Source organism: Kitasatospora sp. NPDC015121, from assembly GCF_055562955.1.
In genome coordinates this window covers 1-56,786 of the sequence record NZ_JBVHEH010000031.1, presented here as the reverse complement: position 1 = coordinate 56,786, position 56,786 = coordinate 1, and the positions used below count along the sequence as shown (strand labels likewise).

Below are 56,786 nucleotides of genomic sequence, written 5' to 3'. Positions count from 1 at the left end.
CCGGAGCGCCGTGGAAGTTGCCGTTCGACTCGACCCGGCCGTCGGGCAGGACCACCGGGTTGTCGACCGAGGCGGCCAGCTCGCGCTCGGCGACCAGCGCGGCGTGCGCCAGGGTGTCCCGGCCCGCGCCGGCCACCTGCGGGGCGCAGCGGATCGAGTACGCGTCCTGGACCCGGGGGGCGTCGTCCTGGTGGTGGCCGGTCAGGGCCGAACCGCGCAGCACCGCGAGCATGTTGGCGGCGGCGGCGGCCTGCCCGGGGTGCGGGCGGACCGGGGCGTGCAGCTCGGGGGCGAGCACCTTGTCGGTGCCGAGCAGCGCCTCCAGGCTCATCGCGGCGGTGACGTCGGCGGTGGTGTAGAGGCGGCGCAGGTCGGCCAGCGCCATCACCAGCATGCCGAGCATGCCGTCGGTGCCGTTGATGAGGGCCAGGCCCTCCTTCTCCAGCAGTTCGACCGGCGCGATCCCGGCGGCGGCGAGCAGCTCGCCGGCGTCCTTCTCGACGCCGTCCGGGCCGAACGCGGTGCCCTCGCCCATCAGCGCCAGCGCGCAGTGCGAGAGCGGCGCGAGGTCGCCGGAGCAGCCGAGCGAGCCGAACTCCCGGACGGCCGGGGTGATCCGGGCGTTCAGCAGCGCGGCCATCGTCTCGGCGACCAGCGGGCGCACGCCCGTCCGGCCGGAGGCCAGCGTCTTCATCCGCAGGAACATCAGCGCCCGGACCACCTCGGTCTCGACCACCGGGCCCATGCCCGCCGCGTGCGAGCGCACCAGCGAGCGCTGCAGCTGGGCCCGCAGCTCGGGGCTGATGTGCCGCACCGCCAGTGCGCCGAACCCGGTCGACACGCCGTACACCGGACGCGGTTCGGCGGCCAGCGCGTCGATCCGCGCCCGGGAGGCGGCCATCTCGGCGAGCGCGTCCGGCCCGATCTCCACCCGGGCCCCGCCGCGTGCGACGGCGAGGACGTCCTCGGCGCTGACGTCGGCCTTGCCGACCTGGACGACGACACTGTGCATATCCATATGCACAATCTCATCAGGTGAATGGCAATGTGACAAGCAGGGTCGCGAAGCCGCTGCGGGCCGCGGACGCCCGACCAGTGGTTGACTGGCCCGCGGAGGTGCGAGACGCAATGGCGCGGGCGACGGAACGACGACGAGTGGTGCGGCTGGACGGGGACGGGAGGGCCGCGCGGCCCGACAGCCTCGCCGCCGAGGAGCCGCTGGAGATCCGGATCGGCGGCGAGGCGCTGACCGTCACCATGCGCACCCCCGGCCACGACTTCGACCTGGTCGCCGGGTTCCTGGTCGGCGAGGGCCTGGTCGGCGCCACCGAGGAGCTCGCCGCGCTGCGCTACTGCGCCGGGACGGACGCGGACGGCGCCAACACGTACAACGTCGTCGACGCCACCGTCCGCGGCGCCCGTCCGGCCCTCTCCGCCCACCGCAACCTGCTGACCACCAGCGCGTGCGGCCTGTGCGGCCGCGACACCGTCGACGCCGTCCGCACCCGCTCGCGCTGGGACGTCTCCACCGACCCGCTCGGCGTCCCCGCCGCCGTCCTCTACGACCTCCCCGGGAAGCTGCGCGCCGCCCAGCGCGCCTTCGCCAGCACCGGCGGCCTGCACGCCGCCGGGCTCTTCACCGCGGACGGGACCCCGCTGTGCGTCCGCGAGGACGTCGGCCGCCACAACGCCGTCGACAAGGTGGTCGGCTGGGCCCTGCGCGAGGGCCGCCTCCCGCTGACCGGCCACCTCCTGCTGGTCTCCGGCCGCGCCTCCTTCGAACTCACCCAGAAGGCCGCCCTGGCCGGCCTCCCCCTGCTCGCCGCCGTCTCCGCCCCGTCCTCCCTCGCCGTCGACCTCGCCGAGGAACTCGGCCTCACCCTGGTCGGCTTCCTCCGCGACCGCTCCGCGAACGTCTACACCCGCGCGGACCGGATCGGGTGAGGAGGGCCCGCCCCGGGGCGCCCGCCCCCGGGGCCCGGGCGGCTACGCCTCCGGGGGCGAGCTGGGCCCCGAGAGGGCGACCGCGACCAGGGCGCGGAGCGCGGGGGCGGTCTGGGTGAAGGGGAGGGTGGACTCGTCGGCGAAGAGTTCGAGGAGCCAGCCGCCGGCCGGGTTGGCGCCGCCGGCGGCGGCCATCGCGCGGTAGCCGGAGACGACCATGACGGCCTCCTCGGCGGCGTCGTTGCCGGGGGCGCCGGCCCGGAGGGTGAAGGAGCCGCCGGCGACGGCGCGGGAGGTGAGGGGGTAGTGGCGGAGGTCGAAGACGGCGTCGGGGGCTTCGATCTGGGCGCGCTGGGTCTGGGCGCGGGCGCTCGCGGGACCGCCGGTCATCCGGTAGACGGCGTGCCGGGCGGTGCGCATCAGGCAGGAGCCGGGCGGGACGTAGGAGATCCACCAGCCGACGGCGTTGAGCATCCGGGAGGCGGTCTCGGCGACCAGGGCGAGCCGGCCGAGGGTGTCGGCGGGGTGGGTGCCGCCGCCCTGGTCGAGCGTGCCGAGGACGGCGGTGAGGAGTTGGCCGGGGTCGGCGCTGTGCGCGGTGCCGCGGAAGCGCCGCCGGTCGCCGTTCGGCCGCCCGCCGAGGCCCTTGGCGTCGGCGAGCTGCACGGTCGGGTCGGGGGCGTAGGCCGGTCCGTGGCCGCGTCCGGCGACGACGGGGTGGGCGGCGCGGGCGGCCTTGGCGCGGTACTGGGCGGCGTCGGCGAGCCGGAGCAACCGGTCGGGGGTGGTGACCGGGCCGATCGAGTCGCCGGTGGAGGCGATGCCGCAGGCGACGCCCTCTCCGTCGGTCAACTCCAGCGCGCGGACGCAGAGTTCCTCGGCGACGGCGACCACCTCGTCGGCGGACTGGCCCTCGGCGAGCAGGCAGAACTCGTCGCCGCCGAGCCGGGCGGCCAGGCTGCCGGGGAGCTTCGCGGCGGACACCGAGAGCTGCTGGGCGAAGCGTTCGAGCAGCCGGTCGCCCATCTCGTGGCCGTGCTGGTCGTTGACCCGCTTGAGCCCGTTGACGTCGCAGACCACCAGCGAGACGACGGCGCCGTCCCGGTTGTGGGCCTTGAGCGCGTCGTCGAGGCGGGCGTCGACGGCGCGGCGGTTGGCGAGGCCGGTGAGGGCGTCGGTGAAGGCGAGGCGGCGCAGGTCGGCGACGCGTTCGGTCTGGGCGAGGCCGGCCGAGATCTGGGCGGCGAGCAGGGTGGCGTACTCGGCGTCGACGCCGGTGAAGACGGGCATGCCGACGCCGCGGGCGAGGTAGAGCTCGCCCCAGGCCCGGCCGTGCAGGACGATCGGGGCGACCAGGCAGCAGCCGCGGCCCCGGCGGCGCAGGCCGGCGGCGCGCTGGCGGCAGAACGCGCCGGAGCCGTGCGGCGGGTGGCCGGTGTGGTGCGGGCCGACGTCCTCGGCGGTCTGGATCCAGGCGCGGGGCAGCCGTCCGGTGGTCCAGTGCTCTTCGAGGTAGGTGACGATCTCGGGGAAGTCCGCGACGGGGTACGACTCGTCCTCGGGCAGCTCCTCCTCGCCGGGGGCGAGCTCGCCGTGGTTGACCAGCACCCGCAGCCGGCCGGACTCGCGGTCCCAGACCGAGACGGCGGCCATGGTGGCGCCGAGCGCGGGGACGGCCCGGGCGGCGGCGGCCCGGACCGCCTCCAGCGGGGTCATCGCGCCCGCCATGTCCTGGGCCAGCTCGACCACGGCCTGCAGCCGCAGGTCGGGTGCCGCCGCCTCGAACGAGGCCTGCTCGTCCATGGTCGCCTCACTCACCGCTACTCACCGTCAGCCGTCCTCCCGCCCCTGTGACCCCATTGCCCCAGCCTAGGGGGGTCTGCGCGGTTTTGGACCGAAGGCGGCCGCGGGGGCGGGTCAGTCGGTGCCGGGCACCCGGGTGAGCAGCCAGGGCTCGACCAGGCCGAGGCCGCGGACCGGGCGGCGCCACATCGGCTGGAGGTTGAAGCGGTGGCCGGGGGCGGGGGCGGTCTCGGGGAGGGCGGCGGTGCCGTCCCGGTCGAGCGCGGCGGCGAGTTCGCCGTCGACCAGGACGGCGTCCTTGGGGGCGATCGAGGTGAGCCGGGAGGCGAGGTTGACGGTGGTGCCGAAGACGTCGCCCATCCGGGAGGTGACGGTGCCGAAGGCCATGCCGACCCGCAGGGCGGGCATGTTGTCCTCCTTGGCGAGGGTCTCGACCAGGGAGAGGGCGATCTCGGCGACGGTGGCCGGGTCCTCGGAGACGAACAGGATCTCGTCGCCGAGCGTCTTGACCACCCGGCCGCCCTGGCCGGCGATCAGGTCGGAGCAGGTGTTCTCGAAGCCCTCGACGAGTTCGCCGAGCTCCTCCTCCTCCAGCCGGCGGGAGAGCCGGGTGAAGCCGACCAGGTCGGCGAAGGCGACGGCGAGCCGGCCGGAGGTGACCTCGTGGTCCTCGGCGGCGGCGACCACCCGGCCGGTGACGGCGGCGAGCTGGCGGCGCCAGACGTACACCAGGAACTGCTCCAGCTCGGGCAGCAGCAGTTCGACCAGCGGGTAGGCGACGTCCGAGCGGGTCATGCCGGGTTCGACGGGCTGGGTGAGGTTGTCGAGGAAGGTGTCCATCTGCCAGCCGGCCAGCCGGGCGGTGGTCTGGCCGGTGGAGCGGGCGACCTGGATCGCCATCGGCTCGCTGAGCAGCCCGGACTCGATCAGGCCGGCCAGCCGGCGCAGCGCGATCACGTCGTTGTCGGTGAGGGCGCGGGACTGGCCGATGTCGGGGAAGCCCATGGCGCGCCAGAACCGGGTGGCGAGGTCCATCGGGACCTCGGCGGCGCGGGCCGCCTGGTACGGGGTGTACTTGCGCGGCGCGTCGAGGATCAGCCGCTCCAGGTCGGTGGCGACGGTGGTCTCGTCCGTCGCGCCGTTGCCGGAGCCCGTCGTGGCGCCGCCGTTGTCAGTCACCGGTCCGTCCCCGTGCGGTGGGCCGCACTTGTGTCTTGCCGTCCTTGAGGTGCGGGCGCGCGACCACCTCGGGGGTAGTGGCGAGCCTCACACCGCTGCCAGGTGGAATGTTCGCACGGAATCGCGTAATCCGGGGCATCCGCCCGGCAGCCGGTCGGACGGTCCCGCAGGCTGAGACCGCGACCCCGGCCGCGACCCCGGCCGCGACCCCGCCCGCGGGCCCGTTCAGCCCCGCGGGCGCACGTGCACCACGTCGCCGGCCGCGACCGGGTGCCGGACGCCGTCGGGGGTGCGCACCACCAGGCGGCCGTCGCCGTCCACCGCGACGGCCTCGCCGAGCAGTTCGCGCTCGCCGGGTAGCTGGACCCGCACCGGCCGGTTCAGCGTGGTGCAGCGGGCGGTGTACGCGGGCAGCAGGCCGCTGGCGTGCGGGTCGCCGGCGGCGGCGGTCCACTCGCCGTACAGGTCGGCGAACTCGCGCAGCACGGCGCGCAGCAGGGTCGGCCGGTCGGTGGTCCCGGCGCCGGCCAGCGCCAGCGAGGTCGCGGTCGGGACGGGCAGCTCGTCCGCGCGCAGCGAGACGTTCAGGCCGAGGCCGGCCACCACGGCGCCGCCGGACAGCTCGGTGAGGATGCCGCCGAGCTTGCGCTCCTGCCCGTCGACGACGGCCTGCAGGTCGTTGGGCCACTTCAGGCCGGTGGGCAGGTCGGCCACCCGGTCGAGGGTGGCGGAGACCGCGGTGCCGATCAGGATCGGCAGCCAGCCGTAGCGCTCCACCGGCACCCCCCGCGGGCGCAGCAGCAGCGACAGGAACAGCCCGGAGCGCGGCGGGGCGTTCCAGCGGCGGTCGAGCCGGCCGCGTCCGGCGTGCTGCGACTCGGCGACCAGCACGGCGCCCTCGGGCGCGCCGTCCTTGGCGCGGGCGGCGAGGTCGGCGTTGGTGGAGCCGGTCTCGCTCACCACGTCGAGTGAGGTCCACAGCGCCCCGGGGCGCAGCAGGTCGAGCCGCAGGGCCCGTTCGTCCAGCGGCGGACGCTCCAGGTCGGTCCACGGGGAGGGGCCGTCGTGGCCGAAGCCGCGCAGGCCGGAGCGGCGGGGGCGGGGGCTGTCGGGAGTGGTCACCGGGTCAGCCTAGGTCCCTTTCCGGACGCCGCACGCCGCTTCATCGTCCCGCAGAACGCGGGGTGGGACGATGTGGCGATGGCCATAACCACGCGCGCGCCGGCGCTGGTTACGCTACTCAACGGTAGACCGCAGCGCCGCCCTGCCCGCACCCCTCGCGCGCCGGGCCGGCGGCCGAGGACGCAGGGAGAGCCACCGGAATGACCCAGGCACCGCAGGACCCGCACACCACCGCCGGGAAGCTCGCCGACCTGCGCCGGCGGATCGACGAGGCGGTGCACTCCGGCTCGGCCGCGGCGGTCGAGAAGCAGCACGCCAAGGGCAAGCTGACGGCCCGCGAGCGGATCGCCGCCCTGCTGGACGAGGACTCCTTCGTCGAGTTCGACGAGTTCGCCCGGCACCGCTCGACCAACTTCGGGCAGGAGCGGAACCGCCCGTACGGCGACGGCGTGGTGACCGGCTACGGCACCGTGGACGGGCGCCAGGTCGCGGTGTTCGCGCAGGACTTCACGGTGTTCGGCGGCTCGCTGGGCGAGGTGTTCGGCGAGAAGATCGTCAAGGTGATGGACTTCGCGCTGAAGACCGGCTGCCCGATGATCGGCATCAACGACTCCGGCGGCGCCCGGATCCAGGAGGGCGTGGTCTCGCTCGGCCTGTACGGCGAGATCTTCCGGCGCAACGTGCACGCCTCCGGCGTGATCCCGCAGATCTCGCTGATCATGGGCCCGTGCGCGGGCGGCGCGGTGTACTCCCCCGCGGTGACCGACTTCGTGGTGATGGCCGACCGGACCTCGCACATGTTCATCACCGGCCCGGACGTGATCAGGACCGTCACCGGCGAGACCGTCGACATGGAGGAGCTGGGCGGCGCCCGCACCCACAACACCAAGTCCGGCAACGCGCACTACCTGGCCGCCGACGAGAAGGAGGCCATCGAGTACGTCAAGAGCCTGCTCTCGTACCTGCCCTCCAACAACCTGAGCGACCCGCCGGTCTACCCCGAGCAGGCCGACCTGTCGATCACCCCCGAGGACCTCGAACTCGACGCGATCGTCCCGGACTCGGCGAACCAGCCGTACGACATCCGCCGGGTGATCGAGCACGTGCTGGACGACGGCGACTTCCTGGAGGTCCAGCCGCTGTACGCGGGCAACATCGTGGTCGGCTTCGGCCGGGTCGAGGGCCACCCGGTCGGCGTGGTCGGCAACCAGCCGATGGACCTGGCCGGCTGCCTGGACATCGCCGCCAGCGAGAAGGCCGCCCGCTTCGTGCGCACCTGCGACGCGTTCAACATCCCGGTGCTGACCTTCGTCGACGTGCCCGGCTTCCTGCCCGGCACCGGCCAGGAGTGGGACGGCATCATCCGGCGCGGCGCCAAGCTGATCTTCGCGTACGCGGAGGCCACCGTGCCGCTGATCACCGTCATCACCCGCAAGGCCTTCGGCGGCGCGTACGACGTGATGGGCTCCAAGCACCTCGGCGCCGACCTCAACCTGGCCTGGCCGACCGCCCAGATCGCCGTGATGGGCGCCCAGGGCGCGGTCAACATCCTGCACCGCCGCGAGATCGCCGCCGCCGAGGCCGAGGGCCTCGGCGAGGAGCGCCGCGCCGAACTGCTCGCCTCGTACGAGGACACCCTGCTCAACCCGTACCTGGCGGCCGAGCGCGGCTACGTCGACGCGGTCATCGCGCCCAGCGAGACCCGGCGGCACATCGTCCGGGGGCTGCGGGCGCTACGCGGCAAGCGGGAGGCGCTGCCCCCGAAGAAGCACGGCAACATCCCGCTCTGATCCTCCCGAAGGGACCCCGCACATGACGCCCATTCAGGTGCTGCACGGGCAGCCGACCCCCGAGGAGCTGGCCACCGTCCTGGCGGTGGTCCAATCCCGGGCCGCGAACCGGGCCGCCGCCGGCCCGGCCGCCGGCCCGGCCTCCTCCTGGACCACCCGCACCCCGCGCCCGCTCCCCGCGCCGGGCCCGCACGCCTGGCGCACCAGCCTCTGGCCGCGCTGACGGGGGCCCGGGGCCCGGCCGGGGCCCCGGGCCCGTCCGGCTAGGACCGGCGGCGGAAGACCCCGTCGAGGGCGAAGCTGCCCGGGCCGATGATCGCGATCAGGAGGAAGGCCCAGCAGAAGAGGACGGCCGACTCGCCGCCGTTCTGCAGCGGGAGGAGCGCGCTCTCCTGGTGGACGCTGAAGTAGGCGTAGGCCATCGAGCCGGAGGCGATCAGCGCGGCGGTGCGGGTGCCGACGCCGAGCAGGACCAGCGCCCCGCAGACGAGCTGGATGACGGCGGCGTACCAGCCGGGCCAGCTGCCGGTGGGGACGGTCCCGCCGCCGTGGGCGCCGCCCAGGACGCCGAAGAGCGACGCGGCGCCGTGGCAGGTGAAGAGCAGGCCGATCACGACGCGGTACAGGGCGATCAGGTGCGGGCGGGCCGCGTCGGCGGTGCTTCTCGCGGTGGTGGTGAGGTGGGACATGGGGTACTCGACTCCTCAGGCGAAACCAGTGGGGTGGTTCTCCGTGACTGTGCACGCGCCCTGACCGTGGAGGTGACTGTCGGGGCGGGGGAGGGATCGACGGACCGCACGCCGTGGATCATGGACCCGACAAGTCAGTTGCTCTATTGCAGGGAAAGCGGCCGCCCGCGTCAAGCCGGGACCCGAACCATTTCCGCTACGCCGGACTGAGTACGCGTACTCAGGCGCCGCCCGCCCGGCCGTTGCAGGCTGGTGGGGTGCTCTGGTCAGACCCGCGCGACGAACCGTCGCAAGAGGCCCGCGAGGTGCAGCGCAGGCTGCGCCGGACGGCGCTGCTGATCGCGCTGCTGGCGCTCGCCGGCGCGGCCCTGGTGCTGGTCTAGAACGCTAGGCTGGGGCCCATGACCGCTCGTCGCCCGCTGGTTCTCGCGTCCGCCTCCCCCGCCCGGCTGGGCCTGCTGCGGCAGGCGGGCCTGGATCCGCTGGTGCGGGTGAGCGGGGTGGACGAGGACGCGCTGAGCGCCGCCACGCCGGGCGAGTTGGCGCTGGTGCTGGCGGTGGCGAAGGCGGAGAAGGTCGCGGGCGAGCTGGCCGCCGAGCCGGGTGAGCCCCCGCTGGTGGTGGGGTGCGACTCGGTGCTGGAGCTGGACGGCGCCGCGCTCGGCAAGCCGGCCGACGCGGCGGAGGCGCTGGCCCGCTGGCGTGCGATGCGCGGCCGGGCCGGCGTGCTGCGCACCGGCCACTGCGTGATCGACACCGCGACCGGCCGGCGGGCGAGCGCGACCGCCTCGACCACCGTCCGGTTCGGGACGCCGGACGACGCCGAGGTCGCCGCGTACGTCGCCTCCGGCGAACCGCTGCACGTGGCCGGGGCGTTCACCCTGGACGGCCGCTCGGCGCCGTTCGTGGAGGGGATCGACGGCGACCCCGGCAACGTGATCGGCCTGTCGCTGCCGCTGCTGCGCACGCTGCTCGCCGAGCTGGGCGTGCGCATCACCGACCTCTGGGCCTAGGGCGGGCCCGGTCAGCCGGTCGCGGGGGCGTGCTTGGCCAGGTAGGCGAGCACGTCGGGCAGCGCGCCGTCCTGGAGCAGCGGGCCGCCGTGGTTGCTGCCCGGGTAGATCTTGAGCTGCTTGTCCTCGGCGACGGAGGCGTCGTAGAGGGCCTGGGCGTTGGCGGCGAACGGGGTGTCGAGCTGCTCGGCGGCGAAGTAGGTCGGGGTCCTCACCACGGTGACCGCCATCTCGGCGTTGAACAGCGGGTACGAGGTGGGCGAGCTGAGCGCGACCACGGCCTTCACCGGCAGCGGGTTGGTGAGCCTGGCGGCGACCAGCGAGGCGGCGGCGCCCTTGGAGGCGCCGACCAGCACGACCGCGCCGACGCCCTTGCCCTGGTAGTGGCGTTCGGCGGCCTTGATGGCCTCGGTGACGTCGCCCGAGCAGGTGACCGCGAGAACCGCGTAGCCGGCCTCGGTGAACCGGTCGAAGGCGGGCGCCCACTCGCAGAGCGAGCTGTCGGCCTGGTGCGAAAAGACCACCCCGACCTTGGCCCCCCCGGCGTCGGAGTCCCGGTAGTAGGCGTCCAGGTAGTTCCCGGCGGCGGTGCCCGCGTCGAGCGTGAAGGAGCCCTTGGCGGCCTGCTGCCGGGTGACGCAGCCGTAGGTGTCGGCGCTCGGGCTCGCGGCGGCGCGCGCGCCGCCGTCCTCTCCCCCGCCGCCGCTTCCGCCGGAGCAGGCGGTGAGCAGCAGCGCGGCGGCGGCCAGCGCGACGGACGGTGTGGAACGCTTCACGTTTTCCCCCGTGAATCGTGCGAATGGTGCGTGGTGGCTGCGACGCTAGGGAGCGCCCCGAATCCGGTCAATGGTCTGAACCATTCCGTTATGACCGGCGGCCGGGCGGAACGGTCGGCTCCGTTACCGGGATGCGGAAACGGACAGAACCCGGCCCGTACATCTGTTGCAGATTTCCACTCCTGCACCCACCGGGCCGCCGTTAGGCTGACGAACCGGACCGGAAAGGGGCGACGAGGAGCCGCAGATGACCGATGGAGTGCTCAACGTCGTCCTGGGAATCGTCGCTTCGGCGATCAGCGCCGGGCTCGGCTGGCTGGCCCAGTCGCTGCGCCGGCGGCGCAGGTTGGAGCGGGTGCGCGGGTTCTTCGGGCTGCCCGCCGGCGGCGAGGCGCTGCTGGTGGTCAACCGCCAGGCGTCGGCGACGGACGCGAAGAGCGTGGCCCGCGACGACGTGTACGCGTTGATGGAGCTGGCCGCGCTGGTGCGCGAGTGCGGGGCGCGGGCCACGCTGACCGGGCACGACGAGGTCCGGCAGGGGCTGGGCGACAAGAGCGAGTTCTGCGTGGGCGGCCCGGCCGGCAACAAGCGGACGGCGGCGCACCTGGAGTCCTGGCTGCCCGGCGTCGCGTTCGTCTCCCCGCCGGAGGAGGTCGGGCACCCGGTGCACACCCTGGTGGTCGGCCCGCGGGAGTTCCGGTTCCTGACCGCCCGGGAGGAGCCCGGCCAGCGGGCGCACGCGCTGCTGGCCCGGGTGCACCTGCGCGAGGGCGGCCGGCCGGTGTTCCTGATAGCCGGGCAGACCGCGGTCTCCAACCACGCCGCGGCCCGCTACCTGCTCGCGCACCACCGGGAGCTGGCCCGCCGGCACGGCCGGGACGGGGCGTTCGCGGTGGTGCTGCGGGTGGTGAACGCCCGGGCCTACGGGCCGGACGTGGTCGAGTTCGAGGCCGACGTGACGGCCGAGGCAACCGCCCGTCCGCAGCCGGTGGCGGCCGGCTGATCCGCCCGATGTGGCCAAGGCCACCTGACCCGGGACGGACCCGCCGCCGCCCCGACCGTGACCGCCTCGGGCCCGCTGCCTGCGGCGCGCCGTCAACGGCCGCCGCTCGCACCGGAGTCCGGCAAACGAGCGTGTGAGCACGCTCACCACCAGGGACTACTCGCCGGTAGCGCCCTTCAATCCATAGACTCGACGAGGTTCGAGAAGGGAGCCACAGTGCGCAAGGTGCTCATCGCCAACCGCGGAGAAATCGCCGTCCGCGTCGCCCGGGCCTGCCGGGATGCGGGTATCGCCAGTGTCGCGGTGTACGCGGAGCCTGACCGGGACGCGCTGCACGTCCGGGCGGCCGACGAGGCGTACGCGCTGGGCGGCGACACCCCCGCCACCAGCTACCTGGACATCGCCAAGGTGCTCAAGGCCGCCGCCGACTCCGGCGCGGACGCGGTCCACCCCGGTTACGGCTTCCTCTCCGAGAACGCCGAGTTCGCCCAGGCCGTGCTCGACGCCGGGCTGACCTGGATCGGCCCGCCGCCGCAGGCCATCCGCGACCTCGGCGACAAGGTCACCGCCCGGCACGTCGCCCAGCGGGCCGGTGCCCCGCTGGTGGCCGGCACGCCCGAGCCGGTCTCCGGCGCCGACGAGGTCGTCGCGTTCGCCGCCGAGCACGGCCTGCCGGTCGCCATCAAGGCGGCGTTCGGCGGCGGCGGCCGCGGCCTGAAGGTCGCCCGCACGCTGGAGGAGATCCCCGAGCTGTACGAGTCGGCGGTCCGCGAGGCGGTCGCCGCGTTCGGCCGCGGCGAGTGCTTCGTCGAGCAGTACCTCGACAAGCCCCGGCACGTGGAGACCCAGTGCCTGGCCGACCAGCACGGCAACGTGGTGGTCGTCTCCACCCGCGACTGCTCGCTGCAGCGCCGGCACCAGAAGCTGGTCGAGGAGGCGCCCGCGCCGTTCCTCACCCCCGAGCAGAACGCCGAGCTGTACCGCGCCTCCAAGGCGATCCTGCGCGAGGCGGGCTACGTCGGCGCCGGCACCTGCGAGTTCCTGGTCTCCCAGGACGGCCTGATCTCCTTCCTGGAGGTCAACACCCGCCTCCAGGTCGAGCACCCGGTCTCCGAGGAGGTCACCGGCCTGGACCTGGTCCGCGAGATGTTCCGGATCGCCGACGGCGAGGAGCTCGGCTACGACGACCCCGAGGTCCGCGGCCACTCCTTCGAGTTCCGGATCAACGGCGAGGACCCGGGCCGCAACTTCCTCCCGGCCCCCGGCACCGTCACGCTGTTCGCCCCGCCGTCCGGCCCGGGCGTCCGGCTGGACGCGGGCGTCGAGTCCGGCTCGGTCATCGGCCCGGCCTGGGACTCGCTGCTGGCCAAGCTGATCGTCACCGGCACCGACCGCAAGCAGGCCCTGCAGCGCGCCAAGCGCGCCCTGGAGGAGTTCAAGGTCGAGGGCATGGCCACCGCCATCCCGTTCCACCAGGCCGTGGTCACCGACCCCGCCTTCGCCCCCGAACTGACCGGCTCCGCCGAGCCGTTCAAGGTCTTCACCCGCTGGATCGAGACCGAGTTCGACAACACCATCCCGGCGTTCGTCGGCGCCGGCGCCGAGGGCGAGGAGCCCGAGGGCCGCGAGACCGTGGTCGTCGAGGTCGGCGGCAAGCGGATCGAGGTCTCGCTGCCGTCCTCGCTGGGCGTCGCCTCGGCCCCGGCGGCCGGCGCGGGCGCGGGCGCGAAGGCCAAGCGCCGGGTGGGCGCGAAGAAGGCCGCCTCCGCGGTCTCCGGCGACACCCTGGCCTCGCCGATGCAGGGCACCATCGTCAAGGTCGCCGTCGAGGAGGGCCAGGTCGTCGCCGAGGGCGAGCTGATCGTCGTCCTGGAGGCGATGAAGATGGAGCAGCCGCTGAACGCCCACAAGGCCGGCACCGTGGTCGGTCTGAAGGCCGAGGTCGGCGCCTCGGTCTCCAGCGGCGCCGCGCTCTGCGAGATCAAGGACGTCTGAGCGCCACCGGCACCGTGAGGGCGGCGGGGGTCCACGGACCCCCGCCGCCCTCCGGGCTATTCGGCGGCGCCCAGCACCAGTTCCTCGACGCCGTTCAGGAACCCGGCCATCCGCTCCCGGGTGAGCAGCGCGCCGTCCGCCACCATCCGCAGCTCGACCGCGCCGGGCACCACCACCACGTCCAGCGCGACGGACACCCCGGGGCGGGCCGGGAACTCGTCCGGGAAGCTCAACTCCCGTTCCACCGAAGCCCCCTGGTCCGATCCGTCGGCCATCAGCGCGGCCAGCGGGTCCCGGGTGTCGTTCCAGAACACCGAGTGGTCGGCCAACTCGACGCCCGACGCCCGCAGTTCGGCCAGGTCGGCGTCCAACCGCGGCTTGTCGTAAGCGGAGTGGCGGTAGGCGCTGAGCGCCGGGCCGTGGGCGCGGCGGACGGTCTCGGCGAAGTCGTCGGAGACCTCCGGGAGGTGGAACAGGCCCTCCTGGGCGAGCGTGGTGACGGCCTCGGCGGCCCGCTCGGTGAACCGGTTGCCGACCACCACCTGGCACAGGAAGCCGCGCTGCCCGCCGAGCCGGGCCAGCCCGGTGGCGGCGGCGGCCAGCAGCACGGTGGAGTCGCTGCTGCGCAGCCGGGCGGCGACCGCCGGGAGCGCGGCGGCCAGCGCCGGGGAGCGCAGCACCGCGTACGGGAAGGTCCGCTCCGGGTCGGGTTCGCCGTCCGGGCGGGGCAGCAGGACGCGCGGGCCGACGGTCAGCTTGTCCCGCCAGTGCCGGCGGGCGGCGGCGTCCCGGCGGCGGCCGCGCGGCCCGGCCTGCTCGGCGGCCTCGTCCAGCGGCTGGGCGAACTCCCGTTCGGCGCGCAGGTCCCGGGCGGTGCGGCCGGCCGCCAGCAGCATCAGGTCGCGGACCATCCGGCGCATCCCCCAGCCGTCGGCGGCGGTGTGCGAGAGCACGATGACCGCCTGCCGGACCAGGCCGTCGACCAGCACCAGGGCCAGCCGGATCGGCCACTCGCGGGCCAGTTCGAAGGGTGCGGCGGCGTAGGCGGCGACCAGCTCCCCGGCGGCCTCGGCGGCCTGCTCGGGGGTGTCGCGGTGCAGCAGCGCCACCGGCAGGACGCCCTCGGGGTCGGCGACCTGCACCAGGTCGCCGTCCTGTTCGAGCAGCCGGGTGCGCAGCGCGTCGTGCAGGTGCAGCAGTTCGGTGTAGGCGCGGAGCACCGCCTCCGGCGCCATGCCGGGGTCGACGGGGGCGGCCAGCCGCAGGTTGTAGCGGGGCGCCTCGGTGCCGAGCCGGACCAGGGCGGTGTGGATGGCGCGCTGTCCCCAGGTCGCGGGGCCGCGGCCGCCGCGCGCCTCACGTACCGTCAATTCGGTTGTGCGGTCGAGTGTTTCGCTCGCTGCGTCCATGGGGCCAGACGCTACAAGCGGGGTGGGCGGGGCGGCCAGGGGTCGGCGGCGGGCGGGCCGGAACCGGTCAGCGGGCGCCTCCCGGCGCGCGCGGCGGCCGCACCCGACGGCCGTACTCGGCGGCCGCGCCCGGCGGCCGTACCCGACGGCCGCGCCCGGCGGTCGCGCTCAGCGGATGCGTTCGGCGAGCCGGGCCGGGGGCGGCAGGGCGCCGTGCGGGGCGGGGCGGCGCTGGCCGGGCAGCGGGCCGCCGGGGGTCGGGCCGGACGGCGGCGGGACGGGCCGGCGGGCGGCCTGCTGGTGCCCGGCGTCGGGGGCCAGGCCGAGCGAGGCCACCGAGATCTGCACCCCGCAGTCGGCGAGCGCGTGCTGCTCCCGGGAGGTCAGGTCGTCCAGCAGGGTGCGCTCGTCGGTGACCAGCCGGGTGATCGCCTCGGTGGCGACGGTCTGGAACATGCTGTCCGCGCCGAGCTTGGTGTGGTCGGCCAGCACGATCACCTCGTTGGCGGCCTGCACCAGCGCACGGTCGACCGAGGCGGAGAGCATGTTGGCGGTGGACAGGCCGCGTTCGGCGGTCAGGCCGCTGCCGGAGATGAACGCCTTGGTGACCCGCAGCCCGGCCAGCGACTGCTCGGCGCCGCTGCCCACCAGGGCGTAGTTGGAGCCGCGCAGGGTGCCGCCGGTCATCACCACCTCGACCCGGTTGGCGTGCGCCAGCGCCTGGGCGACCAGCAGCGAGTTGGTGACCACCGTCAGCCCCGGCACCCGGGCCAGCCGGCGGGCCAGCTCCTGGGTGGTGGTGCCGGCGCCGACCACGATGGCGTCGCCCTCCTCGACCAGGTCCGCGGCGAGGTCGGCGATGGCGCTCTTCTCGGCGGTGGCGAGGTGGGTCTTCTGCGGGTAGCCCGGATCCCGGCTGAACCCGCCGGGCAGCACCGCGCCGCCGTGGCGGCGGTCGAGCAGCCCTTCGGACTCCAGCGCCCGGACGTCCCGGCGGACGGTGACTTCGGAGGTCTGGACGACGCGGGCCAGCTCACGGAGCGACACGGCTCCGTTGGCGCGCACCATCTCTAGGATCAACTGGCGACGTTCTGCTGCAAACACAGGACCGACGGTAACCCGAGTGACCGTCTGCTTTCAGGCGTTTGCACCTGGTAACGGGATTTGCTCACCTCGGAGCGGCGCGCGACCGTACAATGCGCGCCCCCTCGGCCGGGCGGGCCGGGCGGTGCGCGCCCGGCTCGTTCCCGTACGTCCCGCGCGCCCCGGGGCGCGCGCCGCCCGGCGGGGCGGATTACGACCCGGCGCCCTCGCGCTTGCGGATGTGCAGCTGGCGGGCGGCCTCGGCGGTCGAGCCGGACAGCGACGGGTAGACCGTGAAGGCACTGGCGACCTGCTCCACCGTCAGGTTGTTGTCGACGGCCAGCGAGATGGAGTGGATCAGCTCGGAGGCGCGCGGGGCGACCACCACGCCGCCGACCACGATGCCGGTGCCGGGGCGGGCGAACAGCTTCACGAAGCCGTCCCGGATGCCCTGCATCTTGGCCCGCGGGTTGCCGCGCAGCGGGAGCTTGACCTCGACGGCGTCCATCTTCCCGCAGGTCACGTCGGCGTGGGTGTAGCCGACGGTGGCGATCTCCGGGTCGGTGAACACGTTGGACGCCACGGTCTTCAGGTTCAGCGGCTGCACCGCGTCGCCGAGCGCGTGGTACATCGCGATCCGGCCCTGCATGGCGGCCACCGAGGCCAGCATGAAGACGCCGGTGCAGTCGCCGGCCGCGTACACGCCGGGGGCGGAGGTGCGGGAGACCCGGTCGACCTTGATCTGGCCCCAGTCGTTGACCGCGACGCCGGCCTCCTCCAGGCCGAGGTCGGCGGTGTTCGGGATCGAGCCGACCGCCATCAGGCAGTGGGTGCCGGTGATCACCTTGCCGTCGGCCAGCGTGACCTCCACCCGGTCGCCGATCCGCTTGGCGCTCTCGGCCCGCGAGCGGCTCATCACGTTCATGCCGCGGCGGCGGAACACGTCCTCCAGCACCTCGGCGGCGTCCGGGTCCTCGCCCGGGAGCACCCGGTCGCGCGAGGAGACCAGCGTGACGTTCGAGCCGAGCGCCTGGTAGGCGCCGGCGAACTCGGCGCCGGTGACGCCGGAGCCGACCACGATCAGCTCGCGCGGCAGCTCCTCCAGGTCGTACACCTGCGTCCAGGCCAGGATCCGCTCGCCGTCCGGCTGGGCGTCCGGCAGCTCGCGCGGGCGCACGCCGGTGGCGATCAGCACCGCGTCGGCGCGCACCGACTCGGTGGAGCCGTCGGTCAGCTCGACCAGCACCTCGCGGGAGCCGTCGATCGCCTGGCCGCCGGGGCCCAGCCGGCCCCGACCGCGCAGCACGGTGACGCCCGCCCGGGTGACGGCCTGGGTGATGTCGTGCGACTGGGCGATCGCCAGCCGCTTCACGCGCCGGTTGACCTTGCCGAGGTCGACGCCGACCACCCGGGCCGGGTCGGCCGGGTCCGGCGTGCCGTCGGCGACCAGGATGCCCAGCTCCTCGTAGGAGCTGTCGAAACTGGTCATCACCTCGGCGGTGGCGATCAGCGTCTTGGACGGCACGCAGTCCGTCAGCACCGCCGATCCGCCCAGACCGTCGCGGTCGACGACGGTCACCTCCGCGCCGAGCTGGGCGGCCACGAGGGCCGCCTCGTATCCGCCTGGTCCGCCACCGATGATCACGATCCGAGTCACGTGCCCCATTGTCCCGCACCCCGGAACCGTTTCCACGCCGGGGCCGTCGTTGTCCTCCCCTCCCCTACCCGGTCTGCCGGATCGAGGCCCCGACCAGCAGCCCGTTCGAGACCGTGTAGGTGCCCTCGTACGTCTTGGTGCTGCCGTCGGTCTGGACGGCGTAGATCACCGCCCGGACCTGGTTCGAACCGAAGGTGCTGGTGGTGCCGAGGGTGATGCTCGCGGTGGTGGCGTAGCCCCGCACCCAGCCGGCGTAGTCGCCGCCGCCGACGTACCTGCCGCCGAGCGCCCAGGCCGCCGCGTAGTCGTGGTTGCTGATGTCCTCGTAGTACTGCTGCACCACGGCGATCGCGCTGGTCAGCGTCGGGTCGCCGCCCTTCGCGGTGGTGACCGTGACGGTGGGGGCGGGCGTGGCGGTGACCGTCCGGGGCGTGACGGTGACGGTCGGGGTCGGGGTCGGGGTGACGGTGACGGTCGGGGTGGGCGTCGCGGTGACGGTCACCGCGCCCGGCGGACTGGCGCCGGAGCCGTCACCTCCGCCGGAGCCGCAGCCGGCCATGGCCGCCAGCAGCACCGCCGCCGCGGCCGGGACACCCACCGCCACCGGTAGCCGTCGCATCAGGACACTCCCGTCCGGCGCGCACCCCGCCCCCGAGCGGGGCGGGTCCGCCCGCGGGGTGAGACCTCCCTCCACCGTAGGCCCGCTCCGGACGGACGGCCCGGCGGGCCGTCCGGCTCCCGTAGGCTGGCGCCATGTCGCTCTACGCCGCCTACGCCACCAACCTCGACGCCCGGCAGATGTCCCGGCGCGCCCCGCACTCCCCGCTGCGCGGCACCGGCTGGCTGCCCGGCTGGCGGCTGACCTTCGGCGGCGAGCAGCTCGGCTGGGAGGGCTCGCTGGCCACCGTGGTCGAGGACGAGAAGGAGCAGGTCTTCGTCTCGCTGTACGACGTGGCCCCGATGGACGAGGAGGGCCTCGACCGCTGGGAGGGCGTCCAGCTCGGCATCTACCGCAAGGTCAAGCTGCGCGCGCAGACCCTGGACGGCGAGGTCGCGGTCTGGACGTACGTGCTGAACGACTACGAGGGCGGCCTGCCCGCCGCCCGCTACCTGGGCCTGATCGCGGACGCCGCGGAGAGCGCCGGCGCCCCCGACGACTACGTGCTGGACCTGCGCCGCCGGCCCTGCTGACCCTCGTGCGTTCCCCCGGAGCGGACCGCCGCCCGGGGGACGAATGCTGTCGTTCCACGCAATCCGGGTAACGATCCGGCATGGCCTGGGCGTGCTGTCTACGCGCGTAGGCAGATTTCACCTATCCTCGACCGTGTGAACGCATCTCCTCAGACGGTCGCCCCCGCCGACCCCTACGCCGCCGCCCGGGCCGCCGCCGACCGGCTGCGCGAACTCACCGGTGCCGAGCGCCACGACGTCGCCCTGGTGATGGGCTCCGGCTGGGTGCCGGCCGCCGACGCGCTCGGCGAGACCCTGGCGGAATTCCCGGTCACCGACCTGCCCGGCTTCCCCGCCCCCGCGGTGGCCGGCCACGCCGGCACCATCCGCTCGGTGCGGATCCCCGGCGAGGGCGGGCGCCGGGCGCTGGTCTTCCTCGGCCGCAACCACTACTACGAGGGCCACGGCGTGGCCACCGTGGTGCACGGCGTGCGCACCGCCGCCGCGGCCGGCTGCCGGACGATCGTGCTCACCAACGGCTGCGGCGGCCTGCGCGAGGGCTGGGTCCCCGGCCAGCCGGTGCTGATCAGCGACCACATCAACCTGACCGCGGACTCCCCGATCGTCGGCGCCAACTTCGTCGACCTCACCGACCTGTACTCCAAGCGGCTGCGCACCCTCTGCCGCGAGATCGACCCGTCCCTGGACGAGGCCGTCTACGTGCAGTTCCGCGGCCCGCACTACGAGACCCCGGCCGAGGTCAACATGGCCCGGGCGATCGGCGGCGAACTCGTCGGCATGTCCACCACCCTGGAGGCCATCGCCGCCCGCGAGGCCGGCGCCGAGGTGCTCGGCATCTCGCTGGTCACCAACCTGGCCGCGGGCATCACCGGCGAACCCCTCAACCACGCCGAGGTGCTGGAGGCCGGCAAGGCCTCCGCCGAACGGATGGGCGCCCTGCTGGCGAAGGTCCTGGAACGGATCTGACCCCCTTCCCCGGGGTGGACTCCCCTCCCGGGAAGCACCCCTGACGGAGAATCGGGGACGTGACGAGGAGAAGCGGCGCCGCCGCGCACGGGACCCGTGCGCGGCGGCGTTCGGCCGTCCTCCCCCTCCTCCCCTCCGCACTCCCCTCTCGTCCTCCCATCCCCAAGGAGCGGGCCGCATGCCGAAGGAACCCACCACCGACCTCCTCGACCGGGCCCGCGACTGGCTGGCCGAGGACCCCGACCCGCAGACCCGCGCCGAGCTGACCGCCCTGCTGGCCGCCGCCGAGGGCCCGGAGGCCGAGGCCGGGGAGCGGATCGCCTGGTCCCGGCTGGCCGAACGCTTCGCCGGACGCCTCCAGTTCGGCACCGCCGGGCTGCGCGGCGAGCTGGGCGCCGGGCCGATGCGGATGAACCGCGCCGTGGTGATCCGGGCCGCCGCCGGCCTGGCCGGGTACGTGCGCAGGCACCCCGAGCTCGGCGACCTGGTGGTGATCGGCTACGACGCCCGGCACAAGTCGTACGACTTCGCGCTCGACACCGCCGCCGTGGTGGTCGGCGCCGGCCTGCGCGCCGCGCTGCTGCCCCGCGCGCTGCCCACGCCCGTCCTCGCCTTCGCGATCCGGCAGCTCGGCGCGGCGGCCGGCGTGGTCGTCACCGCCAGCCACAACCCGCCGCAGGACAACGGCTACAAGGTCTACCTGGGCGACGGCTCGCAGATCGTCCCGCCCGCGGACGCCGACATCGCCGCCGAGATCGACGCGCTCGGCCCGCTCGCCGCCATCCCGCGCGCCGAGTCCGGCTGGGAGGTCCTCGGCGACGACGTCCTCACCGCCTACCTGGCCCGCGCCGCCGCCGTCCTCGACCCGGCCGGCGCCCGCGAACTCACCACCGTCTACACCCCGCTGCACGGCGTCGGCCGCGACGTCCTGCTCGCCGCGTTCGCCGCCGCCGGCTTCCCCGCCCCGACCGTGGTCGCCGAACAGGCCGAGCCGGACCCGGACTTCCCCACCGTCGCGTTCCCCAACCCGGAGGAGCCCGGCGCGATGGACCTCGCCTTCGCCACCGCCCGCGAAGCCCGCCCCGACCTGGTCATCGCCAACGACCCGGACGCCGACCGCTGCGCCGTCGCCGTCCCCGACCCCGCCGCCGACGGCGGCTGGCGGATGCTCCGCGGCGACGAGGTCGGCGCCCTCCTCGGCGCCGCCGTCGCCGCCACCGGCACCGACGGCGTCTTCGCCACCACCATCGTCTCCTCCACCCTGCTCGGCAAGATCGCCGCCGCCGCCGGCCTCGGCTACGCCGAAACACTCACCGGCTTCAAGTGGATCGCCCGCGCCGAGGGCATCCGCTACGGCTACGAGGAGGCCCTCGGCTACTGCGTGGACCCCGAGGGCGTCCGCGACAAGGACGGCATCACCGCCGCCCTCCAGATCGCCGAACTCGCCGCCGGCCTCAAGCGCGACGGCCGCACCCTCACCGACCTCCTCGACGACCTCGCCCTCGCGCACGGCCTGCACGCCACCGACCAGCTCTCGGTCCGCGTCGACGACCTCTCCGTCATCACCGACGCGATGGCCACCCTCCGCGACAAGCCCCCCGTCGAGCTGGCCGGCCTCACCGTCACCCGCGCCGACGACCTCACCACCGGCACCCCCGACCTCCCCCCGACCGACGGCCTCCGCTACTTCCTCACCGGCCCGACCGTCACCTCCGCCCGCGTGGTCGTCCGCCCCTCCGGCACCGAACCCAAGCTCAAGTGCTACCTCGAAGCCGTCCTCCCCGTCCCCACCCCCGCCGACCTCCCGGCCACCCGCGCCGCCGCCCAGCACCTGCTGGACACCCTCAAGCGCGACCTCGCCATGGCCGCAGGGCTGGCCTGACGACACGACACGGGCGCCGAACAAGTTTCCCCTCGGATCCCGTCGTCCGACACCTGCGCGGCCCTCACTCCTCCAGAAAAGCGGCCCGCCGGCTCTGCCGGCGGGCCGCTTGACCTCATGACATGCATTCCATGTCGAATCGGATCGACGGGACTACGGACCAGGACGAGGGGGCTCCGTCGTTTTACTGATAGTCCATTTCGGCCCCGGCCCGACGGTCAGGATCTCGTCCCCCGGCATCCAGAGAATCCAGTTCCTCGGGGAATTTTCGACATCCTCCCGAGAGTCGACGGGAAACACGTGGAGCCTGATGCCGTCGAAATCGAAGACGGCTTCAAGGGCTGGATGGAAGATACTCACCGAGGTCATGTCTCGACCCTCCAGAACCTCGACTGCGCGAGCGATCACGGGGCGCGGATCCTCTGAACCGACGATCACCCGCCCCTCACCCTCAATTCGCCAGACCGCCATCGACACCCACAGGCACCACTCGCCGAAGACCATGTCGTCTCCATAGGGCGTGCAGGGCTCACCGAAGTTCAGGAAAAGATTGCTGCCCACCGTCAGGTGCACCGACCAGGCAGGCTTCCCGAGGAGCGGTTCGATCCGGCCATGGATTTGTTCGTAGCTTTTACTCACCGGATCCTCTCTCGAATGGACCAGGCCGCCCCGGGGCCGACGCAACAGTCGTCCCCGCCGGGAAGCACCAACCTCCAGTGAAGAGCATTCTGCTTGTCCGTCACCGTGAAGACGGGGAAAATCCTCAGCCGGACATCCTCGAACTCGAAAGTGGTGTCAAGGCTCGGCGAAAGGATCTCCACGCCTTCCACTCTCCGCCCTTCCAACACTCCCACCGATTCCTCCAGGAAATCCGGGGAGTCCTGGGAGGCGGCGAGGGGCGATTCTTCTCCGTCGATGCGCCACGCGCTGCTGTAGACGACCAGAAGACAGCCACGGCTACTGCCGTCGGCTTCGAAGCGCACTCGCAACACGCCGGACTGCGGATGCTCTACCCCGACAACGCGCCGCCCGATGAGGAAGGAAACCGTCTTCCTCAGCTCTCCGGCGTCACAACTCTCCAGGATTTTCACTAGCAGCCGCTCTCTCCGGAACCGCTCGAATCGCCGACGAAATTGGACTTTCGCCCCAGTATGTCCTCGGTGAGTTGGGTGATCTCCTTCTTCGTGAGGTTGCCGTTGCCGTCGACCTCACCCTTCATGTTTTCGTGCACTCGCCTCATGTCCGCATCGTTCCGAGCTCCCCCCTTTTTCATCGCGTAGTGCCCGCCCTTGTTGTGGTGGCGGTTGTCGCCATTCATCATGTCCTCTCTGTACACATAATCCTCGTCGTCTTCGCCGTACTGGGAAGGCCTCTTGTTCTTACCGTGATTGGCATTGTGCACCAGGACCGGCACGTCACCGGCGATGACGTAGTAGGTGTGGAAGTCGGAGACCGAGAGGTTGAAGGCGGTACTGGCCGGCGTGTCGTAGGTTTGGACGGCGGTAACGACAACGGTGTTTCCGTCGACGCTTCGGAGCCGGTGGCCGGTCTCCACGTCGAGCGCGTCCACCCATCGCCGGGCGCTGTCGTCCCAGTAGGGGTGGTGCGCGGTGGAAACGACGCTCCGGGACTCCTCCGACCGGCCTTCCGGGACGAAGGTCAGCTGAGTGAACTCCGTGTCATAGGCTCCGATGATCGTCGCGGTGACAGGCTCGGAACGGGTCTCGCCGGTCTGCGGATCCGTTGCCAGGACCAGTTCCCCCGGTCCGATCTGTTCAATCGGCTTGGTGGTGCCGTCCGCGAGCTGAACGAGGGTCCCTGCGGGGAAGCTGTTCTTCGCCTTGGTGGGGCAAGACGGTGTCCTGCTGCCACTCGAAGGTTCGGGATCCTCGTGCGCGGCACCGGCGTTGTCCGCCTTGGCCGCATCGGCTTCGGCCGCCTTGGCGGCATCGGCTTCGGCCGCCTTGGCGGCATCGGCTTCGGCTGCCTTGGCCGCTTGCTGCTCTGCCTCCGCGACCTCCTTCTCCGTCTTGCGGGCGACGCTGAACGCTTCCTGGGCCTCCTTGGCCACGCGTTCGGCGCTGCGGATGGCGGAGTACGCCTTCTCACCTTCGCGCCAGAGCTTGAACGCCTTGATGCCGATCTTGACGGCCTTGAAGACCTTGGTCCAGGGGACGAAGTTCAGGGCGGTGTTGATGCAGCCCATCACGTCGCCCTTGGTGAAGCAGTCGCGGGCGTCGTTGAAGCCGATCAGGTCGCCGACCACGTCGACGATTTTGCTGATCAGTTCCTCGCGCGCCTGCTTGGCCTTGGCGAGCGCCTCGTCGGCGGCCTGCTTCTGTCGCAGGGCCTCCTGGGAGGCGTCGTGCGCGGCCTTGCCTGCCCCGCTGGTGGAGGAACTGGTGTTGGCCCCGTTTCCGTCGTCGCCGCTGTTGTGGTTGACGTAGACGAACGGGACGCCCTGGCAGAGGCCGTTATCCAGGACCCGGCAGGTGCCGTCCGGGTCGGAGCTGTCGATCGGGTTGTTGTTCGCGTAGGCGTAGCCGTTCCACGACTGCGGGTCGGATTCGTCGAACAGCGGGTCGACGGACAGGAAGCGGCCTGTCTTCGGGTCGTACTGCCGGGCGCCGAGGTTGGTGAAGCCGGTGCCTTCGATGGTGCCGCCGACGAAACCCTTGTCGCCGGCCCAGACCCCGGCCGCGGGCTGGGTGCCACGGGCGTTGCCGAAGGGATCGGTGGGGCGTCGAGCGACATTGAGGTTGGCGGCGTCCAGTTGGACGCCGGCGGTACCGTGCGGGTCCGACGCCTGGTAGTTGACCGTCGTACCACTATCGGTGGCAGTGCGGGTGATGGTCAGCCCACCGGGGGCCGCGTAGTAGCGGGTGGCGGTGAGCTTGCCGGTAGCGGTGTCGAGGGTGACCTCGTCCGTGCCCAGGTTGATGGTGGTCTTGCTCCCCACCCGGCGGATCAGCTGGCCGCCACCTGCGTCGTAGACGTAGCTGGTGTCCTGGGTGACCTGCCCGCTGTCGTGGACCTTGGCGAGCTTGCCCTGGTTGTTCCAGGTCAGCGTCTTGGTGCCGGCCTCGTCGGTGATGGACGTGGTGTTGCCGGTCGCGTCGTAGGTCGACGTGGTGACCTTGCTGGTGCCGTTCGCGCTGGTCGTCGAGGTGAGCAGCGCATGCGGTCCGCCGGTGCCGCCGCCCGTGGTCGGGTCGGTGGTGGGGGTGTTGGGGCCGGTGGCGAAGGTCTGGGTGGTCTGCTTGTCGTTGACGACCGCGCCGGTGGTGTCGTGCTGGACCAGCTTGGTGCGGTTGCCGGTCAGGTCGTAGGAGTAGGTGTGCCAGTACGGGGCCGGGCCGCCGATCCGGGCGGACGCGGTGAGCGCGGTGGGCTCGGTGGTGTTGGTGCAACCGCCGATGCCCTGCACGGAGGGTGCGGGGGCGGTGGTGGTGGTTCCCTTGTCGGTCCAGGCCGAGCCGAGTCGGCCGAGGTAGTCGTAGGTGAAGCACTGCAGGTCGGTGGCGGTGCCGTCCTGGACGGTCCTCGCCGAGGTCATCGAACCCACCTTGTCGTAGGTGTAGTTCGTGAGGTCGACGTGGGTGGTGGTCGCGGTCTGCTTGTCCAGGGTGGACTGGACGATCCGGCCGGTGGCCGGGTCGTAGTCCTGGGTGGAGACGACCTGCTTCCCGGAGGGGCCCACCGTGGTGCGGGTGGGACGGCCGAGGGCGTCGTACTTCATGTCCTGGACGTAGTAACCCAGGCCGCTGGAGGTCTTGAAGTTGCCGTCGACGTCGTAGGAGCTGCCGACGGTCTCGGCCGCCAGACCACCCACCGCGGGCAGCGCGAGGTCTTCCGGCAGTCCGAGGACCGAGGTGTAACTGGTCGACCAGGTGTAGGTCCCGGCCAGCTTCTCCTCACCGGTGACGGACGGGATCGTCATCGACGTCCCGGTCGGTCGGTAGCCGAGGTCGTAGCCGGTGACCCCGCTGACGTATGCCACCTTGCCGGAGCCGTTCGGGGTGTCGGCGTAGGTGGTCGTCCTGGTGAGCTTGCCCAGGGTCACGGAGTCGTACGTCCACTCGGCGAGCTTCTTGCTCGCGTCGGTGGTGCTGGTTCCGTCGTACGAGGCGGTCTGCCGGCCCAGCAGGTCGTACGTGGCACTGGTGGACTTACCTCGGGCATCGGTGGTGGTGGCGGCGTGACCGGCCTTGTCGTAGACCACGGCCGAGGTGCCGGTGTCCGGGTCGGTCGAGCCGGTCTGCTGGCCGAGCAGGTCGTAGCTGTACGTCCACCGGTGGGCCGGGGTGCTGCTGTCCTGGACCCAGGTCGGCCTGCCCTCGACGTCGTACCCGTAGGTGGTCGTGTCGTAGGCCCCGGTCGGGGTCCCGGACTTGTACTGCCGGACCTCCACGACGGCACCGGTGGCATCGGTGATCTTCGTGGTGGCGTAGCCGCCGGCGGGCGGAATGCTGTCCGTCCGGTCGGCGCCGAGGTAGGCGACCGTGGTGCGCCACTGTTCCTGGCCGTAGGAGACGAACTTGCCGGCGGTGACGCGGCCGAGGCCGTCGTACTCGTTCCAGGTCTGCTTCGGGACCTGGGAGTCCTGCGGCAGGAACACGGTGGCGATCGGGCCGGAATCGGCGTTGTAGTAGGACGGGGTGGACTTGATCTGCCAGCCGTGCGAGTCGTAGAACGCCTCGGAGATCAGTCGGCCGACCTGGCCCTGGACCGGGATGGCCTGGGACTGGCGGACGCGGCCGAGGCCGTCGTAGATCTGCAGGCTCTTGGCGTAGGTGCCGTCCTCGCGGATGCTCTGGCTGGTGACGACCGACGGGGAGGCCGAGCCGTTCAGCGCGTAGGTGAACTTCCGGTTGGGGGTGTCGTTTCCGTCGGTGTCGTTGGGGTCGCGGCCGGGCAGCCAGACCGCGGTGAGGCGGCCCAGCGCGTCGTAGGTCTCCAGCGTGGTGCGGCCGTTCTCGTCGGTCGCCTTGGTGGGCAGGCCGCGGGCCGGGTCGACGAGCGTGGTGGACTTCCAGCCGAGCGGGTTGGTGACCTCCACCTTGGTGGGCAGTTCACCGGTGGCGGGGGTGTACGCCGTGCTGGTGGTCGCGCCGTTGGGGTGGGCGGTGTCGGTGCGGTTGGGGTCGGTGGTGGAGACCTGGCGGCCGTAGGCGTCGAACTGGGCCTTGGACATCACCTTGTAGTTCGGGGTGTTGCCCGTCCCGTAGGACTCCAGGACCCGGTTCTCGGTCTGGTCGGCCTTGTCGCCGATGACGCCGAGCGCCTGGCCGTCGTAGAGGGTCAGGGCGTCCGAGATGGTGTTGGCCTGGGTGGGCGTCTGCCCGCAGGCCCCGGCCAGGGTGAGCACCCGGGAGGGGAGCTCGACCAGCGCCGGGTTGCTGCCGGAGGCGTAGGTGACGGCGGTGCACTGGCGCTGCGAGCCGTTGGTCGAGAGGTCGCCGAGGACGTCCGTGGTCAGGACGCGTCCGGCGTGGTCCTCGTCGTAGGTGGCGGTGCGCTCGGTGGTGCGCCACTGCCCGTTGGAGAGCAGCGAACGGGTCTTCACGTCGGCCGTGTTGACGTACCGGGCGGTGACCTTGGGCAGGTTGCCGGTCTGGGTGTGGGTCGCGGTGATCCTGGAGAGCCACGGGGTGGTGAGCTCGCCGCCGACGACCTTGGCGCCCGCCGCGTCCGACTCGTAGTTCTGGGTCTCGCGGACGAAGCCGGCCAGTTCCTCGGCGTCGGTGATGGTGGAGCCCCAGCTGTCGGCGACCTGCCCGCCCATGCCGCGCAGGTAGGTGGTGACCGACTTGGTGCGGGGACCGTCCGAGCCGGAGCCCGAGGTGGTGGTGACGCTCTGGTAGCCGCGGAAGTTGTCGTAGGTGCGGGTGTCGTCGTCCGCGAACTCGGAGTCGTTGCGGTGCCAGGCCGCGCCGCCGCCGTAGGAGTACTGGGTCTCCTTGGCCACGGTGGCGCTGGTGACCAGCGAGGACTCGGTGATCGAGGAGACCAGGTACTTGTGGAACCAGTCGTCGATCGGCTTGCTGCCGGCCGTCGAGCCCGGCGGGACCCACTTCACCGGCATGCAGGCCATGGTGTTCCCGGCCTCGGAGGCCGGCATGGTGTTGTTGAGCCGCGAGCACTCGACCGGCTTGTAGGTGACGGTGATCCGGCCGCCGGTCTCGGTGGTGATCTCCTTCATCCGGGGGCGGTTGAACTGCGACACCGACGGGACGAGGCCGTCGACCCGGTTGGCCATCTGCATGGCCGTGAAGGCCACGGCGGGCAGCGTGAGGTCGGCCTGGCCGTTCTTGCCGGTGCGCTGGATCGAGCTCAGCCACAGGGTGGGCGAGGTGCCGTCACCGGGGTCGGAGAACACCTGGTTGAGCACCCAGGAGTCGACCACCCGGGCGGCGCCGCCGGTGTACACGGTGGTCTCGACCTTGGTCAGCCGCTTGGAGGTCCAGAACGTCGGGCCGTAGGTGGTGCAGGCGCCGGACGCGGTGCAGGCCTGGTCGAGCGGGGTGTCCGGCCACGAGGACTGGTTGGCCACCACGCGCTGGGCGTCGCTGCAGGTGATCGAGCCGGAGGCGAAGCAGCGCTCGGCCGTGGTGAAGTCGATCTTCGAGGCGGGGTTGCCCGCGCCCTTCGAGGCGATCTGGTCGGCCAGCCGCAGGCCGTACTGGATCGAGGAGACGTTGGAGTACCGGTCGTACGCGGTGCGGGTGCCGGTGCCGTTGTTCTGGCCGCCGCCGCGCGCGTAGGAGTTGGACTCCTTGGCGTACTGGTACTTGATCAGGTTGCCGTGCAGGTCGACGATGTAGTCGAGGTTCCACTGCCAGCCCATCTGGCACCAGGAGGCCAGGCCGGTCGAGGAGTTGTAGCACGGGTCGCCGGCGTGCGGGTGGTAGACCGGCACGGTGTTGACCGAGTTGCTGGCCGGGTCCGTCCCGTCGCCGCCGGGCAGGTGGTTGGCGCCGAAGTAGTACTGGGTGCCGTCGGTGGTGGTGACCTTGAAGCCCTCGCCGTTCCAGGCCCCGTTGTTCAGGCCGGTCAGCGGGGTGATCAGGGTGCCGTCGTCGCCCTGCAGGCGCAGCGCCCCCGTGGTGTCGTCCCTGACCACCGTGCCGGCGTGGCCGGCCAGGTTGAGCTGGAGCGCCTGCCCGGCCCAGCACTCGTCGCCCGACATGTCGATGCCGGACTTGATGCAGGCCTTGTACGAGCGGGAGATCGAGCCGGCCGAGTAGTCCCAGCCGTCGCCGATCCAGCCCGACTGCGAGTTGGTGGCCGCGGTGCGGCCGTCCACCGCCGAGGAGTCGTAGCCCAGCACCACGCTGGGGGCGGCCCCGCCGACCGCGGTCGGCATGTCGAAGGTGTACGAGTAGGTGAAGTTGCCGGAGCCGGAACCCGCGCTCCAGGCCGCCGACGGCGCGATCGGCGTCGCCGCGAAGGAGCCGGAAGAGCCGGACGAACTCGCCTGCGCGGACAGCACCATGGCGCCCGAGGACGCGGTGGCGGCCTGCTGGACGAGCCCGGTCTGCTGGACGAGCCCGGCCCGCTGGACGGACCCGGCCTGCGTCGCGGTGCCCGTGGACGCGGCGGGCGCCTCGGGCAGCCGCACGTCGGCGGTCAGCAGGCCCGACAGCGGGTCGACGGTGGACGGCACCGGGGTGCTGGTGCGGCACTCCGGTTTGTCGGGCGTGGTGAGCGCGCACTCGGGCAGCAGCACCAGCCGGGCCCGGTCGGACCACATCGCGTCGCCGGTGAGCGCCTTGACGTCGAGCGCGACCTGGAACGCGTGGCCGCCCCCGGCGGCGCCGCCGGCCCCCTCCAGCCGGACCACCGGGCCGGTCGAGCCGGCCGCCTTGGCCTTGCCCTCGTCCATCAGGTCGACCTTGACCGAGGGCGTGCCCGCGGCCTCGTCCCGCGCGGTGCCCAGGTCGGTCAGGAACACCGGCAGGTCGCCGGCCCTGACCCTGGCCTTGCCGCCGGCCGCCGGAGCGGCACCGCCGTTCAGCCGGCGCGCCGCCTCCTGGTCCGCCGACACGTCGGTGACCCGGACGGTCGCGCTGCCGGGCTTCGCCGGGGCCGCGGCGGAGTGCTTCCACTCCCGCGGCACCCCGCCGGTGACGGCCGCTCCGGTGACGCCGTCGGAGCGCCCGGACACCGATTTCACGTCCTGCAGCGGCGTGGTCGGCGGGACCCACACCTTCGGCGCCTTCTCGGCGAACGCCGGTGGCGCGCCGAGCAGTGACCCCGTCACCGCCATGAGCGTCAGCATCCCCAACGCCCGGGACCGGCCTCTCAGCCGGTACCGGCGCGGGGTGCGTTCACGCTGTGCCCCCATCTGGTTCTCCCCAACTCGCTTGGAACCATGCGCAAAAGACGCCCCGTCAGGAGACAGGGCGCCCTGGAGCATGCGCAGTGGTCAACACGGGAATCTAGGGACGGGCGACCGGCCGACGCCAGTGCGCGACGGCCGAATTCACCATCCCGTTATAAAGTTCGCCGTCGAATCGGATCGCTTTCGGAAATACCGGACACGGGAATTCAGGAAGTGCGCCTGAAGCCGCCCCGGTGGAATTGCCCCGGTGAATTCCGGGCCGATTTCCGAGGCGGTGGAGCCGGTCGGGGGGAGCCGGTGGCGCCCCCCGACCGGGCCGTTCGGGCGCTGGGTCAGGCGGCCGCCCCCATGCCCCAGCGCTGCGGGTAGGTCTGGTTGCAGTCCCAGATCTGCAGCTGCGTCCCGTTGGCGAGGTTGCCGTTGGGGATGTCCAGGCAGCGGCCGGACATCGGGTTGTAGAGCGAGCCGTCCGCGCGGTAGAGCCACTGCTGGGCGGGGTTGCCGTCACAGGTCCACAGCTGGATCCTGGTGCCGTTGCCGGTCGCCGCGCCGGTGACGTCGAGGCAGCGGCTGAGCACCTTGACGGTGCCGTTCGGCTGCGAGGTGGCCTGCTGGGCGGTGCTGGGGTTGCAGTCCCAGATCTGGATCGCGGTGCCGTTGGCGTCCACGCTGCCGTTGGCGTCCAGGCACTTGTTGCCGCCGACGCCGGTCGGCAGGTCGGCCATGATCCGGCTGGTGGCGGTGCTCGGGTCGGTCGGGGTGTCGAACACCTCGACGTCGCTGACGCTGCCGTCGAACGCGGCGGAGAGCGTGCCCGACTCCTGGGAGTTGCCGATCACCAGCGGCCCGCTGTAGCCGAACTTGCCGGCGTGGTAGCTGCTGCCGGCGAGTACCCCGTTGACGTACAGCGACATGCCGCCGGTGGTGGCGTTGTAGCTGGCGGTCAGGCGGTCCCAGCGGCCGGCCTGGTAGCGCGCGGCGCTGGTGCTGACGTCCGCCGTCTCGTGGTAGTTCCAGCCGGCCCTGTCGGCGGTGGCCAGGGCGAAGCGCCAGGTGCCGTCCTTGTCCGGCCAGAGGATGAACCCGCTGGAGGTGGCGCCCTTGGTGGACAGCACCGAACCGCTCACGCCGGCCGGCTTGGCCCAGACGCTGACGGTGAAGGACTTCGTGGTGTCGACCTTGACCTGCTGGTTCTGGCCGCTCCCGTAGGAGATCACCGAGTTGGCACCGGCCGTACCGAGGCCGCCGCCGAAGTGCGCGACGGTGGTGCTCCTGCCGTTGACCGTGTCGGTCGGGAAGGTGACCGCGCCGCCGGCCGTCATCGGGTTGTTGCCGTAGACGTCGGTGACGGCGGAACCGCCGGGGTCGGTGAGCTTCAGCCGGGCGACCGTGCGGCGGCTGTCGCCCTGGTCGTACGGGGTGGTGGCGAAGCCGGTCACCGCGGTGGAGCCGGCGGTGGCGGTGCCGGGCCACACCTTGAGGCGGTTGGCGGTGTCGAACGCCCAGAGGTCGGGCAGGCCGTCCTTGGTGGCGTCACCGCTGGAGCCGATCCGCGCGTAGGCGGCGGCGGTGAACTTCTGGGTGCCGACCGTTCGGGCCTTGGTGGTCGGGTCTACCAGGTTGCCGAAGTCCAGGTACCCGCCGGCGGTGAGCGTGATGTCGTAGGCCCGGATGGTGCCGTCGGTCTTGTCCCGGGTCCACAGGGTGGGTCGCACGGTGCCGGAGGCGGCACCGGGGTTGATCAGCTCGTAGTTGTCCCAGTTGGCGTCGGACACCTTGACCGCCGGGGCGCCGATCCGGTCGGTGGGGTGAGCGCGGTAGAGCCAGAGCTTGCCGCCCTCGACGGTGAGGACGGAGGTCTGCTCGATGCTCTCCGGATTGGCCGTGGGGTCATTGGGGCTGAGCGGTGCGTGCAGCACGCCGAGCGACACCACCTGGGTCAGGTTGGTCCAGGTGCCGCTCCAGCCGGTGGGGGCCGAGGGGAGCGCGACGCCGTCGAGGCCGACCCAGCTCTTCGGCTTGGTCAGCAGCCCGGGCGCCTGGAAGGTTCCGTCGCCGTTGTTCTGGTACAGGTAGAGGTTCCGGGCCAGTGACGTGCCGTCGACGGTGGCGTTGGTCCACACGATGGCGTCGTCGACCGGGTTGGGTGACGAGCGCAGGGCGCCGAGGTGGGTGGTCCGGACGGTCAGGCCGGTGGCCGGGTCGTTCTTCCAGGTGGTGCCGCCGGGGGCGAGGCCGACCGGGGCACCCTGGATGGCGCTCATGTCGCTGTCCAGGCCGATGACCCGCAGGTTGCCGAGGTCGTCCGGAACCATGACGTCACCGCGGCCGTCGCCGTTCAGGTCGCCGGGGGCGCCGGCGGCGGTGCTGGCGTCCCAGGGGGCGTAGAAGGTGTACGGCTGGGGCTGGCTGTAGTTGCCCGCCACGTCCATCGCCTGTACGTAGAGGATGTTGGTGCCCCAGGTGGGCGGCGCGAACGGGAAGGTGCCGGAGGCACCCTTGACCACGCCCTCCTTGTTGGGCGTGCCGGGCGCGTTGCAGGACCAGCCGGTGACGGCGGTCGGGTCGGTGCTCCAGCGGATGCAGGCCGGGCCGGAGGCGTTGAGGCCGGTCGCGGGCGCCGGGTCGGCGGCGGTGAGGGTGAAGGTGCCGCTCTGGCCGGCCTTCTTGGTCGGGGCGGCGCCGATGGTGCCGCTGGCCGGGAAGTCGGTGGAGGAGATGCTCACCCTCGGCGGGGTCTTGTCGACCCGGAAGTAGCACGAGGGGGTGGTGCCGGAGGACAGCGAGCCGTCACCGGCGCTCGACGTCCAGCCGTACTGGTGGCCGTCGGTCATCCGGTCGACGTTGACCGTCGCCGTGCCGTAGCCGCCGGCCCCGGTGCTGCTGGGGTAGGCGTGCCAGGTGCCGTCGTTGTCGTCCCAGATGTGGAAGCCGACCGTGACGGTGGCGCCGATCGGTGACCAGGCGCTGGAGCTCAGGGAGACGTACTGGTTGGCGCCGACCCAGCCGGGCGCGTACCACGCGTAGCCGCCGCCCGGGGTCTGGCAGTCGTTGACCTGGGTCCCGAAGGTCGGGTCGTTGACGAAGCCGGGCGTCGGGGAGGTCCGCGGGTACCAGATGGTGGGCGCGATGTCGTAGTACGTGGTGATGTGCGCGTTGGAGCCGATGTGGTGGCGCAGCAGCTTGTCGGTCTCGTTCTCGGCCGAGATGCCGACCGTCCAGTTGGGGGCCTTGTCGTTGACGAGCTTCTGCACCCACCAGGTGACGTCCCAGCTGATGGTGCCGGTGCCGGTGCCGGTGACGTCGGCGTTGGCGGCCCAGGTGCAGCCGGTCATCTTGCCGTTGGTGCCGCAGGGCTGGTTGTTCCAGGTGGTGGTGCCCTGGAAGGCCGGGGCGCTGTACACGTTCAGCGTCGACTTGGTGCCCGGCGAGGAAGCGTCGACCACGGTGGTGGACAGGGTGGCCCGGTTGACGGTCGCGGTGCCGTGGCCGCCGCCCTCGAACAGGCCGTCGGGGCTGGGGATCTGGTAGTACGCGCGGTAGCGGCCGTAGCCGGTGCAGTCCGAGTAGCCGCAGTAGCCGACGCCCAGCGAGCTGAGCGTGTTGACGTTGGCGGTGTCGGGGTGGTTCTCCTGGACCTGCGCGTTGACCGTGGCGCCCTTGTCGACGCTGGTCTCGGGGTCGAGGTACCAGGGGCCGGTGCCCTTGCCGAAGGTGGCCGGGTCCGGGGTGAGCACCAGTTCGGTGTCACCGGCGGAGATCCCGATCGCGGAGACCGCGGCGGCGGCGCCGGGCCGCTCGGCGTTCGAGGCCTCGGCCGCGGCCCTCGCCTCGGCGGCGCCGGGCGCGGCGAACGGCGACGTGGCCCGGGCGCCGCCCGGCTTGACCACGGGGGCCGGCTCGGGGGCGGTGGCGGAGTCCCACTGGAACGGGGTCGGGGCGTGGAAGCGCGTCCTGCCCGTGGCGTCCTTGAACGCGACGTTGCCCGCGGCGTCCGTGCCGGCCTTCACGCCGGTGGTCCGCAGCGGGAAGTGCAGGCTCTTCAGCCGCGGGTCGGCGGCGGCCCGGGCGGTCCTGACCACGATCACGTCGCGCCAGCCGCCGTCCGGACGGGCCGTCACCCGCAGGTCCACGTCGGGCAGCACGGAGGCGTAGGTGGCGGTCGGGCCGTCCAGGGTCGGCTTCGGCAGCGGGAAGGGCGCGCTGATCGCCATCGAGGCGCCGTCGGCGGTGGTGATCTTCGCCAGCGGACCGTCGCCGCCGCCGGAGAGCACCAGGTCGCTGCCGGTCAGGGCCGGGGTGACGGTGCCGTCGGCGTTGGCGCGCAGGGTCGCGTCCAGGGTCTGCCAGGTCCCGTTGCGCTTGGTGCGGACGTCCTGGGCGTTGGCGTCCGAGTGGAGCGTCCGGCCGTCGGGGTCGGCGAAGACCTCGGTGGTCTCGTTCGTCATCGCGTCGATCCGGACCGGCTTCCCGGTCTCCCCGGCCCGCTGGAGGGCCGAGCGGATCGCCTTGGTCTGCGCGGTCTCGGCCGGCGCCGGAGCGTCCTGCGCGCCCGCGGTGGGCGCGGGCGCGGGCGTCGCGGCCCACGCGGCCGGGGAGGAGAGCGCGGTGAGCACGAGCGCCGTGGCCGCCGCCACCGTCGCCCGGCCGAGCACGCCTCCCCCCGTGGACCGGATTCGTTGTCTGCGGCGTCTCAACTGGGTCGTATCGGACATGGCGCGCGCGGTCCCCCCTCACGACAGCCCACCCCCCTCGGACGGGCGTTCGTTTGAGAACGATGCTTCCCGCACGAAGATCGGGTCAAGACCTCCCGGCGGTATGTCCAATATTTTCCCGCGTGTTCGCCAAAACCACCCGAGTCGGCCCTTCTCCCCCTACAGGGCGGCAAATTGACGCCTCATCACCTCCGATATCAGGAGGGCCTTCGCGATATCGGGACGAATTCGAGAATCCGCAGGACGAAAGGAGCCTCCGCGCCCATGACCGACATCGGACGGAACGTCACGTCCCGCCCCCGACCCCGCCCGGGTACGCAGCCACCACGACGGCCAGCAGGCCGGGGAAGCGCTCCTCCAGGTCGGCCGCGCGCAGCGTGGTCAGCCGGCGGTTGGCCTCCTCGCGGTGGCGGATCAGGCCGGCCTCGCGGAGCACCTTGAAGTGATGGCTGAGGGTGGAGGGCGCGACGTCCACCGGGAAGGTGCCGCAGGCGCGCTCGGGTTCCGCGCTGAGGGTGAGCACGATGGTCATCCGGGTGGGGTCGGAGAGCGCGTGCAGGACGTCCAGCAGGTCGATGTCGGCGGTGTCGGGGTAGTGCGGCGCCTCGCGGCGGCGGCTGGCTCGGGGCACGGGGGTCCCTTCCTGCGATGTTCGACATCCGTCGAAACTGCGTGGTACTAATTTCGATGTTCGTAGAACATCGTAGCTTCCGACGTCCCAGGGGGACCGCCATGCGCGCACTCGTGATGACCGAAGCCGGCGGCGCCGAGCACAGCCGGGTCCTCGACCTCGAACCGCCGCGACCCGGACCCGGGCAGGTCGCGATCGACGTCGCGTACGCCGGGCTCAACTTCGTCGACGTGATGGCCCGCCGGGGCGACGGCTACGCCGCCGCCTGGCCGCACCACCCGGGCAAGGAGGTGGCGGGCACCGTCCGCGCCCTCGGCGAGGGCGTCACCGGCCTCGCCGTCGGCACCCCGGTGGTCGCCGCCACCCGGTCCGGCGGCCTGGCCGGGACCGCCGTCGCCGACGCCGCCCTGACCGTCCCCGTCCCGGCCGGCGTGCCGCTGGAGGTCGCCGCCGCCGCCCCGCTCGGCCTGGCCACCGCGCTGCTGCTGCTCACCGACGCCGGGCGCTTCACCGCGGGCGAGAGCGTCCTGGTCCACTCGGCGAGCGGCGGCGTCGGCACCGCCGTCGCCCGGCTGCTGCCGCTGCTCGGAGGCGGCCGCCTGCTCGGCACGGTGGGGCGGCCCGAGAAGGCCGGGGCCGCCCGGCGCCACGGCTACCACGCGGTGCACGCCCGCGGCGCGGACGCGCGGGAGCAACTGCGGGCGGCGAACGGCGGGCGCGGCGTCGACCTCGTCCTCGACCCGCTCGGTACCGCCGCCCTCGACCTCGACCTCGACCTGCTCGCGCCGGGCGGCCGGATCGTCCTGTTCGGCAACGCGGGCGGCGGCACTCCGGACCCGCTGCCGCCCCTGCCCCGGCTGCTCGCCGCCAACGCCACCCTGACCGGCTTCAGCCACTCCGGCCTGCTCGCCGCCGCCCCCGCGAAGGTCGCCGACGCCGTCCGCCGCACCCTCGACCTGCTCGCCGCCGGCTCCCTGGAGGCCCCGGTGACCGTCCTGCCCGACCTCGCCGACGTCCCCGCCGCGCACGACCTGCTGGCCGCCGGCCGGGGCGAGGGCAAGTACGTGGTCGCGCTGGGTCAGCCGTCGTAGGCGCGGCGCGCGGCGTGCACCTCCTCGATGTGGGTCTCCGCCCAGTCCTTGACCGCGGCGACCACCGGCAGCAGCGAGCGGCCCAGCGGGGTGAGCGCGTAGTCGACCCGGACCGGCACCGCCGCGGTGACGGTCCGGGTCAGCAGGCCGTCGCGCTCCAGCGTCCGGAGGGTCTGGGTGAGCATCTTCTGGCTGACCCCGGCCACCGTCCGGCGCAGTTCGCTGTAGCGCCGCGGGCCGTCCGCGAGGGCGTTGAGCAGCAGGCTGACCCACTTGTCGCTGATCCGGTCGAGCAGCTGCCGGGCGGGGCACTCGGCGAGGTAGGCGTCGTAGCGGGCGCGCTCCTGGGCGCGCTGCTGGTCGGCGGTACGGGTCGGCATCGGGGTCACCCTCCGGTGGGTTACGCACTCTCAGGTGCCTGCTTCCCGCCGGAGAGTAGCAACGCCTAGCGTCGCCGTCATGAGAGCCCTGATCGTCCGTTCCTTCGGCGGCCCCGAGGTGCTGGAACTCGCCGACCTGCCGCTGCCCGTCCCCGGCCCCGGCCAGGTGCGCGTGCGGGTGACCGCCGCCGCCGTCAACCCCGTCGACCTGCAGACCCGGTCCGGCGCGCTGACCGCCGCCGGGCTGCTGCCCGCGCTGCCCGTGACCGGCCTCGGCTGGGACGTCTCGGGCACCGTCGACGCGCTCGGCCCCGGTGTCACCGCGTTCCGGCGCGGCCAGCCCGTCCTCGGCCTGTCCGACCGGCTGGCCCTCCCGCTCAAGGCGCAGGCCGAGCAGGTGGTGCTGGACGCGGACGCGGTCGCCCCGCTGCCCGACGGCCTGGACCCGGTCGCGGCGGCCGGGCTGCCGCTCGGCGCGCTCACCGCCGCGCAGGCCCTGGACCTGGCGGCGCTCCGCCCGGGTGCGACGCTGCTGGTCACCGGCGCGGCCGGGGCGGTGGGCGGCTTCGCCGTCCAGCTGGCCGTCCGGGCCGGGCTGCGGGTGGTCGCGGCGGCAGGCGACGGGGACGGGGCGCTGGTGCGGGAGTTGGGCGCCGAGGTCTTCGTGCCGCGCTCGGCGGACCTGGCCGCGGCCGTCCGCGAGGCCGTCCCGGGCGGGGTGGACGGCGCGGTGGACGCCGCCTCGCTCGGCCCGCTCGCCCTGGACGCGGTGCGCGGCGGCGGCACCCTGGTCGCCGTCCTCGGTGGCGGGCCGCCCCCGCTGCGCGGCACCCGGGTGGCCCGGGTCTGGATCCGCGCCGACGGCCCCCGCCTCGCCGCCCTCGCCGCCGCCGGCCTCACCCCCCGGGTGGCCGGCACGCTCCCGCTCGACGCCGCCGCCGAGGCCCACCGCCGCCTGGCGTCGGGCGGCCTGCGCGGCCGCCTCCTGCTGCTGCCCTGAGCACGCCGGGAACCACGTCAAGGGCCCAGGAACGGCGGGCTCGTGCTGCCGGCGGCCGGAGCCCATCGGCACGTCCGGGCCGCTGCGTGCTGTCGAAGACCAGGAACCCGGAGCGGCGGAACGCTCCCGGCCCCCGCCGCGCGGCCACCGCGGCGCTCAGGTCGCGGCGATCACCGACACCAGCGCGACCAGCCCGGCGACGGTCGGCGCGATGATCCACCAGCACCAGGTGGTCTGGAGCTCGCCGGCCGCCGAGGCCTTGTTCGCGTTGCGTTCGGCCTGGTCCTGCAGCGTGCTGACGACGGCGTCGGACCAGGCGCGGGTGGGGTCGAGCTGGTCGACCCGGGGGGCGCGGGTGACGCGGGTGCTGCGCCGGAGGGCGGGGTCGCCCTCGGCGGCGGCGCGGGTGGCCCGGCGGGTGGCCTTCTTGCGCTGGCGGATCGAGACCGGGATCGCCCAGACCTGGAACTTCCGTCCGTCGGCGAAGAGTTCGACCGAGTACCCGGCCTTGAGGGTCTCCACCTTGCCCCAGGGCGCGACGATGGTGCGCAGCGGGTTGCGGACCACGAGCCGCTGGTCGTTGGCGCGCACCACGGGCCGCAGGGTGTAGGCGATCACCGGGAAGACGAAGACGGGCGCGGCGGCGAGGGCGACCCACGGGGTGGCTCCGGTGCCGGACACGACGGCGTCGATGATCAGCCAGGCGGCGACCGCGAGCATCATGGCGCCCGCGATGACGCTGGGGACGGAGCGGTAGACGCGGTCGGCGTACACGGGCTCGTCGGCGGCGGCACCCTGGTGGGGTGTCCGGTCGGATTCGGTCATGTCGTCGATTCTGCCCCAGGGCCCGGCCGGGCCCAACGGTGACTCGAACACGGGACGGTCACGAAGTGGCCGTCCCGTGTTCGGCGTACCCGGTGGTCAGGCGGTGCGCCGTCGCAGCGTCGCGGCGCCGAGGGCGAGCGCGGCGAGCGTGCTGGCGGCCACCACGGCGAGGTCGAGCAGGACCCGTCCGCCGACGCCGGCCCCGGCGGTGATCCGGGCCGTCGCGTCGACGGCGTAGGAGAGCGGGAGGACGTCGGAGATCCAGCGCAGCACGGGCGCCATCCGCTCGCGGGGGACGAACAGGCCGCAGAGCAGGAGCTGCGGCAGCAGCACGGCGGGCAGGAACTGGACGGCCTGGAACTCGGTGGCGGCGAACGCGGAGACCAGCAGGCCGAGCGCCATGCCGAGCAGTCCGTCGGCGACGGCGACGGCGAACAGCGCCCAGGCCGGCCCGGCGACGTGCAGGCCGAGCAGGCCGGTGGTGAGGGCGGAGGCGAGCGCGGCCTGGACGAGGGCGACGGCGCCGAACGCGAGCGCGTAGCCGAGCAGCAGGTCGAGCCGGCCGAGCGGCATGGTGAGCAGGCGTTCCAGGGTGCCGCTAGTGCGCTCGCGGAGCATCGCGACCGAGGTGACCAGGAACATCACCAGCAGCGGGAAGACGCCGAGCAGTTCGGGGCCGATCCGGTCGAAGGTGCCGGGCTGCCCGTCGTACACGTACCTGAGCAGGACCAGCAGCAGGCACGGCACGAACAGCAGCATGGCCACCGTGCGCGGGTCGTGCCGCAGCTGGGTCAGGACGCGGCGGGCGGTGGCGAGGGTGCGGCGGGCGGCGGCGTTCACGGCGTGGCCTCCGGGGCTGCCTGCGGGGCGGCCTGGACGAGGGTGAGGAAGGCGGACTCGACGTCGGCGGCGCCGGTCGCGGCGAGCAGCGCGGCGGGGGTGTCGTGGGCGAGCAGGCGGCCCTCGCGCATCAGCAGCAGCCGGTCGCAGCGGGTGGCCTCGTCCATGACGTGGCTGGAGACCAGCAGGGTGGCGCCGGCGGCGGCGAGCGCGCGGAACAGCTGCCAGAGCTCCTGCCGCAGGACGGGGTCGAGGCCGACGGTGGGTTCGTCCAGGACGAGCAGTTCGGGGTGGCCGAGCAGCGCGGCGGCGAGCGAGACCCGGGCCCGCTGGCCGCCGGAGAGCCGGGCGACGGGGGTGTGCCGGTGCGCGTCGAGCCCGACCTGGGCGGTCACCCGGGCGGGGTCGCCGGGCGGGGCGCCGAGGACCGCCGCGAAGTGGTCGAGGTTCTCGGCGACGGTCAGGTCGCCGTAGACGGACGGGGCCTGGGTGACGTACCCGACCTTGTCCCGCAGCCCGGGCGACCCGGCCGGGAGGCCGAGCACGGTCACCGTGCCGGCGGCGGTCCGCTGCACCCCGACGACGCTGCGCAGCAGCGTGGTCTTCCCGCAGCCGCTGGGCCCGAGCAGCCCGGTCACGCTGCCGCGCTCCACCACCAGGTCCAGCCCGGGCAGCACCGCGGTCCCGCCGCGCCGCACCACCAGCCCGTCCACCCGGATCGCGGGGCCGCCGGACGGCCCCGCCGAAGAATTCATCATGTGATGAGTTTCCCGCCGCCCCCGATCGCCGTCAAGGGCCGCGCAGCCGCTCCCGGGCTTGACAGCCGGTCGATGAGCGGTGCGGCCCCCACGGCCCCGCCGGGTACGATTGGCGGCGGCCGGACGGCGGCCGCAGCGCCCCGTCCCGTGCCTTCGACACCCACCCGCGGGCGCGTCGGCGTGCCCGCCGGAGAACAGGGAGCATCCCAGGATGACTCGGCAGTTGATCACCAGCGCGCTTCCCTACATCAACGGGATCAAGCACCTGGGCAACATGGTCGGGTCGATGCTCCCGGCGGACGTCTACTCCCGCTACCTGCGCCAGCGCGGCCACGAGGTGCTGTACATCTGCGCGACGGACGAGCACGGCACGCCCGCCGAGCTGGCCGCGCAGGAGGCCGGCCTGCCGGTGGCGGAGTTCTGCGCCCGGGCGCACGACCAGCAGAAGGCGATCTACGACGGCTTCCAGCTGTCCTTCGACTACTTCGGCCGCTCCTCCTCGCCGCAGAACCGCGAGATCACCCAGGAGATCGCCCGCGAGCTGCACGCCAACGGCTTCATCGAGGAGCGGGCGATCCGCCAGGTCTACTCGGTGGCGGACGCCCGCTTCCTGCCGGACCGCTACATCGTCGGCACCTGCCCGTTCTGCGGCTACGACAAGGCCCGCGGCGACCAGTGCGAGAACTGCACCCGCGTCCTCGACCCCACCGACCTGCTGGAGCCGCGCTCCGCGATCAGCGGCAGCGCGGAGCTGGAGGTGCGGGAGACCAAGCACCTCTTCCTCCTCCAGTCGAAGCTGACCGACGAGGTCGAGGCGTGGATCGCCGCGCACGGCGACGACTGGCCCGTCCTCGCCTCCTCGATCGCCCGCAAGTGGCTGACCGAGGGCCTGCAGGACCGCGCGATCACCCGCGACCTGGAGTGGGGCGTCCCGGTGCCGGCCGACACCTGGCCGGAGCTGGCGGCCGAGGGCAAGGTGTTCTACGTCTGGTTCGACGCCCCGATCGAGTACATCGGCGCGACCAAGGAGTGGGCGGACGCGACCGGCGGCGACTGGCGCTCGTGGTGGTACGAGGCGGACGACACCGTCCGGTACACCGAGTTCATGGCGAAGGACAACGTCCCGTTCCACACGGTGATGTTCCCGGCGACGATCCTGGGCTCGCGGCAGCCGTGGAAGAAGGTCGACTACGTCAAGGCCTTCAACTGGCTGACGTACTACGGCGGGAAGTTCTCCACCAGCCAGAAGCTCGGCATCTTCACCGACGTCGCGCTCGAACTGCTGCCGGCCGACTACTGGCGCTACTACCTGATGGCGAACGCCCCGGAGTCCGACGACTCCAGCTTCACCTGGGACCTGTTCGCGGCGACCGTCAACAAGGACCTCGCCGACACCCTGGGCAACTTCGTCAACCGGGTGCTCTCCTTCAGCCGCAAGCGCTTCGGCGACGAGGTCCCGGCCGGCGCGCCGAACGGCGAGGCGGAGCTCGCCCTCGGCGCCCAGATCGCCGAGCTGCTCGCCGAGTACGAGACCCAGCTGGACGGGCTGAACTTCCGCAAGGCCGCGCAGGCGCTGCGCGCGCTCTGGTCGGCGGGCAACGCGTACCTGGACGTCACCGCGCCGTGGACGGAGATCAAGACCGACCCGGAGGCGGCGGCGCGCACCCTGCGCACCGCGATCAACCTGATCCACCTGTACGCGGTGGTCTCCGAGCCGTTCATCCCGGCCGCGGCCAGGACGGTCCGCGACTCCTTCGCGCTCGACGGCGACACCCGCACCTGGGTCACCGCCGACGAGGCCCGCGCCCTCGCGCTCGTCCCGGCCGGCACCGGCTTCACCGTCCCGCCGGTGCTGTTCGCCAAGATCACCGACGAGGACCTGGCCGCCTGGACCGAGCGCTTCGGCGGCGACCGGGCCTGACCGCTCAGTCCGTCAGGTACCCCTGGACGGTGCGCCCCAGCAGCGGGGCGAGCACCTCCGGGGGTGCCGAGGCGAGCGGCTCGACCGCGATCACGTACCGGGCCATCGCCAGGCCGACGATCTGCGACATCACCAGCTCGACCCGCAGCTCGGGCCGGTCGACGTCCAGCTGCCCGGCCACCCGGGCGACCAGCTCGGTCACCATGAAGCCGCGCATCAGCGCCGCGACCTCCTCGCTGGCGGCGGCCGTCCGCACCAGCGCCAGCAGCCGGTCGCGCACCTCGGGCTGCTCCCACAGGCCCAGCACGAAGCGGGCGACCCGCTCGCCGACCGTCGCCGGGTCGCCGGCGAAGACGCCGTCCACCACCGCGCGCGGGTCGAACGGGAACTCCAGCGCGGCCGCGAACAGCCGGTCCTTGCTGCCGAAGTAGTGGTGCAGCAGCGCCGCGTCCACCCCGGCGGCCCGGGCGATCGCCCGCATGCTCGCCTTCTGGTAGCCGCGCGCCGCGAACTCGGCCCGGGCGGCCGCCAGCACCGCCCCCCGGGTGTCCTCGCCGCCGGGGCGCCGGCCCCGTGCCTTCGCTTCGCCGCTCATCGGGCCATTCTCCCCGGCGCGGGGGCGCGGGTTTCGGTCAGGCTTCGGTCGGGAATCGAAACCGCCCCGCCCTACCGGCTTCCTACGCGCGTAGATATGCTGGTCTGGTGACTATGTCCACTCTTGCAGCCAACGCCCCCGGCGCCGCGGGCGGCGGCCTCTCGGACGTCGCGGCGTCCGAGGCCACCTTGCGCCGTTTCCTGCACGGCCTGCCCGGGGTCGATCAGGTCGGTCTGGAGTCGCGGGCCGCGACCCTCGGCACCCGGTCGATCAAGACGACCGCGAAGGCCTTCGCCATCGACCTCGCCATCTCGATGATCGACCTGACCACGCTGGAGGGCGCGGACACGGCCGGCAAGGTCCGCTCGCTGTGCGCGAAGGGCCTGAGCCCGGACCCGACGGACCGCACCGCCCCGCGGGTCGCGGCGATCTGCGTGTACCCGGACATGGTCGCCACCGCGAAGCGGGCGCTGCGCGGCAGCGACGTCCAGGTCGCCTCGGTGGCCACCGCCTTCCCCTCCGGCCGGGCCGGCCTGCCGGTCAAGCTGGCGGACACCGCCGAGGCGGTCGCCGCGGGCGCCGACGAGATCGACATGGTGATCGACCGGGGCGCCTTCCTCTCCGGCCGCTACCTGGAGGTCTTCGAGGAGATCCGCGCCGTCAAGGCGGCCTGCGAGCGCCCCGACGGGACGGCCGCCCACCTCAAGGTGATCTTCGAGACCGGCGAGCTGCAGACGTACGACAACGTCCGCCGGGCGTCCTGGCTGGCGATGATCGCCGGCGCCGACTTCATCAAGACCTCCACCGGCAAGGTCGCGGTGAACGCGACCCCGCCGGTGACGCTGCTGATGCTGGAGGCGGTGCGGGACTTCCGCGCGGCGACCGGCGTCCAGGTCGGCGTGAAGCCGGCCGGCGGCATCCGCACCACCAAGGACGCGATGAAGTACCTGGTGATGGTGAACGAGACGCTGGGCGACGACTGGCTCAGCCCGCACTGGTTCCGGTTCGGCGCCTCCAGCCTGCTGAACGACCTGCTGATGCAGCGCCAGAAGCTGAGCACCGGACGGTACTCCGGTCCCGACTACGTGACGGTGGACTGAGGACGATGGCCAAGACCAAGAAGACCGAGACCGAGCGGCCCGCCCGCGGCGGGAGCCTGTTCGCGTACGCCCCGGCCCCCGAGTCCCCGGCCGCCGCCGGTGAGATCGCCACCCACTACGGCCACTTCGTCGGCGGCGAGTTCGTCGACTCGTCCGGCTCGGAGGCGCTGAAGACCGTCAACCCGGCGACCGGGCAGGTGCTCGCCGAGTTCGCGCAGGGCACCGAGGAGGACGTCGACCGCGCGGTGAGGGCCGCCCGCGCGGCGTTCGCCGACTGGTCGGCGCTGCCGGGCTCCGAGCGCGCCAAGTACCTGTTCCGGATCGCCCGGATCATCCAGGAGCGCAGCCGCGAGCTGGCCGTGCTGGAGTCGATCGACAACGGCAAGCCGATCCGGGAGACCCGCGACGTCGACCTCCCGCTGGTCGCCGCGCACTTCTTCTACTACGCGGGCTGGGCCGACAAGCTGGAGTTCGCCGGCTACGGCCCGAACCCGCGTCCGCTGGGCGTGGCCGCGCAGGTCATCCCGTGGAACTTCCCGCTGCTGATGCTGGCCTGGAAGGTCGCCCCGGCGCTGGCCACCGGCAACACGGTGGTGCTGAAGCCCGCCGAGACGACGCCGCTGACCGCCCTGCGCTTCGCCGAGATCTGCCGCCAGGCGGGCCTGCCGAAGGGCGTGGTGAACATCGTCACCGGCGACGGCCGCACCGGCGCCGCGCTGACCGCGCACCCGGACGTGAACAAGGTCGCCTTCACCGGCTCCACCCCGGTCGGCCGGGCGATCGCCAGGCAGCTGGCCGGCACCCGCACCAAGCTGAGCCTGGAGCTGGGCGGCAAGGCCGCCAACATCGTCTTCGACGACGCGCCGCTGGACCAGGCGGTCGAGGGCATCGTCGACGGCATCTTCTTCAACCAGGGCCACGTGTGCTGCGCGGGCAGCCGCCTGCTGGTGCAGGAGTCGGTGCAGGACGAGCTGCTGGACGCGCTCAAGCGCCGGATGGGCACCCTGCGGGTCGGCGACCCGCTGGACAAGAACACCGACGTCGGCGCGATCAACTCGGCCGAGCAGCTGGCCCGGATCACCGAGCTGGCCGCCGAGGGCGAGCGGGAGGGCGCCGAGCGCTGGGCCCCGGACTGCGAACTCCCGGGCGCGGGCTACTGGTTCCGCCCGACCCTGTTCACCGGCGTCTCGCAGGCGCACCGGATCGCCCGCGAGGAGGTCTTCGGCCCGGTGCTGTCGGTGCTGACCTTCCGCACCCCCGCCGAGGCGGTGGAGAAGGCCAACAACACCCCGTACGGCCTGTCCGCGGGCATCTGGACGGAGAAGGGCTCGCGCATCCTGTGGATGGCGAGCCGGCTCCGGGCGGGCGTGGTGTGGGCGAACACCTTCAACAAGTTCGACCCGACCTCGCCGTTCGGCGGGTACAAGGAGTCCGGTTACGGCCGCGAGGGCGGTCGCCACGGCCTGGAGGCGTACCTCGATGTCTGAGACCACTGTCCGGCTGGACGCCCCCGCGCGCATCCAGGTCAGCAAGACCTACAAGCTGTACGTCGGCGGGAAGTTCCCGCGCTCGGAGAGCGGGCGGGTGTACGAGGTGACCGACACGAAGGGCCAGTGGCTGGCGAACGCCCCGCTGGGCACCCGCAAGGACGCGCGGGACGCCGTGCTGGCGGCCCGCGCGGCGGTCAAGGGCTGGTCGGGCACCACCGCGTACAACCGCGGCCAGGTGCTGTACCGGGTCGCCGAGATGCTGACGGGCCGCCGGGAGCAGTTCGCCGCCGAGGTCGCCGCGGCCGAGGGCGTGGGCGCGAAGAGGGCGGCGGCGCTGGTGGACGCGGCGGTCGACCGCTGGGTCTGGTACGCGGGCTGGACCGACAAGGTCGCGCAGGTCGCGGGCGGCGCCAACCCGGTGGCCGGGCCGTTCTTCAACCTGTCGACCCCGGAGCCGACCGGCGTGGTCGGCGTCCTGGCGCCGCGGGCCGGCCACGGCTTCTCGCTGCTGGGCCTGGTGTCGGTGATCGCCCCGGCGATCGCGACCGGCAACACCGTGGTGGTCGCGGCCGCCGAGCGGGCCCCGCTGCCCGCCCTGTCGCTGGGCGAGGTGCTCGCCACCTCGGACGTGCCGGGCGGCGTGGTGAACCTGCTCTCCGGCCGGACCGCCGACATCGCCCCGACCCTGGCCTCCCACCAGGACGTCAACGCGCTCGACCTGGCCGGGGCGATCGACCCCGACGGGCCCGGCGCGGCGGCGGCCCTGGAGGCGGCGGCGGCCGATACATTGAAGCGGGTGGTCCGACCGGCCGCCGACCCGTCCGCCGAGGACTGGACGGCCGCGCCCGGCACCGGGCGGCTCCTCTCCTTCCTGGAGACCAAGACGGTCTGGCACCCGATGGGCATCTAGCCCGTCCGCCCGACCCCGCAGACCGGCCGTCCTCCGTGCCCTACCCCCCCGGGGCCCGGGCGGCCGCGACGGGCCCGCACTTCTCCCCCCCTGGTGCGGGCCCGTCCCCATGTCCACCGCTCACCCGCCCCCGCGCGCTCCCTCACTCCCCGTGAACGGGACGTCCGGCGGGTTCCGAGCTGCCCCTCCCATGCCTCAGACTGGTTCCCCGTGAGTGACACCCCGCTGAACCGCCGCCCGATATCCCGCGTCATCCTGCTGTCGGGCCCCTCGGGGTCGGGGAAGTCCTCGCTGGCCGAGCGCAGCGGGCTGCCGGTGCTGCAGCTGGACGACTTCTACAAGGACGGCGACGACCCGACGCTGCCCCGGCTGCCGGACGGGGGCGGGACGGACTGGGACTCGCCGCTGTCCTGGCACGCGGAGCAGGCGCTGGCGGCGATCCGGGCGCTGGCCTTCGAGGGCTGGGCCGAGGTGCCGGTGTACTCGATCCCGGACAACGGGCGCGCGGGGAGCCGGGTGCTGCTGCTGGACGGGGCGGCGGGCTTCGTCGCGGAGGGGATATTCGCGGCCGAGCTGGTCCGCCGCTGCCGGGCGGAGGGCCTGCTGGGGGACGCGCTGTGCCTGCGCAACAAGCCGGCCACGACGGCCTGGCGGCGCTTCCGGCGGGACGTCCGGGAGGGGCGCAAGTCGGTGCCGTACCTGGTGCGCCGGGGGCTGCGGCTGATGCGGGCCGAGCGCGGCATCGTCGCCCGGCAGGTCGAGCTGGGCTCGTACGCCTGCTCGGGCGTGGAGGCGGGGCGGCGGATCGCCTCGGTGGCCCGGCAGCTGCCCGCCGAACTGGTCTGAGCGGGGCCGCCGGGGCGGGCACGGCGAACGGGCGGGACCCCGGTGCCACTCCCCCGCACCCGGGTCCCGCCCGTCTCCGTCACGGGTGCGGGACTTCCCCCCTGCGGCCGTCTCCCCCGAGCCGGCCGCCGCGTCCCGCGCCCTTCCCCCCACTGCCCGTCCCCCGACGGGAGTCCTGTTCCGCCGCTCAGGCGACCAGCTCGCCGAAGGCGTGCACGGTGTCGCCGGAGCGGTTGAGCTGCTCGTCCTCGCGCATCCGGCGCAGCGCGCGCCAGATGGAGCTCTTCACGGTGCCGACGCTGATGCCGAGGATGTCGGCGATCTCCGGGTCGGTGCGGCCCTCGTAGTAGCGCAGCACGAGCATGGTGCGCTGGTTCTCGGGCAGCTTGGCGAGCGCCTGCCAGAGCACGGCGCGCAGTTCGGTGCCGCCCATCGCGTCGGTGTCGCCGGCCTGCTCGGGGAGTTCCTCGGTCGGGTACTCGTTGACCTTGCGGCGGCGCCAGGCGGAGATGTGCAGGTTGGTCATGGTGCGGCGGAGGTACCCGCCGACGGCGGCCTTGTCGGTGATCCGGCCCCAGGCGCGGTAGGTGGAGAAGAGGGCGCTCTGCAGCAGGTCCTCGGCCTCGTAGCGGTCGCCGGTGAGGTGGTAGGCGGTGGCGTACAGGGAGGCGCGGCGCTCGCGCACGTACGCGGTGAACTCGGCGATGTCGCGCGCCTCGTCCGCCGCGGCGGCCGGGTGCTCCCCCTGCGCGCCTCCCTGTTCGGCCTGCTCCCCCCGGAACGTCTGCGGGGCGACCCGCAGCGTCCGTCCCACGACCTGGTTCCCCAACCGGCCGTGGGTGGTGTCCCCGCTCCTGGTCCCCACGACCGGGCGGCGGGTCCCGGCGTTGTGCGCGCACCCCCGTACGAGCACGTTGCCGGCGTTCTCCTCCTCGTGCCTGGCCCGGCTGGTGCCGAGGACGGCGGAACGCGGCCCGGCGTTTCGGGTCGTCAGCGTTGCGGTCATCGGGCACCCCCATGGTCGGTACGAGCGGTTCGTCGCCGCCTGGTCCCGGGTGGTGGCCCGGTCCCTCGCGGCGACAGGGAAAATCCTGCCGTCCGCGCGTCATGGCGGTGTCCGTCGACTGTCACAGGGCTGTCACAGGACCGGCCGCCGCGGGGTGTCCGGGTGCTCCTCGGTTGCGGACGCCGGACCGGTGCCCTCCGGTTCCCGCGGCCCCGGGGGTCACCCGGGTGGGTGCTTCCGGTGGCCGGGTGGGACACAATGACCCCCGTGTCTTTCCTGCTTCTGATCGAGGACGACGACGCCATTCGCACCGGCCTCGAACTCGCCCTCACCCGCCAGGGTCACCGGGTGGCCGCCGCCGCGTCCGGCGAGGACGGTCTGCGCCTGTTCAAGGAGCAGCGTCCCGACCTGATCGTGCTGGACGTGATGCTGCCCGGCATCGACGGCTTCGAGGTCTGCCGGCGGATCCGCCGCACCGACCAGCTGCCGATCATCCTGCTGACCGCCCGTTCCGACGACATCGACGTGGTGGTCGGACTGGAGTCCGGCGCCGACGACTACGTGGTGAAGCCGGTCCAGCCGCGCGTGCTGGACGCCCGGATCCGCGCGGTGCTGCGCCGGGGCGAGCGGGAGAGTTCGGACTCCTCCGCGTACGGCGGCCTGGTGATCGACCGCTCGGCGATGACCGTCACCAAGGACGGCCAGGACCTGCAGCTGACCCCGACCGAGCTGCGGCTGCTGCTGGAGCTGAGCCGCCGCCCCGGGCAGGCGCTCTCCCGGCAGCAGTTGCTGCGACTGGTGTGGGAGCACGACTACCTGGGCGACTCCCGGCTGGTGGACGCCTGCGTGCAGCGGCTGCGGGCGAAGGTCGAGGACGTGCCGTCCGCGCCGACGCTGATCCGCACCGTCCGCGGCGTCGGCTACCGTCTCGACCCGCCCGCCTGACCCGCCCCTCCCCGACTGAGAGTCCTTCTTGTCCGACCATCAGACCGCGCCGCGCCGGGCCCGTTCGGCGTCCTGGCGGCGGCTCAGTTCGCTGCGGGTCCGGCTGATCGCGGTGTTCGCCGCGGTCGCCCTGGTCACCGCCGTCTCCGCGTCCGGCATCGCCTACTGGCTGAACCGCGACGCGGTGCTCAAGCGCGCCCAGAACTCGGCGCTGAACGACTTCCGGGACTCGCTGACCCGCAACGTCACCGTGCTGCCGCTGAAGCCGAACTGCCAGGACCTGCACGCGCTGGCCGCCCAGGTGGCCAGCTCCGGGCTGGCGTACGACGTGGTGGTGGTCGACGACTCGGTGCCGGGCTGCACCGCGTCCTCCGACCCGATCGCGTTCGGCCAGCGCCAGATACCGGCGGCGCTGGCCGCCGCGGTGAACAAGCCGCGCGAGACCGGCCCCGGCAACCCGTACGAGTACCACCTGTACTGGCAGCGGGTGAACCTGGCCGGGCCGTACGTGGTCGGCGGGACGCGGATCGTGCCGGGCGGGCCGACCGCCTACATGTTCAAGTCGCTGCAGAACGAGCGCGCCGACCTGAACACCCTGGGCTGGTCGCTGGCGATCGCCACCCTGCTCGCCCTGGTCGGCTCGGCGCTGCTCGCCCAGGCCGCCTCGGCGACCGTGCTGCGGCCGGTGCGCCGGCTCGGGGACGCCGCCCGGCGACTGGGCGAGGGCAAGCTGGACACCCGGCTCGACGTCGAGGGCAACGACGAACTCGCCGACCTGGCACGGACGTTCAACCGCACCGCGGAGTCGCTCTCGGACCAGGTCGCCGAGCTGAGCGCGCGCGAGGCGCAGTCCCGCCGGTTCGTCGCCGACATGTCGCACGAGCTGCGCACCCCGCTGACCGCGATGACCGCCGTCACCGACATCCTGGAGGACGAGGCCGACGCGCTCGACCCGATGATCGAGCCGGCCGTGCGGATCGTGGTCTCCGAGACCCGCCGCCTCTCCGACCTGGTGGAGAACCTGATGGAGGTCACCCGCTTCGACGCGGGCACCGCCAAGCTGGTCGCCGACGAGGTCGACATGGCCGACCTGATCATGTCCTGCATCGACGGCCGGGCCTGGTACGACGCGGTCGAACTCGACGCCCCGCGCGGCATCCTGGCCGTCGTCGACCCGCGCCGCCTGGACGTGGTCTTCGCCAACCTGATCGGCAACGCGCTCAAGCACGGCGGCTCCCCGGTCCGGGTGCGGGTCCGCCAGGACGACGAGGCCCGCACCGTGGTCGTCTCGGTCTCCGACGGCGGCCCCGGCATCCCGGAGGACGTCCTCCCGCACGTCTTCGACCGCTTCTACAAGGCCGACAAGGGCCGGGCCCGCTCCGAGGGCAGCGGCCTGGGCCTGTCCATCGCCGAGGCCAACGCCCGGATCCACGGCGGCGACATCACCGCCGCGAACAACCCCGACGGGGTCGGCGCGGTCTTCACCCTCACCCTGCCGCTCACCCAGCCGCCCGCCCCCGGCCCCGAGGACGCCCGATGACCGCCCGCCGCCCCCTCGCCCTGCTGGCCGGCGCCCTGCTCGCCCCCGCCCTGCTCACCGGCTGCGGCATCCGCGCCACCGAGGTCCCGGTCGACGCCGGCGCCCCGGCCAGCCGCACCGCCTGCCCCAACGAGCTCCAGGTCCCGATGGCCCCCGGGCCCTCCGCCTCCCCCACCCCCCAGGCCGCCCCGTCCCCCACCGGGCCCGCCACCGGCAGACCCGCCCCCGCCTCCCCCAGCCCCGCGGTCACGGCGACGGGCGGCGCCTTCGTCGCCCCGTCCCCCAGCCACTGCCCCTGATCCGTCCCCCGGGAACCGTCCCCGGCGCGGCCGGCGTCCTCCGGAGTGTGCACAGCACCGCACCCACCGATCAGGAGAGCGCCGACCGTCCGAACCGCGGACGGGCGGTGCCGTACCGGTTCCGGTTCGCGGCCCGGCTGCTGCTGGGAGTGCTGCTGCTGGCGCTGGGATGGCTCAGCCTGCGGCCGGCGGCCGCGGCCTGGACGGCCCCGCCGAACCTGAGCCCGCTCTCCTCGGTGCACCAGGCGCTCTCGCTCGGCACCTCGGCCACGCTGCGCCGGCTCGCCTCCGGCGCGCTGCCGCTCGCCCCGCTCGGGGTGCTGCTGCCGCTGGCGGTCGGCTCGCCGGGGCGGGCCTGGCTGCCGTCCTTCCTGCGGGCGACGGGTGCCGCCGCCCTGCTGGGCACCGCGCTCCAGATCCTGGAGGGCTGGGCGCCGGGCCACGTGCTGGACGTGGACGACGTCCTGCTCGGGACGGCGGGCGCGGCACTGGCCCACCTGCTGCTGGTCCCGCCGCTGCGCGCCCTGGAACGGCGCCGGGCGGCCGCGCGCGCCGTCGCGGCCGCGGCACCTGCGGCGTCCCCGGAGCCGGTGACGCCCTTCGAGGACGCCGCAGGCCCCGACCGGGCGCGGACCCGCCCCGCCCCGGCCCCCGCGCTGTCGGTGCTCGGCTCGTCGGCCGCGCCGCGCGGCTGAGCACCGGACCGGCCGTCGGTCCCGCTCTCCGGGCGGCCGGCCCCGGACGCACCGCCGCCCGCCCGGAGACGACTCCGGACGGGCGGCGGGCCGAGCGGCGCGGGCGGGTCAGCCGCCGAGCAGCGTCTTCAGGTCGAGGACCTGGGCGGCCGCCGGGGCGGTGGCCTTCACCGGCTTGTCGAAGTCGGCGAACTGCAGGCTGCCGTCCTCCTTGCTCTCCAGCGAGAGCAGGTAGGGCTCGCCCTGGTTGGCGATGGCCGCGTCGGTGCTGCCGCCGCCCTCGGTCATGTTGATGATCACCGCGTCGACGCCGCCGACCTTCTTGGTGCCCTTCAGGGTGCCCTTGTCGTCCGGGGTGCCGTCCTCGGACAGGCCGACGTGCTTCTGGATCTCCAGACCCATGGTGCAGTAGGCCGTGTACGCCGCGAGCTGGGCGTCGTCACCGGCGGTCAGCCACTTGCCGGTGGCCGCGGTGACGGCGGCGCCGCCCTGCGGGGCGATGGTCTTGATGAACTCGGCGTCCGGCTTGACCCAGACCTTGTCGCCGACCCGCACCAGGTCGGCCTTGCCCTTGCCCTTGATCGCGATGTCGCCGACGCAGTTGCCCGAGGCGTCGGTGGCCAGGGTGCCGCTCAGGTCGCCGTCCGCGTCCGCGACCGTGAAGGTCAGCTTGACGGACTTCAGCTTGGCGCCGGCGGCCTGCGACTTCTTGAGGATCTCCGGCACCGTCAGCTTCTCCAGGCCGCCGGCCGCGCCGCCACCGGCGGCGGCGGGGGAGGAGGCGCCGGAAGCGGCGGCCGAGGCGGGGGCGGGGGTGGAGGCGGCGGAGGCGGGCGCGGAGTCGCCCTTCTTGCCGCCGTCGGAGCCACAGGCCGTCAGGCCGGTGACACCGAGCACGGAGAGAACGGTGACGGCCAGCAGCCGGTTCGCACGCATCAGAGTCTGTCCCTGTTCTTATGAGTCTCTTATGAGACCGGTGGCGCGAGTCTCCCAGCCACCACCGACGCCCCGGGCACCACCTCCGCTCTCCTTACCTTCCCTTTACCATTCGTTGAATCGCGGGCGGCGGGCGACGGACCGGCCCAGGACGGTCCGGCCGGCCGGCGGTCCGCCGGCCTTCGACGCCCCGTCGTGACCGCTGAACTGCGGGTTCGCGCCGACCCCGGCACCAGGGGGCACCACGGCCGGACCGGGCCCGCCCGCGGTGCGACCGCCACCGCGCCGGACGGACTCCCGTCCACCATCCGGATGCGCACCGCGTCGACACCGCCGTCCGGGCCGCCCGACTCGGGGTGCCCCCGGAGGCGACCCTGACCCCGGCATCCCCCTGGACGCGTAGCCGCCCGGCGCCGGGATCGGCATCGCGGCGGACGCGAAAGCGCAGGTCACGGCGGAAGGATGGAGTCATCAGCCCGGACGGACGGACCGCCCGGGGCGCACTCCTCGGAGGAGACGATGAGCAGTCTCGCCCGCCCCCGCCACAACCGCGTCATCGCCGGCGTCTGCGCCGGCCTCGCCCGGCGCTTCGGCCTCACCCCGTGGACGGTCCGGGTGATCTTCCTGGCGTCCTGCCTGCTGCCCGGCCCGCAGTTCCTGATCTACCTCGCGCTGTGGCTGCTGCTCCCCCAGGAGCCCTGAGCCCTTGAGCCCTTGAGCCCTGAGCCTGCCGGAACCGTCCACGCCGGGCCTCGGCCAGAGGAGGCCCGGCCCGATGACGACCCCGACCACCGATCACGCCCCGCGCGCGCCGAGCACCCCGGAGGGCGCCGCCGCCGACCCGGACGGGCCGGGCACGACGGAGGGCCGCCCCGCAGGTCGCGGGACGGCCCTCCGTCGTGTCGGCGCCGGCCGTCCGTCAGCCGCCCAGGCCCGGCAGGCCGGGCAGACCGGGGGCGCCGCCGCCGGTCGGCGAGAGGCTGGTCAGGGTGCCGACCACGCCACCGACCGGGGTCTTGGACAGGCCCTGGCCGCCGGGGACGGAGTCCAGGCCGCCGACCCGGTTGGCCGCGGCGGGCGCCGGGGCGCCCTGCGGGCCGTCCACGCCGCCCGGGCCGACCTGCTCGGCGACCGGCGGGGCCTGCTCCTCGGCCGGGGCCGGAGCCGGGGCCGCGGCCGGGGCGCCCGCGGTCGGGTTGAGGGTGCCGGTCACGGTGCCGAGCTGGTCGCCGCCGGGGAGCTTGCTCACCGCGCCGGTGGCCGCGCCGGTCACCCCGGGGTTGGTGAGCGCGCTGGTCGGCAGTCCGAGGCCGCCGGGGGCGACCGGCGCCGCGGCGGCGGAGCCCGCGGCGACGGCGGCGAAGGCGACGCCGAGCGCGGCGGCGCCGGCGGCCTTGAGAGTGGCCTGCTTCATGTGTGCGTCCTCAGTCCTGGTCGGGCCGGTGCGGCGGCGGGCGCCCAGGGGGTTGGGGACGTCGCCGTCACACCGAGTCAGCAGTGACCGGCCCACCGTAGTGAGCGGCCCCCGGGCCGTTCAAAATCCGACCACTCCGGAGAGTGATAAGTCCGACCATCACCCTGGACGCCCGGTCAGCCGCGGGGGCCGAACAGCCACTCCGCCTTCAGCTCGGCGTACCCGGGCTTGATCACGTCGCTGATCATCGCCAGCCGCTCGTCGAACGGCAGGAACGCCGACTTCATCGCGTTGACGGTGAACCACTCCAGGTCCGCCAGGGTGTAGCCGAAGGCGTCCACCAGGTGCGCGAACTCGCGGCTCATCGAGGTGCCGCTCATCAGCCGGTTGTCGGTGTTGACGGTGACCCGGAACTTCAGCCGGGCCAGCAGCCCGATCGGGTGCTCGGCGTACGAGGCGGCCGCGCCGGTCTGCAGGTTGGAGGTGGGGCACATCTCCAGCGGGATCCGCTTGTCCCGGACGTAGGCGGCCAGCCGGCCGAGCTCCACCCGGCCGTCCTCGCCGACCGTGATGTCGTCCACGATCCGCACGCCGTGGCCGAGCCGGTCGGCGCCGCAGCACTGCAGCGCCTCCCAGATCGACGGCAGGCCGAACGCCTCGCCCGCGTGGATGGTGAAGTGGTTGTTCTCGCCCTTGAGGTAGTCGAACGCGGCCTGGTGCCGGGTCGGCGGGTGGCCCGCCTCGGCGCCGGCGATGTCGAAGCCGACCACGCCCCGGTCGCGGTGGCGGTTGGCCAGCTCGGCGATCTCCTGCGAGCGGGCCGCGTGCCGCATCGCGGTCAGCAGCGTGCCGACCCGGATCCGGTGTCCGCGCGCCCGGGCGTTCGCCTCGCCCAGCCGGAAGCCCTCGTTGACCGCCTCGACCACCTCGTCCAGGCTCAGCCCGCCCTCCAGGTGCTGCTCCGGCGCGTACCGCACCTCGGCGTAGACCACGCCGTCGGCGGCCAGGTCCTCGGCGCAGTCCGCCGCGACCCGCACCAGCGCGTCCCGGGTCTGCATCACCGCGCAGGTGTGCGCGAAGGTCTCCAGGTACCGCTCCAGCGAGCCCGAGTCGGCGGCCGCCCGGAACCACTCGCCGAGCTCCTTCGGATCGGTGGTCGGCAGCCCCGGGTACCCGCAGTCGGCGGCGAGCTCGACGACCGTCTCCGGCCGCAGCCCGCCGTCCAGGTGGTCGTGCAGCAGCACCTTCGGCGCCCGGGCGATCTGCTCGGACGTGGGGACGCGCGGGGCCGTGGCACCCGCGAACGCGGCGATCTGGTTCTCCATTGCCGGAGCATATACCTACGCGCGTAGAACGCCTACCGCCACGCCGTCCGCCCGCCTCAGTCCTCCTCCCCCAGCCAGTACAGGAGGTCGGCCAGGGAGTCCGCCACCGGCCCCTCCCCGCGCTCGGCGAGCGCCGCCCGGAACGCCGGCACCCCCTCGGCCAGCACCTCGTGGCAGGCCGCCTCCAGCTCGGTCCGGCCGTGGCCGATCTCGTCCTCGGTCGCCCCGCCGCTCGCGCAGGAGGCCATCAGGTCGACCACCCCCTCCAGTACCGGTGGCGGCAGCTCCTCCTCCCGGAACGCGGCGAGCGCCATCCGGGCCACCGGCACCGCCGCCTGCGAACCCGCCTGGGCCGTCACCGGGTCGTCCGCCAGCCCGGTCGCGGCGACCTCCGCCGCCGTCCGCGCGGCCAGCAGCCGGACGAAGTCGCCCGGCAGGTGCCGGGCGCCCCGGCTGCAGTGACAGTGCAGCCGGGTCCAGTCGTACGAGGCGGCGATCCGCTCCCAGGCGCGCGGCGGCCGACCCGGCTCCGGCCGGTACGGGACGGACGGGTGGCGCGGGTACCGGGCGAGCAGCTCCCCCGAGTCGCGGTCCCAGCGGGCCACCGCGCCGCCGCCGTCCGACCCGACGAGTTCCCGGCTGTCCGCGCTGAACGCCAGATCCCCGATCCAGCCGTTGAGTTCGGGCAGGACGTGACGCGGCCCGCCGGTCCGGACGTCCCACACCCGCACCGTCCGGTCCCGCCCGCCCGCCGCCACGGACCGCCCGTCCGGGCTGACGCACAGCGCGTGCACCCGCCCCCGGTGCCCGGGCAGCGGGACCGGCTCCCCTTCGCCGAGGGGCTGGAGCACGCAGCCGTGCGTCTCGCCGAAGGCCAGGAACTCCCCCGCCGGGTCGAACGCCATCCCGCCGACCCAGCGCCCCAGCCCCCGCCGCTCCCCCCGGAGGGTGCGCGGCGGTCCGTCCCCGGCCGCGTCCCACAGCCGCACCCAGCCGGTGTGGCCGCCCAACGCGAACCTCCGCCCGTCCGGGTGCCAGGCCGCCGACCGGACGGCTCCGGCCCCCGACACCACCCCCGCGTCCTCGATCCGGAGCTCCTCCCGGCCCGTCCGCACGTCCCAGACCCGGACCTCCCCGCGCCCGGAGGCGGCCAGCAGCCGCTCACCGCGCGGGTCCCAGGCCAGCGCCCCCACCTGGGCGCCCAACTCCCCCAGCGGCTCCGGCCGGCCCGTCCCGAACCGCCACAGGTGCACCGCCCCGCTGTCCTCCCCCACCGCCAGCACGTCGGCCCCCGGGGCGAACTCCATGACGTGCGGCCGCAGTTCACCCCGCTCCAGCTCCGCCCGCACCAGCCCGGTCGCCGGTTCCCGCACCGCCGACGGCTCCCCGGGACCCCCGTCCGCCACCAGCTCGCCGAACCGACCGAGCGACTGGACCCGCGCCCACGGCACCGGACTGACGTCGAACACCGCGCCCTACTCCCCTTCCCCGACCGTCGGACCAGCGCACCGTAGCGTCCCCATCGCCGCCACGCAGCGCCTTTTCGCCCCGCCCTCCGCCGCGCGGAACCTCCCCCCGGGAGGGCTAGACGAGTAGTTCCGAAGTCAGCTGGCTTTGCTGGTTCTGCTTCGGACATGCAGGAAGGGTGTCCAGCATTCGGGTTGTGACGACCGAAGAA

46 protein-coding genes and 1 pseudogene (1 of these 47 running past the window's edge) are annotated in these 56,786 nt (G+C 73.6%); 22 read left to right on the top strand and 25 right to left on the bottom strand.

Annotation, left to right across the window (positions count from 1 at the left end):
• A protein-coding gene (gene hutH, locus ACZ3J7_RS33940; protein WP_465627256.1) for a histidine ammonia-lyase crosses the window boundary here: on the bottom strand, positions 1 to 1,012 show its 5' portion. 551 nt of this gene lie to the left of the window's left edge; 1,012 of the gene's 1,563 nt are visible here — the first part of the coding sequence; it begins with the start codon at positions 1,010 to 1,012; the stop codon falls past the left edge of the window.
• Positions 1,013 to 1,128: 116 nt separating this feature from the next.
• On the opposite strand from hutH, the gene fdhD reads away from it, so the two are divergent.
• On the top strand, positions 1,129 to 1,944 hold the full coding sequence (gene fdhD / locus ACZ3J7_RS33935) for a formate dehydrogenase accessory sulfurtransferase FdhD (protein ID WP_465627236.1): 816 nt from the start codon (positions 1,129 to 1,131) through the stop codon (positions 1,942 to 1,944).
• A gap of 600 nt (positions 1,945 to 2,544) precedes the next feature.
• Here fdhD and ACZ3J7_RS33930 read toward each other — a convergent pair.
• From ACZ3J7_RS33930 to ACZ3J7_RS33920, 3 genes and pseudogenes are all read right to left on the bottom strand, one after another.
• A pseudogene (locus ACZ3J7_RS33930) lies at positions 2,545 to 3,672 on the bottom strand (GGDEF domain-containing protein); the annotation flags it as partial.
• 189 nt (positions 3,673 to 3,861) lie between these two features.
• On the bottom strand, positions 3,862 to 4,926 hold the full coding sequence (locus tag ACZ3J7_RS33925; protein WP_014136100.1) for an adenylate/guanylate cyclase domain-containing protein: 1,065 nt from the start codon (positions 4,924 to 4,926) through the stop codon (positions 3,862 to 3,864).
• Between the two features lie 225 nt (positions 4,927 to 5,151).
• Positions 5,152 to 6,048: a biotin--[acetyl-CoA-carboxylase] ligase gene (locus ACZ3J7_RS33920; protein WP_465627235.1), complete on the bottom strand. Its 897-nt coding sequence runs from the start codon at positions 6,046 to 6,048 to the stop codon at positions 5,152 to 5,154.
• Positions 6,049 to 6,248: 200 nt separating this feature from the next.
• On the opposite strand from ACZ3J7_RS33920, the gene ACZ3J7_RS33915 reads away from it, so the two are divergent.
• Complete coding sequence (locus ACZ3J7_RS33915) at positions 6,249 to 7,838, top strand: acyl-CoA carboxylase subunit beta (RefSeq protein WP_465627234.1); 1,590 nt, start codon at positions 6,249 to 6,251, stop codon at positions 7,836 to 7,838.
• 22 nt (positions 7,839 to 7,860) lie between these two features.
• Positions 7,861 to 8,061 (top strand): acyl-CoA carboxylase subunit epsilon, encoded by a 201-nt coding sequence (locus ACZ3J7_RS33910; protein ID WP_465627233.1) that lies wholly within the window; start codon positions 7,861 to 7,863, stop codon positions 8,059 to 8,061.
• 40 nt (positions 8,062 to 8,101) lie between these two features.
• Here ACZ3J7_RS33910 and ACZ3J7_RS33905 read toward each other — a convergent pair whose 3' ends face one another.
• A complete protein-coding gene (locus ACZ3J7_RS33905; protein ID WP_465627232.1) occupies positions 8,102 to 8,527 on the bottom strand; it encodes a DoxX family protein in 426 nt (141 codons plus the stop codon).
• Between the two features lie 257 nt (positions 8,528 to 8,784).
• Between ACZ3J7_RS33905 and mmpB the strand changes: the two genes are divergently transcribed.
• Together mmpB and ACZ3J7_RS33895 are read left to right on the top strand one after the other, a co-directional pair.
• On the top strand, positions 8,785 to 8,910 hold the full coding sequence (gene mmpB, locus ACZ3J7_RS33900; protein ID WP_303392077.1) for a morphogenic membrane protein MmpB: 126 nt from the start codon (positions 8,785 to 8,787) through the stop codon (positions 8,908 to 8,910).
• 18 nt (positions 8,911 to 8,928) lie between these two features.
• Entirely contained in the window at positions 8,929 to 9,540 is a 612-nt protein-coding gene (locus ACZ3J7_RS33895) for a Maf family protein (protein ID WP_465627231.1), read from the top strand.
• A gap of 11 nt (positions 9,541 to 9,551) precedes the next feature.
• On the opposite strand, the gene ACZ3J7_RS33890 is transcribed toward ACZ3J7_RS33895, so the two are convergent.
• A complete protein-coding gene (locus ACZ3J7_RS33890) occupies positions 9,552 to 10,316 on the bottom strand; it encodes an alpha/beta hydrolase family protein (protein WP_465627230.1) in 765 nt (254 codons plus the stop codon).
• 247 nt (positions 10,317 to 10,563) lie between these two features.
• On the opposite strand from ACZ3J7_RS33890, the gene ACZ3J7_RS33885 reads away from it, so the two are divergent.
• Together ACZ3J7_RS33885 and ACZ3J7_RS33880 are read left to right on the top strand one after the other, a co-directional pair.
• Complete coding sequence (locus ACZ3J7_RS33885) at positions 10,564 to 11,319, top strand: hypothetical protein (RefSeq protein WP_465627229.1); 756 nt, start codon at positions 10,564 to 10,566, stop codon at positions 11,317 to 11,319.
• A 216-nt stretch (positions 11,320 to 11,535) separates the two neighbouring features.
• A complete protein-coding gene (locus ACZ3J7_RS33880; RefSeq protein ID WP_465627228.1) occupies positions 11,536 to 13,314 on the top strand; it encodes an acetyl/propionyl/methylcrotonyl-CoA carboxylase subunit alpha in 1,779 nt (592 codons plus the stop codon).
• Positions 13,315 to 13,370: 56 nt separating this feature from the next.
• Here the strand turns inward: ACZ3J7_RS33880 and ACZ3J7_RS33875 are convergent, their stop codons facing one another.
• The 4 genes from ACZ3J7_RS33875 to ACZ3J7_RS33860 form a co-directional block, all read right to left on the bottom strand.
• Entirely contained in the window at positions 13,371 to 14,723 is a 1,353-nt protein-coding gene (locus tag ACZ3J7_RS33875) for a condensation domain-containing protein (protein WP_465627227.1), read from the bottom strand.
• 168 nt (positions 14,724 to 14,891) lie between these two features.
• On the bottom strand, positions 14,892 to 15,791 hold the full coding sequence (locus tag ACZ3J7_RS33870) for a DeoR/GlpR family DNA-binding transcription regulator (protein ID WP_465627255.1): 900 nt from the start codon (positions 15,789 to 15,791) through the stop codon (positions 14,892 to 14,894).
• Between the two features lie 226 nt (positions 15,792 to 16,017).
• A complete protein-coding gene (locus tag ACZ3J7_RS33865) occupies positions 16,018 to 17,472 on the bottom strand; it encodes an NAD(P)H-quinone dehydrogenase (RefSeq protein WP_465627226.1) in 1,455 nt (484 codons plus the stop codon).
• A gap of 55 nt (positions 17,473 to 17,527) precedes the next feature.
• Positions 17,528 to 18,082: a hypothetical protein gene (locus tag ACZ3J7_RS33860; protein WP_465627225.1), complete on the bottom strand. Its 555-nt coding sequence runs from the start codon at positions 18,080 to 18,082 to the stop codon at positions 17,528 to 17,530.
• A gap of 134 nt (positions 18,083 to 18,216) precedes the next feature.
• Here ACZ3J7_RS33860 and ACZ3J7_RS33855 point away from each other — a divergent pair, with 134 nt between their 5' ends.
• The 3 genes from ACZ3J7_RS33855 (at position 18,217) to ACZ3J7_RS33845 (ending at position 21,502) form a co-directional block, all read left to right on the top strand.
• Positions 18,217 to 18,654, top strand: a complete 438-nt coding sequence (locus ACZ3J7_RS33855) for a gamma-glutamylcyclotransferase family protein (RefSeq protein ID WP_014136114.1) — start codon at positions 18,217 to 18,219, stop codon at positions 18,652 to 18,654.
• Positions 18,655 to 18,789: 135 nt separating this feature from the next.
• On the top strand, positions 18,790 to 19,620 hold the full coding sequence (locus ACZ3J7_RS33850) for a purine-nucleoside phosphorylase (RefSeq protein WP_465627224.1): 831 nt from the start codon (positions 18,790 to 18,792) through the stop codon (positions 19,618 to 19,620).
• A 178-nt stretch (positions 19,621 to 19,798) separates the two neighbouring features.
• Positions 19,799 to 21,502, top strand: coding sequence for a phospho-sugar mutase (locus ACZ3J7_RS33845; RefSeq protein WP_465627223.1), 1,704 nt, complete (start codon positions 19,799 to 19,801; stop codon positions 21,500 to 21,502).
• A gap of 153 nt (positions 21,503 to 21,655) precedes the next feature.
• Here the strand turns inward: ACZ3J7_RS33845 and ACZ3J7_RS33840 are convergent, their stop codons facing one another.
• The 5 genes from ACZ3J7_RS33840 to ACZ3J7_RS33820 form a co-directional block, all read right to left on the bottom strand.
• Positions 21,656 to 22,141, bottom strand: coding sequence for a hypothetical protein (locus ACZ3J7_RS33840; protein WP_465627222.1), 486 nt, complete (start codon positions 22,139 to 22,141; stop codon positions 21,656 to 21,658).
• Positions 22,138 to 22,593: a hypothetical protein gene (locus ACZ3J7_RS33835; protein WP_465627221.1), complete on the bottom strand. Its 456-nt coding sequence runs from the start codon at positions 22,591 to 22,593 to the stop codon at positions 22,138 to 22,140. Before ACZ3J7_RS33835 ends, ACZ3J7_RS33840 begins: the two co-directional genes overlap by 4 nt.
• Positions 22,593 to 29,771, bottom strand: coding sequence for a polymorphic toxin-type HINT domain-containing protein (locus ACZ3J7_RS33830; protein ID WP_465627220.1), 7,179 nt, complete (start codon positions 29,769 to 29,771; stop codon positions 22,593 to 22,595). The genes ACZ3J7_RS33835 and ACZ3J7_RS33830 overlap by 1 nt, the downstream gene beginning before the upstream one ends.
• Before the next feature lie 407 nt (positions 29,772 to 30,178).
• Positions 30,179 to 34,501: a ricin-type beta-trefoil lectin domain protein gene (locus ACZ3J7_RS33825; protein WP_465627219.1), complete on the bottom strand. Its 4,323-nt coding sequence runs from the start codon at positions 34,499 to 34,501 to the stop codon at positions 30,179 to 30,181.
• A 346-nt stretch (positions 34,502 to 34,847) separates the two neighbouring features.
• On the bottom strand, positions 34,848 to 35,192 hold the full coding sequence (locus ACZ3J7_RS33820; RefSeq protein ID WP_465627218.1) for an ArsR/SmtB family transcription factor: 345 nt from the start codon (positions 35,190 to 35,192) through the stop codon (positions 34,848 to 34,850).
• A 101-nt stretch (positions 35,193 to 35,293) separates the two neighbouring features.
• Between ACZ3J7_RS33820 and ACZ3J7_RS33815 the strand changes: the two genes are divergently transcribed.
• Positions 35,294 to 36,283 (top strand): quinone oxidoreductase family protein, encoded by a 990-nt coding sequence (locus tag ACZ3J7_RS33815; protein ID WP_465627217.1) that lies wholly within the window; start codon positions 35,294 to 35,296, stop codon positions 36,281 to 36,283.
• On the opposite strand, the gene ACZ3J7_RS33810 is transcribed toward ACZ3J7_RS33815, so the two are convergent.
• The gene (locus ACZ3J7_RS33810) at positions 36,271 to 36,663 is read right to left on the bottom strand and encodes a winged helix-turn-helix transcriptional regulator (RefSeq protein ID WP_465627216.1); all 393 of its coding nucleotides are present in this window, start codon (positions 36,661 to 36,663) and stop codon (positions 36,271 to 36,273) included. The two genes, ACZ3J7_RS33815 and ACZ3J7_RS33810, sit on opposite strands and share 13 nt — an antisense overlap.
• Positions 36,664 to 36,742: 79 nt before the next feature.
• Here ACZ3J7_RS33810 and ACZ3J7_RS33805 point away from each other — a divergent pair, with 79 nt between their 5' ends.
• Positions 36,743 to 37,663: an NADP-dependent oxidoreductase gene (locus ACZ3J7_RS33805; protein ID WP_465627215.1), complete on the top strand. Its 921-nt coding sequence runs from the start codon at positions 36,743 to 36,745 to the stop codon at positions 37,661 to 37,663.
• Between the two features lie 156 nt (positions 37,664 to 37,819).
• Here ACZ3J7_RS33805 and ACZ3J7_RS33800 read toward each other — a convergent pair whose 3' ends face one another.
• The 3 genes from ACZ3J7_RS33800 to ACZ3J7_RS33790 all read right to left on the bottom strand — a co-directional run bounded on the left by ACZ3J7_RS33800 (position 37,820) and on the right by ACZ3J7_RS33790 (position 40,086).
• Complete coding sequence (locus ACZ3J7_RS33800; RefSeq protein WP_465627214.1) at positions 37,820 to 38,488, bottom strand: PH domain-containing protein; 669 nt, start codon at positions 38,486 to 38,488, stop codon at positions 37,820 to 37,822.
• A 96-nt stretch (positions 38,489 to 38,584) separates the two neighbouring features.
• Positions 38,585 to 39,328: an ABC transporter permease gene (locus ACZ3J7_RS33795; protein ID WP_465627213.1), complete on the bottom strand. Its 744-nt coding sequence runs from the start codon at positions 39,326 to 39,328 to the stop codon at positions 38,585 to 38,587.
• Positions 39,325 to 40,086, bottom strand: coding sequence for an ABC transporter ATP-binding protein (locus tag ACZ3J7_RS33790; RefSeq protein WP_465627212.1), 762 nt, complete (start codon positions 40,084 to 40,086; stop codon positions 39,325 to 39,327). Before ACZ3J7_RS33790 ends, ACZ3J7_RS33795 begins: the two co-directional genes overlap by 4 nt.
• Positions 40,087 to 40,297: 211 nt before the next feature.
• Here ACZ3J7_RS33790 and metG point away from each other — a divergent pair, with 211 nt between their 5' ends.
• On the top strand, positions 40,298 to 42,007 hold the full coding sequence (metG, locus tag ACZ3J7_RS33785) for a methionine--tRNA ligase (protein ID WP_465627211.1): 1,710 nt from the start codon (positions 40,298 to 40,300) through the stop codon (positions 42,005 to 42,007).
• Between the two features lie 4 nt (positions 42,008 to 42,011).
• Here metG and ACZ3J7_RS33780 read toward each other — a convergent pair whose 3' ends face one another.
• Positions 42,012 to 42,602 (bottom strand): TetR/AcrR family transcriptional regulator, encoded by a 591-nt coding sequence (locus tag ACZ3J7_RS33780; RefSeq protein WP_465627210.1) that lies wholly within the window; start codon positions 42,600 to 42,602, stop codon positions 42,012 to 42,014.
• Positions 42,603 to 42,715: 113 nt separating this feature from the next.
• Here ACZ3J7_RS33780 and deoC point away from each other — a divergent pair, with 113 nt between their 5' ends.
• The 4 genes from deoC to ACZ3J7_RS33760 all read left to right on the top strand — a co-directional run bounded on the left by deoC (position 42,716) and on the right by ACZ3J7_RS33760 (position 46,948).
• Complete coding sequence (deoC, locus tag ACZ3J7_RS33775) at positions 42,716 to 43,702, top strand: deoxyribose-phosphate aldolase (protein WP_465627254.1); 987 nt, start codon at positions 42,716 to 42,718, stop codon at positions 43,700 to 43,702.
• A gap of 5 nt (positions 43,703 to 43,707) precedes the next feature.
• Complete coding sequence (locus ACZ3J7_RS33770) at positions 43,708 to 45,189, top strand: aldehyde dehydrogenase family protein (RefSeq protein WP_465627209.1); 1,482 nt, start codon at positions 43,708 to 43,710, stop codon at positions 45,187 to 45,189.
• A complete protein-coding gene (locus ACZ3J7_RS33765; protein ID WP_465627208.1) occupies positions 45,182 to 46,102 on the top strand; it encodes an aldehyde dehydrogenase family protein in 921 nt (306 codons plus the stop codon). Before ACZ3J7_RS33770 ends, ACZ3J7_RS33765 begins: the two co-directional genes overlap by 8 nt.
• 210 nt (positions 46,103 to 46,312) lie before the next feature.
• The gene (locus tag ACZ3J7_RS33760) at positions 46,313 to 46,948 is read left to right on the top strand and encodes an ATP-binding protein (protein WP_465627207.1); all 636 of its coding nucleotides are present in this window, start codon (positions 46,313 to 46,315) and stop codon (positions 46,946 to 46,948) included.
• A 187-nt stretch (positions 46,949 to 47,135) separates the two neighbouring features.
• Here the strand turns inward: ACZ3J7_RS33760 and ACZ3J7_RS33755 are convergent, their stop codons facing one another.
• Positions 47,136 to 47,942 carry a SigE family RNA polymerase sigma factor gene (locus ACZ3J7_RS33755; RefSeq protein WP_465627253.1) on the bottom strand — a complete coding sequence of 269 codons (807 nt, stop codon included), beginning with the start codon at positions 47,940 to 47,942 and terminating at the stop codon, positions 47,136 to 47,138.
• Between the two features lie 279 nt (positions 47,943 to 48,221).
• Between ACZ3J7_RS33755 and ACZ3J7_RS33750 the strand changes: the two genes are divergently transcribed.
• From ACZ3J7_RS33750 to ACZ3J7_RS33735, 4 genes are read left to right on the top strand one after another with little or no spacing between them, the layout of a single operon-like run.
• The gene (locus ACZ3J7_RS33750; protein WP_465627206.1) at positions 48,222 to 48,899 is read left to right on the top strand and encodes a response regulator; all 678 of its coding nucleotides are present in this window, start codon (positions 48,222 to 48,224) and stop codon (positions 48,897 to 48,899) included.
• Between the two features lie 28 nt (positions 48,900 to 48,927).
• Positions 48,928 to 50,439, top strand: coding sequence for an ATP-binding protein (locus ACZ3J7_RS33745; RefSeq protein ID WP_465627205.1), 1,512 nt, complete (start codon positions 48,928 to 48,930; stop codon positions 50,437 to 50,439).
• Positions 50,436 to 50,738, top strand: a complete 303-nt coding sequence (locus tag ACZ3J7_RS33740) for a hypothetical protein (RefSeq protein ID WP_465627204.1) — start codon at positions 50,436 to 50,438, stop codon at positions 50,736 to 50,738. The genes ACZ3J7_RS33745 and ACZ3J7_RS33740 overlap by 4 nt, the downstream gene beginning before the upstream one ends.
• Before the next feature lie 47 nt (positions 50,739 to 50,785).
• Positions 50,786 to 51,433 carry a VanZ family protein gene (locus ACZ3J7_RS33735; RefSeq protein ID WP_465627203.1) on the top strand — a complete coding sequence of 216 codons (648 nt, stop codon included), beginning with the start codon at positions 50,786 to 50,788 and terminating at the stop codon, positions 51,431 to 51,433.
• 108 nt (positions 51,434 to 51,541) lie between these two features.
• Here the strand turns inward: ACZ3J7_RS33735 and ACZ3J7_RS33730 are convergent, their stop codons facing one another.
• Complete coding sequence (locus tag ACZ3J7_RS33730) at positions 51,542 to 52,369, bottom strand: LolA-like protein (RefSeq protein ID WP_465627202.1); 828 nt, start codon at positions 52,367 to 52,369, stop codon at positions 51,542 to 51,544.
• 519 nt (positions 52,370 to 52,888) lie between these two features.
• Here ACZ3J7_RS33730 and ACZ3J7_RS33725 point away from each other — a divergent pair.
• Positions 52,889 to 53,071 carry a PspC domain-containing protein gene (locus ACZ3J7_RS33725; RefSeq protein ID WP_465627201.1) on the top strand — a complete coding sequence of 61 codons (183 nt, stop codon included), beginning with the start codon at positions 52,889 to 52,891 and terminating at the stop codon, positions 53,069 to 53,071.
• Positions 53,072 to 53,288: 217 nt separating this feature from the next.
• Here ACZ3J7_RS33725 and ACZ3J7_RS33720 read toward each other — a convergent pair whose 3' ends face one another.
• The 3 genes from ACZ3J7_RS33720 to ACZ3J7_RS33710 all read right to left on the bottom strand — a co-directional run bounded on the left by ACZ3J7_RS33720 (position 53,289) and on the right by ACZ3J7_RS33710 (position 56,577).
• Complete coding sequence (locus ACZ3J7_RS33720; RefSeq protein ID WP_465627200.1) at positions 53,289 to 53,783, bottom strand: hypothetical protein; 495 nt, start codon at positions 53,781 to 53,783, stop codon at positions 53,289 to 53,291.
• 176 nt (positions 53,784 to 53,959) lie between these two features.
• The gene (locus ACZ3J7_RS33715; protein ID WP_465627199.1) at positions 53,960 to 55,108 is read right to left on the bottom strand and encodes an adenosine deaminase; all 1,149 of its coding nucleotides are present in this window, start codon (positions 55,106 to 55,108) and stop codon (positions 53,960 to 53,962) included.
• A gap of 56 nt (positions 55,109 to 55,164) precedes the next feature.
• A complete protein-coding gene (locus ACZ3J7_RS33710) occupies positions 55,165 to 56,577 on the bottom strand; it encodes a WD40 repeat domain-containing protein (RefSeq protein ID WP_465627198.1) in 1,413 nt (470 codons plus the stop codon).
• Positions 56,578 to 56,786 lie beyond the last annotated feature (209 nt).

Coding starts and splice junctions, on each gene's coding strand:
- ACZ3J7_RS33905 (WP_465627232.1), bottom strand. CDS start 8,527: ATGTCCCACCTCACCACCACCGCGAGAAGCACCGCCGACGCGGCCCGC.
- ACZ3J7_RS33720 (WP_465627200.1), bottom strand. CDS start 53,783: ATGAAGCAGGCCACTCTCAAGGCCGCCGGCGCCGCCGCGCTCGGCGTC.
- ACZ3J7_RS33875 (WP_465627227.1), bottom strand. CDS start 14,723: ATGGACGCAGCGAGCGAAACACTCGACCGCACAACCGAATTGACGGTA.
- ACZ3J7_RS33715 (WP_465627199.1), bottom strand. CDS start 55,108: ATGGAGAACCAGATCGCCGCGTTCGCGGGTGCCACGGCCCCGCGCGTC.
- ACZ3J7_RS33730 (WP_465627202.1), bottom strand. CDS start 52,369: ATGCGTGCGAACCGGCTGCTGGCCGTCACCGTTCTCTCCGTGCTCGGT.
- ACZ3J7_RS33810 (WP_465627216.1), bottom strand. CDS start 36,663: ATGCCGACCCGTACCGCCGACCAGCAGCGCGCCCAGGAGCGCGCCCGC.
- ACZ3J7_RS33895 (WP_465627231.1), top strand. CDS start 8,929: ATGACCGCTCGTCGCCCGCTGGTTCTCGCGTCCGCCTCCCCCGCCCGG.
- ACZ3J7_RS33800 (WP_465627214.1), bottom strand. CDS start 38,488: ATGACCGAATCCGACCGGACACCCCACCAGGGTGCCGCCGCCGACGAG.
- ACZ3J7_RS33845 (WP_465627223.1), top strand. CDS start 19,799: ATGCCGAAGGAACCCACCACCGACCTCCTCGACCGGGCCCGCGACTGG.
- ACZ3J7_RS33860 (WP_465627225.1), bottom strand. CDS start 18,082: ATGCGACGGCTACCGGTGGCGGTGGGTGTCCCGGCCGCGGCGGCGGTG.
- ACZ3J7_RS33855 (WP_014136114.1), top strand. CDS start 18,217: ATGTCGCTCTACGCCGCCTACGCCACCAACCTCGACGCCCGGCAGATG.
- metG (WP_465627211.1), top strand. CDS start 40,298: ATGACTCGGCAGTTGATCACCAGCGCGCTTCCCTACATCAACGGGATC.
- ACZ3J7_RS33870 (WP_465627255.1), bottom strand. CDS start 15,791: ATGGTGCGCGCCAACGGAGCCGTGTCGCTCCGTGAGCTGGCCCGCGTC.
- deoC (WP_465627254.1), top strand. CDS start 42,716: ATGTCCACTCTTGCAGCCAACGCCCCCGGCGCCGCGGGCGGCGGCCTC.
- ACZ3J7_RS33765 (WP_465627208.1), top strand. CDS start 45,182: ATGTCTGAGACCACTGTCCGGCTGGACGCCCCCGCGCGCATCCAGGTC.
- ACZ3J7_RS33815 (WP_465627217.1), top strand. CDS start 35,294: ATGCGCGCACTCGTGATGACCGAAGCCGGCGGCGCCGAGCACAGCCGG.
- ACZ3J7_RS33885 (WP_465627229.1), top strand. CDS start 10,564: ATGACCGATGGAGTGCTCAACGTCGTCCTGGGAATCGTCGCTTCGGCG.
- ACZ3J7_RS33910 (WP_465627233.1), top strand. CDS start 7,861: ATGACGCCCATTCAGGTGCTGCACGGGCAGCCGACCCCCGAGGAGCTG.
- ACZ3J7_RS33805 (WP_465627215.1), top strand. CDS start 36,743: ATGAGAGCCCTGATCGTCCGTTCCTTCGGCGGCCCCGAGGTGCTGGAA.
- ACZ3J7_RS33790 (WP_465627212.1), bottom strand. CDS start 40,086: ATGATGAATTCTTCGGCGGGGCCGTCCGGCGGCCCCGCGATCCGGGTG.
- fdhD (WP_465627236.1), top strand. CDS start 1,129: ATGGCGCGGGCGACGGAACGACGACGAGTGGTGCGGCTGGACGGGGAC.
- ACZ3J7_RS33725 (WP_465627201.1), top strand. CDS start 52,889: ATGAGCAGTCTCGCCCGCCCCCGCCACAACCGCGTCATCGCCGGCGTC.
- ACZ3J7_RS33780 (WP_465627210.1), bottom strand. CDS start 42,602: ATGAGCGGCGAAGCGAAGGCACGGGGCCGGCGCCCCGGCGGCGAGGAC.
- ACZ3J7_RS33740 (WP_465627204.1), top strand. CDS start 50,436: ATGACCGCCCGCCGCCCCCTCGCCCTGCTGGCCGGCGCCCTGCTCGCC.
- ACZ3J7_RS33770 (WP_465627209.1), top strand. CDS start 43,708: ATGGCCAAGACCAAGAAGACCGAGACCGAGCGGCCCGCCCGCGGCGGG.
- ACZ3J7_RS33865 (WP_465627226.1), bottom strand. CDS start 17,472: ATGGGGCACGTGACTCGGATCGTGATCATCGGTGGCGGACCAGGCGGA.
- ACZ3J7_RS33830 (WP_465627220.1), bottom strand. CDS start 29,771: ATGGCGGTGACGGGGTCACTGCTCGGCGCGCCACCGGCGTTCGCCGAG.
- ACZ3J7_RS33915 (WP_465627234.1), top strand. CDS start 6,249: ATGACCCAGGCACCGCAGGACCCGCACACCACCGCCGGGAAGCTCGCC.